This is a genomic window from Vitiosangium sp. GDMCC 1.1324 (genome assembly GCF_003044305.1).
Lineage (GTDB): Bacteria > Myxococcota > Myxococcia > Myxococcales > Myxococcaceae > Archangium.
Map to the genome: position 1 here is coordinate 1 of NZ_PZOX01000020.1, position 57,671 is coordinate 57,671.

A 57,671-nucleotide genomic window follows, 5' to 3' on the forward strand; every position below is an offset into this window, starting at 1 on the left:
TTGGCCAGCTCGAGCAGGCGTGCTCGGTCCTGGCTCGTGAGCTCTACCTTCTCGTGCCGCAGTACCTGCTGGTGCTCGCGCTCGAGCGCCTCCATCTCGCCCAGCTTCTCGTTCCACTCACGCTCCAACGTGCGGGCCACCACGCGGTTGTCCGGGTCCACCGCCTTGTAACGGCGCTCGGCCAGTTGCGCCTCGTAACGCGCGCGCTCCAGCCGGAGTCTCCACTGGCGCTCCACCTCCTGGGCCTGCCGCTCCACCTCCCGGGTGACGGCCAGGCCCAGCTCAATCTCCGGCGGCTGGACCGTCTCTAGAAAGAGCCGGGCGACCGCCTCGTCAACGCCCCTGGCCGACACCGACCAGCAGATGCCCTTGTCGGTGAGGCGGCGGCACTCGTAGTACGGACGCGCGGGCTCCCGGTAGGAGGTCTGCATCCGGTGACCGCACCGGCCACAGAGCACCAGCCCCTGCAACAGCGCGCTCCCCTCACGGGCAGCACCGCGCTGGTCCGGCTGCTGGTAGCTGGGATGGTTGGTAGCGAGCTTCTTCTGGTTGGCCATGTACTCCTCCCAGCTGATGTAGGCCGGGTGGTGGTTTTTCAGGCACACCTTCCATGCCTCCTGCGGCAGCCGTGTGCTGCGCTGGCGCCGCACCTGCCCATCCACCAGCCCCATGTGCCTCTCATTGCGCCCGAAGACATAGGCACCGGCGTAGGTGGGGTTGTGGAGCATGGAGAGCAGCAGGGTGTAGCGCGGTGGCACCTGGCGAAGCTGGTGCGTGCCCGGCTCTCGCATGGGCAGGCTCAACCCGTTCTTCATGAAGTAGCGCAGCACGGCGTACGCGCTGCCCTCCAGGCGAAAGCGCTCGAAAACGAGGCGCACGGCTCGCTGTACCCCTTCGTCGGGGTCGAAGCGAAACCGGCTCGTTGCCTCCTCCCACTCGTAGCCCACGGGGGGCGTGAGGTGGAGAGCACCACGCCGTGCCTTGGACAGCTTGCCGCCCTGCAAACGCAGCCGCATCCAGTACAGCTCGGCTTCGCTCATGGTGCCCTTGAGGCCCAGCAGCAGCGGGTGGTGGTAGTCGCGCGGGGTGTAGACGGCCTGCTCATCGGCCAGCAGCACGTCGGCCAGTCCGCACAGGTCCAGCAGCCGGTGCCAGTCCGCCGAGGAGCGCGCCAGGCGAGAGACTTCCAACGAGAAGATGACGCCGACGCGTCCGTGCGCGACATCCTCGGCCATGCGCTGGAAGCCCGCCCGACCGTCCGCGCTCGTACCACTCTGGCCCATGTCTTCATCAATGATGTCAATGTGCTCGGGCGGCCAGCCCAGCTCCAGGGCGCGCTGGCGCAAGGCGTACTGACGGGCCGTGGACTCACGATGCTCGTGCACCTGCCTGAGCGTGGACTGGCGCAGGTACACCACCGCTCGACGCTCCAGATGCGTGGCTCGGACCTTGTCGTTCATCGCCTTCCTCCGCGTCTACGGTTTCGGCGCGCAGCGCCTTGTGCAGCAGGGCGGCCCACGTGCCGAGCAGTTGCTGTCTTGCCGCCACGGGCAGTGCCGCCCACGGCGGGCCGGATTTCTGGGAAGGACACGTTGGCATGTGTCAACGTAGGTCCACCCTGGGCCAGGGGCGTGGCAGACGGGCCATGGGTGCGACCGAGCGCCACCTGCACTGCGCTGGCAAGCGCGAGCAGAGCGGGGACGGAGAGGCGGACCGCACGACCACCGACGCTCGGCGGAACGAGGGGTGGGGAGCGGTCCGTCCACTCGAGCGGCAATCGCATGTACTGTCCGGGAGGATGCTCCACGTCGACGTAACGTCGGCCGTCCTGGCTGCGAATGAACCGGGCGACCGGCAGCTTCACTCCCTTGAGAGGGTGAGCCGGCAACGTGACGGTCACGCGCTCAATTAAGGGTGGAGGACCCGTGGCAGTGTGTCGATGCCGTCGTGAACGAGGCGGGAGGGGTGAGAGCGATTCTGGAGCACCTGGGACTGCCCACGGCAGGTGCGAGGCTGGCCCCGGCGCACGGGCCCCGCCACGCCTCGTGGTGTTGAAGCTCAAGCCGCCAGCGCCAAGAGAGCCAGGCCCCTGCCGCGCACCTCATGGGAGGGCGGCCTGGGCCGGCGTGTACCCCAAGGGGCAACGCGGCTTCTCCACCCGCCTGGCTCACTGCTCGGGCGGGCCCCCGTCAGCGGCCCTCCTCGCCACCTCCGCTCCAAGCCGCCACCTCTCAACAGGGCTCCTATCCGTCCTATACTTCCAGACCGCGTGGTGTTGAGGCTCAAGCCGCCCCAGCCAAGAGAGCCAGGCCCCTGCCGCGCACCTCATGGGAAGGCGGCCTGGGCCGACGTGTATCCCAAGGGGCTGCGCGGCTTCTCCACCAGCCTGGCGTACTGCTAGGGCGGCCCCGTCAGCGGCCCTCCTCGGCTCCTGCGCTCCAGCACTCACCCTCAACATGGCCTCTATCCCGCCTATACGCCGCTCTCGCATGAGCCGAACTCCTGATGTATAGTCGGACTATCCGCTACAGGCAGCCGCTCACCGACACAATAAGTTGGAGCAATGGAAGGCCCAATGTCGCTCCGGACAAGCCCAGAAGCAGTTAAGTGGCTAAAGCAGTTTGACGCCACTGATCTTTCCTTGGCCGAGCAACTCCTTGAGAGTTTGGTGCTGATTCCATCCAGCCGCTTCCAACGCGAACTCATTCACTTGGTCGATCACTTCAGAGCTACATGCCCGGGGCGTATTGCTCTCTATGCCGCGCGCAAGGCAGATACCCCATACTTCGAGGACAAGCGAAGCTCTCCTCAACGAGTTGAGCCCGGTATCGAGATTGGAAGCGAAGGGCAGATTGCACAAATAATAACCAACCTGAGTAGGTTGGACAGTAGATTCTTGGATCATCCTCCGATCGGCGTGCTCAGGCGATTTCGCTGCCACGATATTGTGCTCTTGGACGACGTCGTGGGTAGCGGACAGCGCATTGAGGGCTTTTTATCGCAGTTTCTTGCAATCGATACATTTAGAAGTTGGCGGTCCTTTGGATGGGTGAAGTTTCATGTTGTGGCATTTGCGGTTTCTCATTCTGGTGAAGAGCGGATTAAAAGTTTTTTGAGTAACAGGAAAAGTCATCCGCGCTGTAAGGGAGTGGAATTTCATTACGTACAAAGGCTGCCGCCAAGCACTAGGCCTTGGACTGAGCAACAGGAGAGCGATTTGAGGGCTCTGTGCCGAGTATATGGTCAGCGTGGAGGCATAAGTCCTCAGGACAGGGAAGGGCATCAACGCTCAATGTCCACTCTCGTTTTTGAGCATGGCTGCCCTAATAATGCTCCAGGCATTCTTTGGGAGAAAACCAGGAGATGGAAACCGCTGTTTCCCGATCGAGCAATTCCGCCTGGGTTGCTTGTGTGTTTTGATGAAGAGTTATCTCAAGGGATTTATGCAACTCCTTTTGAGGAATTAATTAAAGCAGATACGTCGCAGGTGAGGCGGGCAATCGGTCAAGCGGGGGTGGACTTTCTCTTGGTGTTGTCTGCGATAGCCAAGAAACTGCGGCAACTGAACGACATTGCAGATGCGACCGGATTGTCGACGCGGACAGTATGGCGAATGGTTCAACTAGCTCGTGCGTGCGACCTGCTCAATGCGGCCAACATCCTGACCGAGATGGGTAGATCGGAGTTGCAGTGCGCTCGTCGTTTGGGTAATCTCCCCGATGAACCTCCTGCTCTGCAGGATGATGCGTATTTCCCTTCGTCTTTGAGGGCCGCCAAGAGGACATCTTAGCGTTCCCCACCGGATTCCGGTGGGCCCATACGGAAACTCGGATACTGAGTTTCTTGGAAGTAGCCCCCGCAATGGCGCAAGGTGCGGTGAAGCCCGCCTGGTCCGACGTGCGCCTGGGTCGGTCTTCACCGTACCTCGCTCCGCAGTCAAAGTAAGATGTCCTCTTGGCGCCCTCATCTCTACAAATCCAATGGTATTGCTCAGGGGAGGGCCCGAGTCACTCTCCTGAATGCAATCGTTCAAGCTCAGAAAGTTCAGGCGCGCGGGCTTCCTGCAATTCTGACGTTGGGGCACTTATCTAAACACGTAGGGGTGCCGTATCTTCTCCTTAGGGAAGTCGTAAGACGCAAGCGTGACACCGCGTACAGGGAGTTTCCAGTCGCAAAAAGGTCTGGAGGCTGGCGCAGGATATATGTTCCTGAGCCGTTATTGCTTCGAACGCAGCGCTGGATTTCGCGCTATGTGTTGGCCAATCTGACGCCACACAGTGCCTCTGTTGCTTATGTGCGGGAGAGTTCGGTTTTTAAGGCGGCGGAAATGCACTGTCGCTGTCAGTGGTTGATTAAGGTCGATATTCAAGATTTTTTTGAATCGATTTCAGAGCGACAGGTATATCTTGTGTATCTCCAAGCCGGCTATCAGCCCTTGGTTGCATTCGAGTTGGCGAGATTGTGTACTTGGGTGTTTGATGAGCAAAGCCTCCGGTATAGAAGGAAACGGTGGAGGACTTCTCCTGAGCGACGCTCAGTACCTGGTGAAATTGGGGGCTACCGCGATTCCAGAATTGGGCATCTTCCGCAGGGAGCTCCTACGAGTCCGATGCTCAGTAATCTTGTGATGGCGAAGTTTGATGCAGCCGCAGAGGCCATTGCTCTGTCGGAGGGGTGCGTGTATACGCGCTACTCTGACGATTTAAGTATTTCTTCGGATGCATCCGACTTTGGTCGTTCTCGAGCAGAAAATGTGGTTCGTGAGCTTTTTGCATTGATGCGTGGCTCCGGGTTCGAGCCCAACCCAGAGAAGACTGTAATCGCTCCTCCGGGGGCCCGAAAGATCGTTTTGGGACTTTTGGTTGACTCTGACCGCCCACGCCTTAGGCGCGAATTCAAGTCTCGTCTTGAGGCTCATGTGCATGGGTTGGTCAAGTTTGGTCCAGTGCAGCATGCTCGACAACGAGATTTTAAATCCATTTTTGGGATGAAAAGGCATTTGTATGGTTTGCTCACATATGCCGAGCAGATTGACTCTGCATTCGCTGAGCCTCTGCGCAAGAAACTTGATTCAGTGGTGTGGCCCGGCGTAGAGCCATGAGTGGGTAGTAACCTGAGGTAATGGGCGAGCCAGCGGGGCACATGAGTCGGTTCATACTCAAGTAGATGCAGGCTTCGCATCACGCCTGTCCCTTTATATCCCTTACAAAGATGTCGCTCCCGTATCCACCCGCCCGAGCCGGATCTCGAGGCGCGGCGCGCCCGCTTCCTGGCCCTGGTGAGGAAGCCCGGAGAGGGTGTCAAAGGATTCGAAACGAGGGACCTGCGCGAGAGCGAGACGCGGCGTGGACGGGTGAAGCTGCCGGCCTCCATGTCTTTCCGAGGAGTTGCGGCTGGCCCGAGGGATGCATTGACCTCGCGGACGGTACGCAAGTGGCGGCGCTGGTGGTCATGATTGCCAAAAAGAGCACGAGGAGTGTGTGGGATGGTACCTCGAACGCTGCGAGCACGACTGCCGCGTGGAGTTCGAGAAATGTGAAGAGGAACAGGAAGAATCGGCGCGCCAAAGAGGAGAGAAGCTCGAGTTCTCGAGCATAGCCGAGGCGGTTGAATGGATCCGGAGCCACAAGGCCGAGGTGGCGATGGGAACCATAGTCATTGTCGCCGGTGTTTCCTTCGTCCTCGCGACGGGTGGTGCTGGTGCGCTGGTTCTGGCTCCTCTTGCCCTTTAGGCTGGATACGGCAATGAAATACAATCCCAACTTCGACGTCGACTCCGTGCTCGAAATCCTGCGCACAGTGAACGAGAAATACCCAGAAGGCTCACCGGAGGACGAAGCGCTCCGGGTTGCCGCGGTGGCTCTGTTCTACGTTCGTGAAAAACAGCGGCTGGATGATTACCGCGAGTTCTTCCGCTCGTTTTATACGCCCGCCATTGATTACGTCGTCGTCTCTCAGACGTTTGCGACGAGAGAAGAGGCGGAACAGTGGCTTGTCAGTGGCAAGGCCCGTGACGGCGAGCGTGTCAGGATCGCTGGCGAGGGCTTTCGAGTCATTCCTGTGCGCAAGGGGCCGGGATTGAGGTTTCTTCGGAGCCCCCTGCCGGAAGAATTGGTGAAGAAATATCCCCCAGAATCAGAGTGAGACCTCCACATGCCACCTTCACCCCCCGGTGGCGGGCAGTTTCTCCGGGTGGAGTATCGGCGAGGCGGGCGGTGTCCGGGAAGCTCGTGGTCGCCGCGGCCATGGCATCCCAGGCGGCCGTGGTGCGCTTGTTCGCCGAGCTCTTCTCGGCGAGGGCTGGGAGGCTCCGGACGGCGATGCCCGTGCTCGTGAAGTGCACGTGGCGCATCCCATCCACACCACCTCGGGCGGAAGGCCCGCGAGCCGCGCCACTTCCGAGGCGCTGCGCTGTGTTCCCCCGCCGATGGCCATGGTACCGGTCCCATCGGGCTCTTCTTCCCGCTACTCATGGAGGAGCAGGAGTCATGACCACCGACCTCGACTCGTTCACCGGCTTCCGTCCCCGTTCGCTTCCGGGATGGAGCCCGTTCATGTGCAGACCCTTGTGCTTCGACCGTGAGCTCGCCGCACAGGAGGCTGGCGCTTCCTTTCCGCCCGAACTCGAGCCCATCGCGGTCTTCTTCTCGGACTCGACATGCACCCAGTTGGCCGGGGACTGGGCCTTCATCGCGGTGAACGCCGACGGCGAGGTGTTCCTGGTGGACGACGAAGAAGCGCGTTCCGTTGGGCTGCGGCTCGATGGGTTCCTCGCCTCGCTTGAGCCTCCCGTTGCGATGTCCGACTAATAGACTCCGTCGAGAGCGCGCCCGGGGAGGGCTCGACCTTCACGGTGGTGCTTCCGCGCGGAGCGGAGCGGGCCTCCCCTCCGCCCTCCGCGTGACGGGGGTTACATCGTGAAGACGACCCGGTCCGAGTGAGCGCCCTCCCAGACCTCGCTCACGGAGGACAGAGGGACCGCTTCGGCCTGTACCGAGAGGCCGGCGGGCACGACCGCGCTGAGTAGCTCGCCAACGACCTGGACCAGCCGCTCGTTGGAGACACTCCCGATGCCGCTGCCGACCAGTTCCAATTGCGAGCTGCGCAGGGCAGAGGCAGGGAAGGGCAGCGTCTCGCCCGCGATGGAGCCGATCTGCACGAAGCGGACCCTCAGCTGTGGCCTGCGATGCGCGGCAACCCGGATGGCACGCAGCAGCTTCTCCGCCGGAGCGCCCCAGAGATAGTCCAGCACCACATCCACGCCGTGCGTGGAGAACTCTTCCTCGTAGCGCGCGGCCAGCGCGTCTTCCGGCTGTTCGAGCGAGATGACGGCATCCGCGCCGAGCGCCCCGAGTTGCTTGAGTACTTCGGGGTTGCGCCCGGTGACCACGACACGCCGAGCCCCCATGTGCCTGGCGATCTGGATGGCCAGCCGCCCCGCCGTGCCCGTGGCGCCGTTCACCAGGACGCTCTCGCCGGGTTGCAGATGCGCTCGCTCGCGGAGCGCGGCCCAGGAGGACATGCCTGGGTTGGCGATCGCCGCCGCGGTCACGTCGTCGACCTGGTCCGGCACCGGAGCCCAGAGCCCCGAAGCGACCACGGTCTTCTCGGCCATGGAACCGTAGGGGAATCGGGGAAAGGCGAAGTACACGCGGCTCCCATCCGCCAGTCGTCCGACACCGTCGACGCCGGGCACCAGGGGGAGCACGCCCTTGCTGCTGTAGTGTTTGCCGGCCGCGATGCTCTTCACGAGGGGACTGAGCGCGGCGGCGCTGACCCGCACGAGTTGTTCGCCCTCGCTTGCGACGGGGTCCTGAAACGTCTCGTGGCGAGGGGGTTCTCCATAACGCCGGACGACCGCTGCGTGCATTGTGTTCTCCTCCGAGTGTTGGAGCGAATGTCGCAGCGTCGGCCGGCGAGATCACGCGCAACCAGGGCGGCGGAGTGGGTTACTTCGTGCCGTCCGTGGCCGTCTTCGCGCCGCTGCCGCCACCAGTCGGAGGCGGAGCAGCGGTGGGCGGCGCCAGGTCCACCCCGGGCTCCTCCGCCTCGGCCTCCAACTCGCTCTGTCCGCCCTCGGCGATGTCCGTGGTGCCCACCACCGCGCCCGTCACCGGGTCGCCTCCTGCCTGGGGGGTGAACTCAAGCATCTCCATCGCGACCGCGCCCGGCAGCCGGAAGTCCATCGCCGTGACGCGCTGCTTGTCCCGCAGGTCATACAGTTGCTGCGCTACCGAGCCTGCTTGGATGCGCTGATCCGAGAAGAAGACATATGCCCGGACCTTCCCTTCCTCGGACGGGATGCGGAAGCTCGAGTTGTAGATGCGCTTGCCGGCGTCGCATTTGATGGACCGGTTCTCGCGCGTCATCGTCAGCTGCCGGATGACCCCCTTCTCCGACACCGTGAAGAGCAGGCAGTAGGGGTACTGCCCGTCCTTCGGGATGAACTCCACCGTGGAGCCGCCGAGGGCCTTGAGCTCCGCGCGCGCCGACGCCGCGGGCTTCTGCTCCCCCTGACAGCCCAGCACCCCCAACGCGACCACCGCCACGGTACATAGCCACCGAGTCATGTGTCCCTCCTGGAGACGTCAACCACGGTCGTGTCACCCAAGCGTATCCCGGAATCCGGGACTCCCGTCTCGGGGGGTATCCCGGCGTCTCCGCTTGAACAGTCCGTGAAATCCACCCGCGTTTCTACGCACTGCGGCATGACTCAGCGCCGCTGGTAGACGACCACCTGAGGTGTCTCGTCCAGGTAGAGCCCCGTGACGGGCGTCCTCGTCCCGTAGGCCTGCCAGAGCTCGAACTCGTACTCCCGGAACTCCTGGTGGTACTGGTACGCCGCCACGTCCGAGTCGAAGGGCCCGCCCGGCCGCAGGTCCCCGCGCAGCATCCCGTTGCGCTGGTAGTCGCGGAACGAGAAGCCATTCACCTCGTGCAGGAAGACGCGAGCGTTGCGCGGTGCGTGCTCGTTGATCCACGGCAGCACCGCCGTCACGTTGCTCGACCAGAACTGGCGCTGCATCCCCAGCGACGCCGCGCCCGGCACGCCTCCGGCCAGCTCCGAGTAGTAGCTCGTCCCGTAGGGGAACACGCGCACCAGCGCGATGAGCGCCGGCAGCATCAGCAGCGCGAAGACGGGCACCGCCACCACCGCCAACCTCAGTCCCGGCCAGCGGGCGCGCAGCCGCTCCACGAGTGACTCACAGCCCCGCGTCACCGCCACGCCCGCGAGGATTCCCAGGAAGGGCATCGAGGGCAGCCAGTGCTTCACCCCGCCGAAGTGCGGCACGTTGGGGTGGCTGATGATGAGGATGGCGGCCACGGCCTGGACGCCCACCAGCAGCTCGGCCATGGAGGGGATGCGCACCAGGGCCCGCGTGCGCTCGAAGAGGCTCAGCACCGCGCGCCCGGCGAGCGCGCACCAGCCCGTCACCATGGGCACGAAGAGGCTGGTGGGCACGGTGAGCGCCGTCTTCACCAGCACGTAGTCCAGGGGGAAGGGCGGCTCGCGCATGAGTTGGCCCAGGTAGAACCAAGCGTAGTGGTTGTGGGTGGCGTGGAAGTTCAGGTACCAGGCCGTCCGCTCCACCGGCTCGTGCCAGAGGTAGGGCCAGTGCAGGTAGAAGAGCACCGGTCCGGACACGGCCATGGTCGCCATCGGGAGCAGGGCGAGCGCCGTGGGCGCATGCACCTTGTTCAACTCGTGCAGCAGCCACAGCGAGCCCACCGCCAGAATCACGAAGAGCAGCGTGTGCGGGCTGAGCAGGAGGAACTTCTTCTGGAAGCCCGCGGGCCCCAGGCTCACCAGCAGCAGCCCGTACAGCACCGCCACGGCGGCGAAGAGCCCCAGCACGCGCCACAGCCCGGTGCGCGCGACGGGCTGGCCCTCGCTGGAGGTCCACGCGCGCCACAGCGCGAAGGGCGCGAGGAAGAAGGGGAGGAAGAGCGCGTTGTGCTTCGTGCACAGCGCCAGGCCGAAGAAGACACCGCACAGCACGCCCCAGTTCCGGTCCTCGAGCGCGCGCCAGAAGGCATAGACGACCAGCAGCCACATGGCCGCGATGGGCATGTCGAAGCAGGCCAGCTCCGCGTTGAAGTACTGCCGCGGCACGAGCAGGAACGAGAGCGCGGCGAAGAGGCCCACGGTGCGCCCATACACCGCGCTGCCCAGCAGGAAGGTGAGGGCCGGCACCAGCGCCGCCATGGCGAAGGCCGGCAGCCGGAAGGCCGCCGCCGAGCGCATCCACCCCAGCGTCTGGTGGAAGAGCAGGTGCGACAGCCCGAAGAGCTCCTTCATCAGCGCCGGGTGCTCGTGGTTGAAGTCCCAGTCGCGGACGATGGCCGCGTCCGTCAGCGCGCGCGCCGGAGCGTGGAAGAGCTGCTGGAACCAGCGCGCATAGCTCTCGCCCGCGTAGAAGTAGACGCTCTCGTCGCGCGTGAAGCCCACGGCGGCCTCGGTGGCCCACAGCGCCACGAAGGCCAGCACCCACAGCGCCAGTGCCAGCCAGCGCTCGTCCCGCGTCGCGGCCCGGCCCGTCGTCATGTGCCCTCCCTGGAGACGGTGGCCCCGTCCCCGAGCGCGAAGACGTCCAGGCACACCTGCCGCGTGTCCGGATTGTCCGCCTGCACCCAGACCTTCACCGTGCGGGGGTCTCCCATGGGCAGCACGCGCGAGGCCTTCAGCACTCCTTCCAGGCCCGGCGGCTGGGAGATCTCCAGCAGTTGTTCGTGGCTGGCCGCGTCCTCCACCCCGAAGTGCGTGGTGCTCAGGTGCGGCGCGCGCGGGAAGGCGTACTCGAAGATGATGCCGCCCTCGAGCCGCAGCTCCGTGCCCGCGGGCACTCCGTCGAACTCGGCCACCAGCCGCTGCTTCCCGCCGGGCGGGTGCATCCACAGACAGTGGCGCGGCTCGTAGTGAATCTCACGCCACTCGGGAGCCACGTACAGGTGCGGCGGTCCGGGACAGCGGTGCACCTGCCCGTCGAAAGGACAGTCCTGCCGCGTGCCGTCCTCGGACTCCAGGTAGACGCGGGCCTTCGCGTACGCCTCCGAGGCCACGAAGCGCCGGGGCCGGTAGCGGCCGTTCTCGTACAGCGTCAGCTCCAGGTTGCCCGCGCGGCGCGGGGCTCCCACGGCGGTGCGCCGGGGCAGGAAGGCGGCCTGGAAGCCGGAGACATCGGCTCGCGGCAGCTCCGGCTGACCCAGCACCCACACCCGGGGGTGCGCGCTCAGGTCGTCCTGGTCCGAGCCCAGGTAGCCGTACACCGGCAGCTCCGGCGGCAGGTAGAGCCGGGCCTTCTCCGTCCACCACGGGAAGAGCAACACCGCGTCACCGGGACGGGCCTCGGCGCGCAGCCAGTCCGCCACCGTGCGGTAGTCCGCTTCGGAGGGGAACCGGCCGGGCAGGCGGAGCTGGAAGACGAGGCAGGCGAGCGCGACGAGCAACAAGCCCCCCAGCTCCACCAGGGGGAGGGCGCGCAGGAGGGTTCTAGGACTTCGCAAGGCGGAGCTTCTGCTCGCTCTTCTCGCGGCAGAAGGTGCAGAAGGTGGGCTCACCCTGGCCGAACGACGGCGTCCAGGGCGGGTACATCGAGCAGCGCGGATCCAGGCAGTGGTGCAGGCCCCACAGGTGGCCGATCTGCTGCAGCGCGTTGCGGGCCACGGGCTTGAAGGCCGCCTCGAGGTCCTTGTACCCGTGGGTGCTGATGATGGCCCGGCTCTGGTTGTACAGGGCGAAGCCGGTGGTGGGGGCCTTGCTGCCCGCCAGCTCGCGCTCCTTCAGCTTGCGCGAGGTCATGAAGAGGACCTTGTCGTCCTCGTAGGCCCTCACGCCGGTGATCTCCGCGAGCAGCTTCTCGGCATCCAGCGGCTCGGGCGTGCCCGGGGGCAGCTCCTTCTGGCCGGAGTGCTCGCTGCCCACGCCGAACGCCGTGTAGAGCGTCTGGCAGAGCTTCGCGATCTGCTTTTCGTCGAAGGAGTCCAGCGTTACGACGCGAATCACGGGGCGTCACCTCGGACGGCGGGTCTCACTCATCGGCCTCGATGTCCTCATCCAGGCCGGCATCTGTATCGGCCTCCTCGCTCTCGGGAGGCGTCGCCTTGGGCGGGCGGCCGCGCTTCTTGGGAGCGGCGGCCTCGGCGCCCTCGGGCTTGGGCTTGGGAGGACGGCCGCGCTTCTTGGGCGCGGGGGCCTCGGCGCCCTCGGGCTTGGGCTTGGGCGGGCGGCCACGCTTCTTGGGAGCAGCGGCCTCGGCGCCCTCGGGCTTGGGCTTGGGAGGACGGCCGCGCTTCTTGGGAGCGGCCTCGGCACCCCCCTCGGCTGGCAGCGCGGCGGCCTTCTTGCGGGCCTTGGGCTCGCCTTCCTCTTCCTCCTCCTCGCCGCCAGCCTCCTCGGAAGCCTCTTCCTCCTCTTGGGGCGCCTCCTCCTCGTCGGAAGGTAGGTCCAACTCGCTGTCGAGCCCCATGAGGTCGGCGTCCAGCCCGAGCTCCTCGTCGCCCTCCTCGCGGGTCTTGAACTCGGCGGCGGTGCGCTTGGGGCGCTCGCGGCCGGGCGGGAAGAGGACCAGGTCGATGCTGTCCTCGGCGTTGCAGCCGGAGGTGCCGAGCGCGGCGGAGATTTCAGACACCAACAGGTGGCGAGCGTTGTCGTAGAGCTCGCGCTCCTTGGCGGGCAGCGGGCGCAGCTCGCTGAGCACCTGGAGTCCCTTGACGACCTCGGCCAACCCGATCAGTCCGCCTTGCGCCATGCGGTCCTGGTTGGTCCGGGCGCGCAGCTTCCAATCCAGGTCCGCCTTGTCGCTGTCGGAGCGTAGGAATTCGAAGACCTGGGTGACGTCCTCGGGGCCCGCCACTTTGCGGACGCCGATGGACACCACCTTGGCCTGGGGCACCATCACCACCGCCCCATCCTCTTCCCGGCGCATGGTGACGAAGGTGAGCTTCTGTCCAGCCACCTCCTTCACATCGATGGCCGAGACGCGGCAGACGCCCTGGTTGGGGTAGACCACCCGGTCGCCAACCGCGAGCTGTAGTGACGCGGAGCCTTCTGGCATGTCCCCCTCATCAAAGAAGAACGCGAGAGCAGAGAGGGTCGTAGCATCAACCCTCCTCGGATGCCACGACTTCCCTGCGGCGGATGTCCGGTCTCCGGAGGTCCGAGCATCCAGCCGGGCGTGTCCCCGGGGACTCCCGGGGGAGGGGAGGGCGGGAGGGTGCTACAGGATGCAACGGGTCCGTAGCTCCCATCCTCCCCGGTGAGATGGGCGCGGGTATCATGTGCCTCCCACGCTCAGCCGAGGGTCTTCCACTGGTGAACGCACCTGCCCGCATCGCCGCGCTCGTCCTCGCCCTTGCCTCCGCCACCGCACTCGCGGGGCCAGCGGTGCTGCTCTCCCCGGTGCTCGGCCGCCCGGAGTCCGTCACCCTGCACGGGCGCGTCCTCGCCGAGACGCCGCATGGCAGCACCGCCCTGTCGCGCAACCTGCGGCGCCTGGCGGCCCGCAACTGGAAGGGCGCCCGGGTGGAGGTCTCCTTCCTGGGAGTCGAGGCCCTCGTCACCAGTGGGGAGGATGGCGAGTTCCAGGTCACCCTCCAGCCGCCGAAGGGCCGCACGTTTCCCGTGGGCGGTCACGAGGCCCGGGCACTCGTGACGGGCGCGAGCGCCAGCGCCCGGGTGGAGATCCTCGCGGACACCACGCCCTTCCTCGTCGTCTCCGACTTCGACGACACCCTGGCCATCTCCGAGGTGACGCAGCCGGACAAGCTGGTGACCAACGCGCTGCTGCGCGACGCGGATACGCAGAAGGTCGTCCCCGGGATGGCCGGCTTCTATGGATGCCTCGGCACGGACGCGGGGGCGGTGCCCGCCTTCGCGCTGGTGAGCGGCTCGCCCGTCCAGTTCGGGCCCCGCGTGGGCACCTTCCTCGCCCGCCACGGCTTCCCGGCGGGCTTCGGGCTCTACCTGCGAGACCTCGGGCCGGGCACGCTCTCCGACTACAAGCAGCCCATCATTCGCGGCCTGCTGCAGCGCATCCCCTACCCGGTGGTGCTCGTGGGCGATTCGGGGGAGAAGGACCCGGAGGTCTACGCCCAGATTCGCGACGAGTTCCCCGGCCGGGTGCGCGCCATCTACATCCGCGACGCCGGCAACTCCGGGGACGCCGCCCGGTTCAAGGACATGGTCCTCTTCAAGGATGCGAGCTCCGCCGCCGAGCATGCCGTGCAGGGGGGACTCGCTCGGCGCGCGTGTGTCTCCACCGCGTTTCCTCCGGTGGCTCCACAGGCGGGGGCGGGGGTGCCATGAGAACGAGGCTCATGCTGCTGGCGGTCGTGTGGGGCGTGGCGGGCTGTCGGAAGGAGGACACGCCGGCCGAGCCGCTCTCGTCGCTCTCGCCCGCACCGCTCCCGAAGGTCGTCGCGAAGGCGGAGCAGGGGGGCGCGGGGGAGGACGCGCTCTTCCGGGTGGCCCCGGCCGAGGTGTACGGCGCGCCCGTGCCCGAGAAGGTGCTGCGGGTGGAGTTGGCGGGAGAGTCCGTGCGGCTCGGTGGGGAGCGGTTCGTGCCCTCCCGGCCCGAGGACCAGGCCCGGCTGCGCGAGCGGGTGAAGGGGCAGGGGGTGCTGCTCGTGCCCGACGCGGACACATTCCTGGCGCAGACCTCGGAGCTGCTCGCCGTCCTGCGCGAGTCCGCGAGCCAGGTGTGGCTGCTCCACCCGGACGCCCCGGTCGCCTACGCGTTGGTGCTGCGCGACGAGCAGGGCTTCCAGGCGTGGCTCGCCGAGGTGGCTCCCGGCAAGGTGCGCATCATCCAACGTCAGGACGGCTTCGAGCTCACCACCAACATGGGGAAGCTCCCGGGGCCCGACGCCAATGGCCCCTCCGTTCCCGTCCGGGGTGGACGGCAGGACATCGCCACGCTGCGCACGGGGCTGGGGAAGCTGAAGGGCCGCTTCACCACCGCCGAAGACATCTGCCTCGTGCCGTCCTTCGGCATGGAGCTGGCCCAGGCCGCGCGGGCCCTCAGCGGGGTGTACGTGGGGCCCGGCGAGCCCCTCTTCGAGACGCTCTGCTTCGTCTACCCGACGCCCCGGGCTCCCGCCGTGGCTGGGACTCCGGCGGGCCAGTAGGGCGCGGAGGACCGGGAGGACACACGAAGGGTCCCCGGTAGCCTCGCGGTCCACAAGGGCGCGGGGCTCCCGGCCCCGGAGTCTCTCGGAGAGCCGTCTTTTCCGCATTCCGGCACATCCCTTGCTTGAGGACGGCTCGCGCCAGTCACTCCGGCTGGCGTCCGCAAGAGGATGATTCGCGTGAATCTCAAGAGGCTGTTCATCGCGGCGCTGTTGCTGCTCGTCGCTGCTCCCATGAGCGCGAGGGCGCAGGATGTGGATGGTGTGGAGCGGTGCGGTACGAAGTACCCGTTCTGGTGGCTCCACCGGGGGCCGCGCGGGCCCATCATCATCGACAACATCAAGGTCGACCCGGCGGGTGACGACTTCAAGGTCATCGTCACCCTGAAGAACATTGGCCAGGACTACTTCCAGGGCGGGCAGCCCTTCGCGCTGACCCACTCGGTCGTCCGCGCCGATGGCTTCGAGGATCCGGGTTCGCTCCAGCCCCCGAAGGACGCGGGCGCGCTGCTCTTCACCGAGACGCTCCAGCTCGACAAGGTACCGGGCCTCAAGTCGGGGGAGACGGCCATCGTGACGGGGCTGGCCAAGGCCTACGAGAAGAGCGGCGTGAACCACCTGGTCTCCACCAACATCTACAGCTGGGAGCCGGGGGATGACCTCTGCCCGCCCTGGCCGTGGCCCAGGCGCTGGTGGATCCGCCCGGTGCCGCCGTTCCCGTGGTGGGATGACATCTTCAAGGTCGTCGACTCGTCCATCGAGCCGGTGTCCTCTCAGTTCAATGGCTACGAGGGGTATGCCGTCAACGTCACCCTCCAGTACCAGGGCAAGGACGTCCTCAAGGCGGGGCAGAGCGTGCGTCTGACCCACAGCCTGGGGGTCTCCGCTGCGGGCAACTGGAGCCCGGACCAGGACTACGACCCGAACAATCCCATCAACCCGTACGCCTTCTTCTTCCGGGAGCGGCTGGCCGACAGCGTCCTGGAGAAGGACCTGTACCCCGGCGACTTCTTCACCGTGAAGGGGCTGGCGAATTCGCCCAAGGAGGCCAATGCCCTCCACACGCTGACGGTGTCGGTGGGCTTGCAGTGAAGTGGTAGCGAAGTGCCGCCGTGTCCCAAAAGGGGGAGGCACGGCGGCTTCCGCGGCCCGGGCCCGGGAGGAGGACTCCCGGGCTCGCGGTTTCAGTCCGCGGCGACGCAGATGGAGTTGGGGTTGTCCTTGAAGCCGCCCACGCACCGGTAGCCCGTGCGGCAGTCATTGTTCGACTTGCACTTGAGGAAACAGGCGGACACGTCGTCGGCGGCTCCCTTGCTCACACAGGTGCTGCCCGAGGGACACGTGTCATCCTTGCCGGGCACACAGGACTGCGAGCAGTAGCCTCCCGGGGTGAAGTCCCGGTTGATGCAGAAGCCCTTGTCTCCGCAGTCGACATCCGTGGTGCAGGCGTCGCCCACCGTCGAGCCACAGCCCACGAGTCCCAGTCCCAGTACCACCGCTCCCAGCACGTTCCAGCTCAGCTTCATGGCGTTAAGTCCTCCGCGAATCCGACTCGGTTGAGAAGGGGCGGGCCTGCCGCTACTACCGCCCTGATGCACCGCGCCATATCTTGCCGTGCGCGGTGGCACAACTGCCTCTCGAGCGGGGAGGCAGCCACTTGGAGGATTCCGAATGGCCGCAGTGCTCGATCAATCTCGCCCGGGTGAGATTTCCGTCGGTGGCGCCTTCCTCTTCAGCGACGTGGGCTCCACGCCCATCTCCACTCCCGAGCGCTTCAGTGAGGAGCAGCGCCTCTACCTCAAGACGGCGCTCCAGTTCTCCCACGATCAGGTGCTCTCCCAGGCCGAGAAGCTCGAGGCCAAGGACAACGCGCTGCTGCGCGACCTGCTGCGCCGGGCCGGTGAGCTCGGGCTGCTGATGATCGACATCCCCGAGGCGTACGGCGGGCTCGGGCTGGACAAGACCACCTCGCTGCTCATCGCCGAGGCCATGAGCCTCAATGGTTCCTGGTCCGTGAGCTTCGGTGCGCACACGGGCATCGGCACGCTGCCCATCGTCTGGTTCGGCGACGACGCCCAGAAGCGCAAGTACCTGCCGAAGCTGGCCACCGGCGAGCTCGTCGCGGCCTACGCGCTCACCGAGCAGGGCAGTGGCTCGGACGCGCTCGGGGCGAAGACGAAGGCGGTGCTGTCCCCGGACGGCAAGGAGTGGATCCTCAACGGCTCCAAGCTCTTCATCACCAACGCGGCCTTCGCGGACGTGTTCGTGGTGTTCGCCAAGGTGGACGGCGACAAGTTCACCGGCTTCATCGTGGAGCGCGGCACCCCCGGCTTCACCGTGGGACCCGAGGAGCACAAGATGGGCATCCGCGGCTCCTCCACGTGCCCGCTCTTCTTCGAGGACGCGCGCATCCCCCACGAGAATCTGCTCGGCGAGGTGGGCAAGGGGCACAAGATCGCCTTCAACATCCTCAACTATGGCCGGCTCAAGCTGGGGGCGGGCGTGGCGGGCTCCATGAAGCTGCAGCTGCGCAATGCGCTCCTCTTCGCGCAGGAGCGCAAGCAGTTCCAGACGCCCATCGCGAGCTTCCCGCTCACCCGCGAGAAGCTGGCGCGGATGACCACGCTCATCCACGCGGTGGAGAGCATGACCTACCGCACGGCGGGGCTGGTGGATGCGTCGATGGCCGGGGCGGACAGGATGGCTGAGGACTACGAGGCGCGCCTCATCGCCGCCATCGAGGAGTACGCCATCGAGTCCTCCATCATGAAGGTGTTCGGCTCGGAGGCGCTCGGGCTGCTGGTGGACGACGCGGTCCAGATTCATGGAGGCGCGGGCTACATCGAGGAGTACCCGGTGGAGCGGGCCTACCGCGACGCGCGCATCAACCGCATCTTCGAGGGCACCAATGAGATCAACCGCATGCTCATCGCGGGCATGCTGCTCAAGCGCACGATGAAGGGCACGTTGCCGCTCTTCGAGGTGGCGCAGGCGGTGGACGAGGACCTGGTGGCGGGGCGGCTGCCGAAGGCACGGGTGCAGGACGCGCTGGCCGCGGAGGAGCAGGCGGCGGAGAACCTCAAGCGCCTGGCCATCTACACGCTGAAGGTGGCAGCGGAGACGTTCGGCGCGTCCATCGAGGAGCACCAGGAGGTGCTGGCCACGGTGGCGGACATCGTCATGGACGCGTTCGCGCTGGACTCGATGGTGACGCGCACGCGCCAGGCCGCGGCGGATGGGAGGAAGTTGGATGCGGCGCGGGTGGCGATGACGCGCCAGTACGCCACCGAGGCCAACGCCCGTTCCTACCAGTGGGCCCGGCGCGCGCTGTGCGCCACCGTGAAGGGGGAGGCCCTCCAGCGGCACCTGACCAAGGTGGCGCGGCTGGAGCTCTTCACCCCGTACGATCCGGTGGAGCTGCGCGAGACGATCGTGAAGGCGGTGGAGCAGGCCGGCGGCTACCCACTGTCCGCGGTGTAGCGCTCAGGGCATCCGCATCACGGCATCCATGCCGAAGCAGATGCGGGCGCGCCAGGGCGGGGGCGGCATGGACTCGAGCGAGAGCAGTTTCTCCAGCCGCTCCACCGTGTCCGGGCGCAGGGTGCCGAAGGTGACGCCGAAGGTAGGCAGCACCTCGGGCCCGCCCGCGGACGTCCACGCCACCTCTCCCTGCAGCATGAGCGTGCCCAGCGTCAGCTCCATCTCCAGCAGGAAGGGCATCCCCACCTTCACCGAGGGCGGCAGCGCGGGTGCCTCCACCTCCAGGCCCACGCCTCCTCGAGACAGGTCGCGCACGAAGAAGGGCGGCGCGAAGGGCGTGTCCTCCTCCATGGCCGGCAGGTGCAGCGGCACGCGCGGGTAGCGGCGCAGCTTCTCGAACTCCTGCAGGTCGAAGATGCGCTGCAGCACCGCGTCCAGTCCGCCCCGGTCCTGGCCCGGATCGTACTTGACGGTGATCATGTGGCGCCCATTGGGCTGCGGCGTCACCCGCACCACCTCGCCCACCACCTCCACCGGTGTGGCCACTCCGGGGTTGTGCATCTCGAAGACGAAGCGCGTGCCCACCGGCAGGCTCTTCTGCGTCTGCAGCGTCACGCCTCCCCGGCCGATGCTGCGCGTGTACTCGCTCAGCAGCGCCTCCGGTTTCTTGTAGGCCACCTTGAGGCGTACCTCGCCCTGGGCTCGGTTCGTCGCGGTCTGGCTCATGGCAGCGGTGCTCCCCTGGAAGGACTGGGCGGTTGGCGCATTTAGGCAAAAGCAAGGCCGGGCTTCCAGAGCGGAAGTCCGGCCTCGGAAATGCAACGGCAGTCAGCCGACTAGGCCTTGGGCAGCTCGCCCGCGGTGATGGTGATGGCGCTGTCGGTGTAGGCGTAGTTGCCGTCCTCGGTCTTGATGGTGCCGTTCACCACCAGCTTCACGCTGCCGGAGCTCGCCGAGGTGGCGGCGAACTCCATCTTCAGCTTCACGTCGGCGTCGATGAAGTCCTCGATCTCGCCCGTGATGGTCAGCTTGCCCTTCATCCCGATGATGAACGCGCCGCTGGTGTAGCTCGAATCGATCTTGACCCCCAGCGAGGTGGCCATGGTGCCGTTGTACTCGTTCTGACCGTCCTCGTTACAGGCGTCGTAGGTGATGGAGTAGTTGATGAGGCCGTCCAGAGGGGTGGAGGTGGCGTCCAGCGTCAGGCTGGCCTTGCCGCTCTTGGCGCAGTTGGCGGTGAGGGTGATGTTGGTGGCGCCGCTGGCCAGGGCCTTCTCCACGAGCGCCTGCCCGGTCTTGCTGCCACGGCCCGCGGGCTGCGAGGCCTGGAACGCGGCCTGGGCCGCGCCGTCCTTGCCGCCGCCCAGCTTGGCGCTGCCGCCACAGGCCGCCAGGCCCAGGGTCATCGCGGAGAGGATCGTCAGACGAGAGAAGCGGTTCATTCGTGCACCTTTACTTGTCAGTGAGGGCCTCGTTCACCGGCCATGACGCGAGGCGTAGAGACCCACCAGGTGGGGCTCTGGCGCGGCAGTAATGCAGAGGCTTTCCGCCGGGGTCAATTCCCGACTGGGACTCCACTTCTTCCCACCTCCACCCTCCAGGCCCGTGTCCCTCTCCGCGGCACGGGTCTGTACGCGCCTGTTGCATTTCTTGACCGGGTAGGGGGCCGCGCGTATTTTCCGCCGCCCAAGTGGATCGGAGTGGGAAGGGGTGGCGTAATGTGGATCGACCGGGCTGACAGGGTGGACCTCTCCGCGTGTTCCGAGGCGTCTATGAGCACCAGATCGACGCGAAGGGGCGCACCAGCCTCCCGGCACGGCTGCGGGAAACGCTCGTGGGGTCGTACGACGAGCGGCTCATCATCACGACGGCGTTGGACCCCTGTCTCCACGCCTATCCGGTGCGCGAGTGGGAGCAGCTCGAGTCCGCTCTGGCCAAGCGCAACCCGATGGAGCCGGGGGTGAAGACGTTGATGCGGCTCTACGTGGCGAGTGCCCAGGAGTGTCCGCTCGACAAGTTGGGGCGGGTGCTGATTCCGCCGTCGCTGCGAGCCCACGCGGGGTTGGACAAGGACGTGGTGTGGGCGGGGATGGTGAAGGTGATTGAGCTGTGGAGCCGGGAAGGCTGGGCCAGGGCCCAGGAGGAGGCCCGCAAGGAAGCCTCCAGCGCGGACGTGATGCGCGTGCTCACCGAGCTGCGCCAGTAGCAGTCCGAAATTTCGACGCGAAGCAGGAAAGCCGGGAAGGTGGCGACATGAACCAGGCAGCCGAAGCACAGGGCATTCGCGCGGTATCCAGTGGGCGCGTGGAGACCCTCATGCTCGAGGGGGAGCTTCTGGAGAAGGACCTCACCCGGGTCTGCGAGGAGCTCGCGCGCCGCATGCAGAAGGGCTTGCGCAACGTGGTGCTGGACTTCAGCGAGGTGAGCCACCTGGACTACCGCGGCGTGAAGCCCCTGGTGGCCCGCGCCGAGGCGTTCCGCAAGGCCGGCGGCGACATCAAGCTGTCCGGGCTCTCCCCCTACCTGGCCGCCATCTTCCGGGCCGCGGGCGCTCATGACGTCTTCGAGCTCTACCCGCATATGAACGATGCCCGGGCCGCCTTCGCGCTCGCGCGGGCTCCCTTCGTTTGACGCGGGCGCCCCTTGGCTGACTTCAGCCACCAGACTGTCCTCCTGAATGAGACGGTGGACGTCCTTCAACCCGGAGCGGGCAAGGTGATCCTCGACGGCACACTCGGCGGTGGTGGCCACACGGAGGCGCTCCTCGCCCGGGGTGCGACCGTCCTCGGGGTGGACCGGGATCCGGTGGCGCTCGAGGCCGCCCGCACCCGGCTCGCCCGCTACCCGGCCTTCAGCGCCCGCCAGGGCAACTTCGGGGACCTGCTCGACGTGGCCTCGGACGTGCTGCCGGTGGACGGCGTGCTGGTGGACCTGGGCGTGTCCTCGCCCCAGCTCGACGTGGCCGAGCGCGGCTTCTCCTTCCAGAAGGAGGGACCCCTGGACATGCGCATGGGCGACACGGGCCGCACCGCCGCCGAGCTCATTGCCCAGGAGGACGAGGCGGAGCTCACCCGCATCCTTAAAGAGTACGGCGAGGAGCCCTTCGCGAAGTCCATTGCCCGCGAGCTCAAGCGCTCGCTGCCCGCGCGCACCCTGGAGGCCGCCGAGGCCGTCAAGCGCGCCGTGCCCCGCAAGGCCTGGCCCAACAAGATTCACGTGGCCACCCGCACCTTCCAGGCCCTGCGCATGGCGGTGAACCAGGAGCTGGAGTCCCTGGAGTCGCTGCTCGCCGCGCTGCCCCGGCTGCTGAAGGTGGGGGGCCGCGCCGCCGTCATTTCGTTCCACTCGCTCGAGGACCGGAAGGTGAAGGAGACCTTCCGGGACCTGGTGGGCACCTGCAAGTGCCCGCCCGGGCTGCCGGTGTGCGCCTGCGGCGGCCAGGGGGACTTCTCCCTGGTGTCGCGCAAGGCCATCGCCCCCTCGGACGAGGAGATTGCCGCCAACCCCCGTGCCCGTAGCGCGCACCTGCGCGTGGTGGAGAAATTCCGATGAGCCGCAGCATGCCAACCCCTCGTGCCGGTGGGAGTGGAGTGTCGGTGACCCGTGTGCTGCTGCACCTGCTGCCCGCAGTGTTCCTCTTCGCCCTCTTCGCCGGCGTGGGCATCCTCCACGTGACGAGCCGCGTGCTGGTGGTGGACATGGGCTACCGCCTCTCCCAGGCCGAGGGCGAGGAGCGCTCCCTCACCCGGGAGAATGACCGGCTGAAGCTGGAGCTCGCCACGCTGAAGAGCCCGGCGCGGCTGGAGAAGCTGGCGCGCGAGAAGCTCGGCATGTCCATGCCCGCCGGTCCGCTCGTCATCTCCCTGCCGCCGGAGTTGCCGGGGGCCAAGCGCAATGCCCGCGTCGAGGCCCGCGACTCGCGCGCCGTCCGCGTGGCCGAGCGCAGCGGATCTCGCTGAGGGGGGCTGGCCGTGAGGGATTTCAAATCGGCGCGGGCTCCGGAGCCCAACGGGAAGTGGCTGCGGCTGCGGGTGCAGCTGCTGGCCGGCTTCTTCGTGGCCCTGCTGCTGGCCGTGTTCGGCCGCGCCGTGTTCCTGCAGGTGGTCGAGCGCGACAAGCTGCGCGGGCTCGCCCAGGACCAGTATGTCCGGCAGATTGAAATCCCCGCCCGGCGTGGCGACATCTTCGACCGCCGCGGCACTCCCTTCGCCCAGAGCGTGGAGGTGGACTCCATCTGGGTGGACCCCTCCATGCTGCCGGACGTGAAGCAGGCCTCGCGGGCGCTGGCCAAGGCGCTCAAGCTGGACGTGGAGGACGTGCAGGCCCGGCTCACGCGCGCCCGGCGCTTCGCCTGGGTGAAGCGCCAGGTGACGCCCCGAGATGTCGAGGCGGTGAAGGCGCTCGGGCTGCCGGGGTTCGGCTTCACCAAGGAGCCCAAGCGCTTCTACCCGCAGAAGGAGCTGGGCGCGCACGTGGTGGGCATGGTGGGCCTGGACGGCCATGGGCTCGAGGGCCTGGAGCTGGCCTTCGAGGACGAGCTGTCCGGGCAGAACTCGCGCCTGTCCGGCTTCCGCGACGCCAAGGGCCGCAAGCTGCTCGTCACCGGGGCCCCGGAGCCCATCGAGCGCCAGGGTGCCTCCGTCACCCTCACCATCGACCGGCACCTCCAGTACGTCACCGAGAAGGCCCTGAGCCGCGCGGTGGAGGAGTCCAAGGCGGTGGCGGGCATGGCCATCGTGTTGGACCCGAAGACGGGGGAGATTCTCTCCATCGCCAACCACCCGCGCTTCAACCCCAACACGCCGGAGAAGGAGGCGGGGGCCAGCATGCGCAACCGCGCCGCGCTCGACGCCTTCGAGCCCGGCTCGACCATGAAGGCCTTCGTCGTCGCCGCCGCGCTGGATCAGAAGGCCGTCAAGCCGGAGGACACCTTCTTCTGCGAGAACGGCGCCTGGAACGTCGGCCGGCACACCATCCACGACACCCACCAGTACGGCTGGCTCACCCCGCAGCGGGTGTTGCAGGTGTCCTCCAACATCTGCGCGGCCAAGATTGCCCAGCAGCTGGGGCGCGAGCGGCTGGTGAAGGCCTACCATGACTTCGGTTTCGGCGAGCGCACCGGGCTGGCGCTGACCGGCGAGGCTCGCGGCTCCATTCCCTTCCCCAAGGCCGAGGTGTCGCTGGCCACACAGTCCTTTGGCCAGGGCATGACGGCCACCGCCGTGCAGATGGCCGCCGCCTGGGGTGCACTGGCCAACGAAGGCCTTCTGATGCGCCCCTACCTCGTCTCCCGGGTGGTGGACCCGGACGGGGTGGTCCTGTTGGAGAACAAACCCACCGAGGTGCGCCAGGTCGTCTCCGCCCAGACCGCCCGCAAGGTCGTCTCCATGCTCGAGAGCGTGGTCACCAAGGAGGGGACCGCACCCCGGGCCGCCATGGAGGATTACCGGGTAGCTGGCAAGACGGGCACCGCCCAGAAGGCGGATCCGGTGGCCCGGGGGTACTCCGACAAGCGGCTTGCCTCCTTCGTGGGCGTGTTGCCAGCCGAAAATCCCCGCGCCGTCATTCTCGTGATTGTGGACGAGCCCAAGACGGACGTGTACGGGGGACTCGTGGCCGCTCCCGCCTTCAAGGAAATCGCTACCGCCGCCATGGCCCACCTGGCCGTGCCGCCCTCTCGCGAGGTGCCGCTGCCGCCCACCGCTCTGCCGGTGGCGGCCGCCCAGCCCCCCGCGAAGGCGGAGCCTGCCCGGCCCGTGGTGGAGGAAGCTGTCACCGAGAACGTGGAGCCTGGCTCCGTCCGCGTTCCGGATGTTGTCGGTCAGGCAGGACGCGAGGCAGTCACCCGACTGCTCACCGCGGCCCTGGAGCCTCATTTGTTGGGTAGTGGACGCGTCGTATCGCAGAGTCCCGCCGCCGGTTCGCTGGTGGAGAAGGGTGCGCGGGTGACGCTCGAGCTGGCAACGCGGCAATGACGCCGCACCGGAGCTCGGCCTCGCGCTTGCAGCAGCATGTGAAGGGGAAACGATGAAGCTGACGGATGTCCTCGCAGGGTGTGGTGCCGAGCAGACCTCGGGCGGCCGGACCCCGGTCGACGTGACGGGGGTGTCGCAGGACTCGCGCAAGGTGAAGCCGGGCGACTTGTTCGTCGCCGTGCCGGGCACGAAGGAGGACGGCGCCCAGTTCGTGGGTGAGGCGGTCTCCCGTGGTGCCGTGGCCGTGGTGTCGGAGAAGTCCCTGTCCTCACAGGTGCCCTTCTTCAAGGTGTCCAATGCCCGGAAGGCGCTCGCGCTCATCGCGGCCAACTTCCACGGCCGTCCCGCCGACAAGCTCACCCTGTTGGGCGTGACGGGTACCAACGGCAAGACGACCACCACCTATCTGCTCGAGGCCATGGCCACCGCGGCCTACTCCTCGACGGGAGTCATCGGCACGTTGGGCTACAAGGTGGGCGGGCAGTTCCACCCCACGGGCCACACCACGCCGGACCCGCTGGAGTTGCACCGCATCCTCAAGGAGATGGTGGACGCGGGCGTGGAGACGGTGGTGATGGAGGTGTCCAGCCACGCGCTGCTGCAGGAGCGTGTGCATGGCCTCACCTTCAAGGCCGCGGCCTTCACCAACCTCACGCGAGATCACCTCGACTACCACAAGGACCTGGAGGACTACTTCCAGGCCAAGCGCAAGCTCTTCGTGGAGAACCTCGCGCAGGGTGGCGTCGCGGTGGTCAACGGTGACGACACCTACGCCACGCGCATCTACAACGAGCTGCGCGGCCAGAAGCGCATGGCGTGGAAGTTCAGCCGCCAGGGCAACGGAGAAATCTCCTCCGCGGACGTGTCCTTCACCCTGCAGGGCATCAAGGGCGTGCTGAAGACGCCCGCCGGCGACATCCCGGTGAAGAGCCGCCTGCTGGGGCCGCACAACCTGGAGAACATCCTCGCGGCGGCCGGACTGGCGCTCGGCGCGGGCTTCGCTCGCCGCAAGGACGTGCAGCTGGGCATCGAGCGCATGGGTGGCGTGCCCGGCCGCATGGAGCGGGTGGAGAACCACGGGCCCGCGCAGGCGCCCGCGGTGTTCGTGGACTACGCGCACACGGACGACGCGCTCAAGCGCGCGCTCGAGGCGTCGCGGGCCATGGCCAAGGGCCGCGTCATCGTGGTGTTCGGCTGCGGCGGGGACCGTGACGGGGGCAAGCGCCCGCTCATGGGCACTGCGGCCGCCGAGGGTGCCGACCTGGCGGTGGTGACGAGCGACAACCCGCGCACCGAGAACCCGGACGACATCATCTCCCAGGTGACCCCGGGTCTGGAGAAGGGCGGCCTGCGCCGCATCTCGGCCGGCAAGGCCAAGAGCGGTGAGAAGGGCTACCTGGTGGACGCGGATCGCAAGGCGGCCATCGAGGCGGCCATCTCCCTGGCCAAGGAGGACGACGTGGTCCTCATCGCCGGCAAGGGGCACGAGACGTATCAGGTCATCGGGACCGAGAAGCGCGCGTTCGATGACCGCGAGGTGGCGGCCCGGGCGCTCGCCATCCGGACCTGACGGAGAACCGCTGAGCCTCTATGGCCGCACGATTCACGGACGAGCAGGTGGTGCAGGCGACCGGGGCAACCCGGCGCGGTAGGCCCGCGGCGGAGTTCCCGGCCGTCTGCACCGACACTCGGGCCCTGGTGCCCGGGTGTCTCTTCGTGGCGCTCCAGGGCGAGCGCTTCGACGCGCACGACTTCCTCGCCCAGGCCGCCAGTGGTGGGGCGGCCGGGGCGGTGGTGAAGAAGGGCAGGGCGCTCCCCCCACTTCCCGAGGGCTTCGCCCTCTACGAGGTGGAGGACACCCTGGCGGCGCTCGGAGCCCTGGGGCACGCGCACCGCGAGCGCTTCCGGATTCCGGTGGGCGCCGTGGGTGGCTCCAACGGGAAGACGACGACCAAGGAGATGCTGGGGGCCATCCTCGCCACGCGAGGCCCCGCGCTGAAGACGGAGGGGAACCTCAACAACGAGGTGGGCGTTCCCCTCACGCTCTTCCGGCTGGAGCCCTCGCACGTGGCGGCCGTCATCGAGACGGGGATGAACCAGCCCGGCGAAATCACCCGGCTCACCCGGGTGGTGCGTCCGGACGCGGGCATCATCACCGTGGTGCAGCCCGAGCACCTCGAGGGCCTGGGCAGCATCCAGGGCGTGGCCGAGGCCGAGGGCGAGATGTTCCGCGAGCTTCCGCCCGAGGCCGTGGCGGTGGTGAACGTGGATGACGCGCTCATCCCCGGCCAGGCGGCGCGCAGCCGGGCGAAGAAGCTCACCTTCGGCCGGGCCGAGAGCGCGGACGTGCGGCTGGCGGCGGTGACTCCGCGCGGACGGGAAGGGCTGCACATCACCGTGCGGCACGCGGGGAAGGACTGGCTGGTGAAGCTGTCCTTCATCGGCGAGCACAACGCCCTCAACGCCACGGGCGCCTTCGCGCTGGCGGTGGCGCTCGGCTACTCCCCCGAGGAGTGCGTGAAGGGTTTGGAGGCGGCGCGGCCGTACGCTCGCCGGCTCAACGTGGTGGATGGCCTGCATGGCACCACCGTGGTGGACGACTGTTACAACGCCAACCCGGCGTCCATGGGCGCGGCCCTGGACACGCTGCGCTCGCTGGTGCAGCCCGGTGGCCGGGCGGTGGCGGTGCTCGGGGACATGCTGGAGCTGGGACCGGGCGAGCTCGAGGAGCACACGCAGCTGGGCGTGCTCGCGGGAAGCAAGGCGCAGCTCGTGGCGTTCTTCGGACCGCGTTCGCGCAAGGGTTTCGATGCGGCGGGGTTGGGTGACAACGCGGCGCACTTCACCGAGGTCGAACCCCTGCTGTCCTGGCTGATGCCGAAGCTGAAGGCGGGGGACGTGGTGCTGGTCAAGGCGAGCCGTGGCATGCGGCTCGAGCGGGTCGTGGCGGGGCTCACGGGAGCCGCCGCGCCTGGAGGAAGCCACTAGGTGCTGCTTCTCATCTACGAGTGGATCAAAGACACGGAAGCAAGCCGGTTGCTGAACTTCCTGCGCTACCCCACCTTCCGCATCATCGCGGCGGGTGTGGCCTCGCTGCTGCTGGGCATGCTCATCGGTCCGAAGCTCATCGCCGCGCTGCGCCTCAAGCAGCACGGGCAGAGCAACGTGCGTGAGGACACGCCGGACTCGCACCAGAAGAAGAAGGGCACGCCCACCATGGGTGGCGCGCTCATCCTCCTGTGCATCGCGGTGGGCACCTTCGTCTTCGCGGACCTGAAGAGCCGCGCGGTGTGGGCGGCGCTGCTGCTCACCCTGGGCTTCGGTTTCATCGGCTTCCTGGACGACTGGCTCAAGCTGTCCAAGCGCAACTCGAAGGGGCTGGCCGGCCGGTACAAGATGATTCTGCAGACGGTCTTCTACCTGCTGGCCGTCTTCGGGCTGATGTGCTCGTGGACGGGGCCGGATGGGGCCTTCACCGGGCCGCACCTGCTCATCGACACGAAGCTGACGCTGCCCTTCGTGCCCACGCGCCACTTCAACCCGGACTTCGGCTGGTTCTACGTGTTCTTCGCGTGGATCGTCGTGGTGGGCACCTCCAACGCCGTCAACCTCACCGACGGCCTGGACGGCCTGGCCATCATGCCCACCATCATCGCGGCCACCACGTTCGCGGTGCTCTGCTACGTGGCGGGCTCGGCGACGCGCATCGCCGACGTGGAGACGATTGAAGGCGTGACGCGGGTGGTGGGCGTCCCCCTGTGGAAGTACCTGGGCGTCCCCGAGGTCCCCGGCGGCGCGGAGCTGGCCGTCTTCTGCGCCAGCATCGTGGGCGCGGGCATCTCCTTCCTCTGGTTCAACGCCTACCCGGCCTCCGTCTTCATGGGCGACATCGGCTCGCTCGCGCTGGGCGGCGCGCTCGGGGGGCTGGCGGTGCTGTCCAAGAACGAGGTGGTGTCCGCCATCATCCACGGGGTCTTCTTCGCGGAGATTCTCAGCGTGATGATCCAGGTGACGTCCTTCAAGCTCACCGGCAAGCGCGTCTTCAAGATGGCGCCCGTGCACCACCATTTCGAGCTCAAGGGCATGGCCGAGCCGAAGATCATCGTCCGCTTCTGGATCGCCGCCATCCTCTGCGGAGGCGTGGCGCTGCTGTCGCTCAAATTGCGGTAGGCCGCAGAGGGGATGGCGCGCATGACGCCCGACCTGAAGGACTGGAAGGTAGTGGTGTACGGGCTCGCCAAGAGCGGGCTGGCCGCCATCCGCCTGTTGAAGGCGAAGGGCGCTCGGGTGACGGCGTTGGACGCTCGCACCGAGGAGGCGCTGGGCGACACGGGGCGCGAGCTGAAGGCCCAGGGCGTGACGCTCGTCACCGGTCCCACGCCGCCGGGGCTGCTGGAGTCGCAGCAGCTCGTGGTGGTGAGCCCGGGCGTGCCGCTGGCGCTGCCGGAGATTCAGAAGGCGCGTGCCGCGGGCGTGCCCGTCTGGGGCGAGATCGAGCTGGCTTGGCGCTACCTCTCGCACCTGCCGCTCATCGGCATCACCGGCACCAACGGCAAGAGCACCACCACGGCGCTCACCGGCGAGCTCTTCCTGCGCGGGGGCAAGCGCACCTTCGTGGGTGGCAACCTCGGGCGCCCGCTGGCCGAGGCGGCCCTGTCTCCCGGTGAGTGGGAGGCGCTGGTGGTGGAGCTCTCCAGCTTCCAGCTCGAGGGCATCGACACCCTGAAGCCCCTCGGCTCCACCATCCTCAACCTCACGCCGGACCACCTCGACCGGTACGAGAGCCACGCGAGCTACGGCGCGGCCAAGGCCCGCATCTTCCGCAACCAGGCGCGGGGCGACTTCACGGTGGTGAACGCGGACGACGCGGACGTGATGCGGCTGGCCGAGGCGGCGAAGGTGCCCGTCTACGGCTTCAGCCTCACCGGGCGTCCGGTGGCCGCGGCTCCGAAGCTGGCGGGCATGGCGGTGGCGCAGCCGGGCGGCTTCCGTTTCGAGGGGGCAGGGGACAAGGGCGAGTCCTTCACCCTCACCAACCGGGCGCTGCGCGGGGGCCATAACGCGCAGAACGCCATGGCGGCGGCGCTGCTGGCGCGGCTGGCCGGCGTGTCCCACGAGTCGGTGCAGGCCGGGCTCGACAGCTACCCGGGGCTGCCCCACCGCCTGGAGAGCGTGCGCGTGCTGGACGGCGTCGAGTGGGTGAACGACTCCAAGGCCACCAACGTGGACTCGGTGCTGGTGGCCCTGCGCGCCTTCCAGAAGGACGTGCTCCTCATCGCCGGCGGCAAGGGCAAGGGCGCTCCCTACAAGCCCATGGTCGACGAGGGCCGCGGCAAGGTGAAGGGCGTCTTCACCATCGGCCAGGACGCCGACACCCTCGCCCGGGCCTACGAGGGCAGTGCGCCGGTCTACGCCTGCGGGACGCTCGCGGAAGCTGTACGGCAGGCGAGGGCACTGGCAAGATCCGGCGACACCGTACTTTTGTCGCCCGCATGCGCTTCGTACGATCAATTCCAGAATTTCGAGCACCGGGGCGACACGTTCAAGCGCCTCGTCGGGGAGCTCTGAGCCCATGAAGGCCACCGCCGCTCCGTCCGCCGCGCCCGTGCGGTTCGACGCGCTGCTCTTGTGTGCCGTGCTGTCGCTCGTGTCGCTCGGCTTGGTGATGGTGTACTCGGCCAGCGCCGTCATGGCGCAGGACAAGCTGGGGGACAGCCTCTACTTCCTCAACCGGCAGCTCATGGCGGCCGGCATGGGCGTGGGGGCGATGGCGGTGGGCATGAAGGTGGGCTGGCGCCGGCTGGCGCGGTTCGCCTATCCGCTGCTGCTGGTGACGCTGGTGCTGCTGGTGCTGGTGCTCATCCCGGGCGTCGGCACCTCGGCGGGCGGCGCGCGGCGGTGGATCCGCTTCCCGGGCTTCGGCCTGCAGCCGGCCGAGGTGGCCAAGTTCGCCTGGGTCGTCTACCTGTCCTACTCGCTGGCCAAGAAGCGCGAGAAGGTGGCCACCTTCTCCGTGGGCTTCCTCCCGCACCTGATGTTGTGCGGCCTGCTGGTGGGCCTGTGCATGCTGCAACCGGACTTCGGCAGCTCGGTGCTGCTGGTGTTCCTGCTCTTCGCGCTGCTGTTCGCCGCGGGCACCAAGGTGAGCTACCTGGTGGGCTCGGTGCTGCTGGCGCTGCCGCTGGCGTACGCGGCCGTCGCGACCAGCCCCTACCGCATGAAGCGCGTGCTGGCCTTCCTGGACCCGTGGGCGCACCGGCACGACATCGGCTACCAGGTGGCCGAGTCGCTCATGTCCATCGGCTCGGGCGGCCTCACCGGCCTGGGGCTGGGAGATGGGCGGCAGAAGCTCTTCTTCCTCCCCGAGGCCCATACGGACTTCATCTTCGCCATCATCGGCGAGGAGCTGGGCCTGGTCGGGGTGGTGCTGCTGGTGGCGCTCTACGCCATCATCATCTGGCGAGGCATCCGCGCGAGCCTCGCTTCCCCGGAGCCCTTCGGCACGTACCTGGGCCTGGGCATCACCTCCATCATCGCCTTCCAGGCCACGGTGAACATGTGCGTGGCCATGGGCCTGTTGCCAACTAAAGGACTGACGTTGCCCTTCGTCTCTTACGGAGGCACCTCCCTGGTGGTGTTGATGGGGGCGGCCGGTGTATTGCTCTCGCTCAGTGCCAGCGCGGAACCCGCGGGTGGCAACCGGACCCTGCGCTCCGGCGGTGACATGAGGGAGGTGGCGGCGTGAAGGTGCTCATCGCGGGAGGCGGTACGGGCGGTCATCTCTACCCGGGCATCGCCCTGGCCGAAGAGGTGGTGACGCGCCACCACGCCAACCAGGTGGTGTTCGTGGGCACCGAGCGCGGCCTCGAGGCCCGGGTGGTTCCCCAGTCCGGCTACCCGCTGGAGACCATCCGCGCGCAGGGGCTCAAGGGCAAGGGCCTGTGGGGCTTCATCAGGGGCTTGCTCGCCCTGCCCATGGCCTTCATCGAGTCCTTCCGCATCCTCGCGCGCCAGAAGCCGGACGTGGTGGTGGGCGTGGGCGGCTATGCTAGTGGGCCGGTGGTGCTCGCCGCGGTGCTGATGGGCATCCCCACCGCCGTGCAGGAGCAGAACGCGCTGCCGGGCCTCACCAACAAGGTGCTCGGCCGGTTCGTGAGCGTCGTCTTCACCGCCTTCGAGGAGGCGGCCTCCTTCTTCCCCTCGCGCAAGGTGCTGCTCGTCGGCAACCCCATCCGCCGCAAGCTGATGGAGAACTTCCTGCGCTCGCGCGTGGCGCACGAGAAGTTCTCCCTGCTCGTCTTCGGCGGCAGCCTCGGCGCGCGAGGCATCAACCAGCGGATGATCGACGCGCTGGACCACCTCCAGGACATCAAGGACCAGCTCCACATCGTGCACCAGACGGGGAAGAAGGACCTCGAGACGGTGCGCCAGGGCTACGAGTCCAAGGGCTTCACCGCCCAGGCCCAGGTGGTGGAGTTCATCGAGGACATGTCCGATGCGTACGCCCGGGCGGAGCTCGTCATCTGCCGGGCGGGGGCCACCACCCTCTCCGAGCTGACGGTGGCCAAGAAGGCCAGCATCCTCATTCCCTTCCCCTTCGCCACGGACAATCACCAGGAGGTGAATGCCCAGGCGCTGGTGAAGGCCGGCGCGGCCCTCATGTTCCGCGAGTCGGAGCTGACGGGGGAGAAGCTGGCCTCGGAGATCCGTCGCCTCAAGGACGACCCGGAGAAGCGCCGCCAGATGGAGAAGAAGGCGGGCCTGCTCGGACGCCCCGAGGCCTCCAAGGAGCTGGCGGACGTGCTGGTGGACCTGATGGTGAAGACGTACGGCCCCTCCGGCCGGGCCGAGGCCCGCGGCGAGGATCCCAACCCGAAGAAGCCCGGCTCGAAGAAGCCCGGTGGCGACGCGAAGCCGGCGGGCGGTGAAGAGAAGAAGGCCGGCGGCAACGAGACGCAGGCCTGATGGAGACGACATCCGTGACGAACACCCGCGCCACCCGGCCCACGAGCCTCTTCAAGACGCGTCATGCCGCGCACGTCCACTTCGTGGGCATCGGCGGCATCGGCATGAGCGGCATCGCCGAGGTGCTGCTCAACCAGGGCTACCGGGTGTCCGGCTCGGACCTCAAGGCCAGCGACATCACCCGCCGCCTGCAGAAGCTGGGCGCCACCATCTTCGAGGGCCACCGCGCGGAGAACCTGGTGCACGCGGACGTGGTCGTCATCTCCTCGGCGGTGCGCAAGGACAACCCCGAGGTAGTCACCGCGCGCCAGCGGAAGATTCCCGTCATCCCCCGCGCGGAGATGCTCGCCGAGCTGATGCGGCTCAAGTACGCCGTCGCCGTCGCGGGCAGCCACGGCAAGACGACCACCACCTCCATGGTGGCCACCGTGCTGAGCGCCGCGGGCCTGGACCCTACGGCCGTGGTGGGCGGCAAGGTGAACGTGCTCGACTCCAACGCCAAGTTGGGCAAGAGCGAGCTCATGGTGGTGGAGGCCGACGAGAGCGACGGCAGCTTCCTGCACCTGCACCCGTCCATCACCGTGGTCACCAACATCGACCCGGAGCACATGGACCACTACGGCACGCTGGACAAGCTGAAGGACGCCTTCACGGCCTTCTGCAACCGCGTGCCCTTCTACGGCCTCAACGTCCTGTGCCTGGACAACCCCAACGTGCAGTCGCTGCTGCCGCACCTGGAGAAGCGCTTCGTCACCTACGGCAGCTCGCACCAGGCGGACTACCGGCTGGAGGGCATCCGCCTGGAGGGCTTCACCACGCGCTTCGAGGCCTTCCGGCGCGACGAGCCGCTCGGTGAGTTCCGCGTCCGCATGGTGGGCGCGCACAACGCCCTCAACGCCCTGGCCGTCATCGCCGTGGCCGAGGAGATGGACATCCCCCTGGACGTGGTGCGCAGCGCCCTGTCCGAGTTCGGCGGTGTGCAGCGGCGCTTCACCGTGCGCGGCGAGGCGGCCGGCGTCACGGTGGTGGACGACTACGGGCACCACCCCACCGAGGTGCAGGCCACGCTCGCGGGTGCCCGGCGCGCCTTCGGCAAGCGGCTCGTGGTGGCCTTCCAGCCCCACCGCTACACCCGCACCCACGACTTGCTGAAGGAGTTCGCCACCTCCTTCAATGACGCGGACGTCGTCTTCGTCACCAGCGTCTACGCCGCGGGCGAGGAGCCCATCCCCGGCGCCACCGGCGACGCGCTGGCCGAGGCCGTCCGCGCCCACGGCCACCGTGACGTCACCTTCGTGGAGAAGCGCGCGGACATCGCCAAGACGCTGCTGCCCCGGCTGCACGAGGGCGACATCGTCATCACCCTGGGCGCCGGTGACATCACCCAGGTGGGCCCGGATCTCGTCGAGCTGCTCAAGCAGCGCGGCACGGTGAAGGGCGCCTAGGGCATGGCGACGCCCCTCACATCGTCTCTGGCCGAGCGGCTGGGGCGGCTGGCGGGTCTCGACGTGACGGCGGGTGCGCCGCTCGCGCCCCTCACCAGTGTGCGTGTGGGCGGCCCGGCCGAGGCGCTCGTCCGTCCCCGCTCTCCGGACGCCCTCGTCGCCCTGCTGCGCTTCGTGCGCGAGGAGGGCGTGCCCCTCACCGTGCTCGGCGGCGGCGCCAACACCCTCGTGGGCGATGGGGGCATTCCCGGCGTCACCGTGAAGCTCCCGAGTGACTTGTTCCCCGAGCTCGCCGACGTGGGCGCGGAGGAGGGGAGGCTCACCCTCGGCGCGGGCGCGGCCATTGTCCGGCTCATCAACCAGATGCGCTCGCACGGGCTGGTGGGCGCCGAGTTCCTCGCCGGCATCCCCGGCACCCTGGGCGGTGCCGTCACCATGAACGCCGGCACCAAGAATGGCGAGTGCTTCCGCGTCGTGGAGGCCGTGGAAGTCGCCACCGCCGAGGGCCTCGGATGGCTTTCCAAGGCGGAGATTCCCCACCGCTACCGGCACTCCGAGCTGCCCCCGGGCGGCGTGGTGACGCGCGTGCGCTTCCACCTGCGCAAGGGCGACCTCGAGGCCTCCAAGAAGGCCATGGACGAGGACCTCGGCTACCGCAAGCGCAGCCAGCCGCTCAGCCAGCCCAACTTCGGCAGCGTCTTCACCAATCCGCCGGGCGACTTCGCCGGGCGCCTCATCGAGAGCGTGGGCCTCAAGGGCCACGTCATCGGCCGCGCGCAGGTGTCCACCCTGCACGCCAATTGGATCGTCAACCTGGGCGGAGCCTCCGCCCACGATGTCCTCTCCCTCCTCACCTTCATGCAGTCCCGGGTGCGCGAGGAGCGGGGCGTCGAGCTCCAACCCGAAGTCAAGCGTGTAGGGGTCTTCCAGCCATGAGCGGCTTCTCCAAGGACGAGCTGAAGCGGAAGAAGGTCGGTGTGTTGCTCGGGGGCCTGTCCTCCGAGCGCGAGGTGTCCCTGCGCACCGGCGCCGCCGTGGCCAAGGCCCTCCGGGGGCTCGGCTACGACGTGGTGGAGATCGACGTGGGCAAGGATCTGCCCGCGCGCCTCGTCGCCGAGAAGGTCGAGGTCGCCTTCATCGCCCTCCACGGCCGCTACGGCGAGGACGGCAGCGTCCAGGGTCTGCTCGAGTGCATGTTCATCCCTTATACAGGCAGCGGCGTCATGGCCTCCTCCCTGGGCATGGACAAGGTCTTCGCCAAGCAGGTCTTCCTCGCCCACGGCATCCCCACCCCGCCCTACCGCGCCTTCAAGAGCGCCGAGGAGGCCCGGGCCGCCGTGGACTCGCTGCCCTTCGGCCTCCCCGCCGTCGTCAAGCCCTCCCGAGAGGGCAGCAGCGTGGGCGTCCACATCTGCAAGACGCGCGAGGAGTACCTCGCCGCCGTGGATGACGCCTCCAAGCTGTCCGGCTCCATCCTCGTGGAGCAGTACATCAAGGGCCGCGAGGTGCAGGGCGGCGTCCTGGACAACGAGGCCCTCGGCGTCATCGAGGTGGTGGCCGCCCGGGAGTTCTACGACTACCAGGCCAAGTATCAGTCCGGGGGTACCACCAAGTACCTCTTCCCCGCACCCCTCCCGCCGGATCAGTATGAGCGTGTGAACCAGGTCTGCCTTGCCGCTCATCGTGCGCTCGAGTGCAGTGGAGGCTCCCGCTCGGATGTCATCCTGACACCGTCCGGAGAGGTCTTCCTGTTGGAGATCAACACGCTGCCGGGAATGACCGAGTCCAGCCTGCTGCCGAAGATCGCCGCGGGCCGGGGCATCGACTTCCCGGGCCTGTGCGAGCGCCTGCTGCAAGGGGCCAGTCTCAAGTCCTGAGAACGCCGTCCCCTGGATGAAGTGGGCTCGCCCGGTCCCCTCTGTGGACGTGGGCGCTACAGCGACGTGGCTGTAGCCAAAAACTGGCGTGGAGATCCAAGCGCGCGCAGCATGCGCCGACGCACACCATGGCTTTCGGTAAGTCCAAGAACCGTCGTCGCCAGGACGCCGCCCAACAGAAGGAGGCGGTGAAGGGAGCCGTGCGCACGCACGGTCCCGGCCTGCTCAAGGCCATCCTACTGACGGGTCTGACATTCGCCTTGGTGTGGGGCGGAATCGAGCTGCGGCGCTGGGCGCTGTCCTCGCCCACCTTCCTCCTGAAGGAGACCACCTTCAGCGGGCTGCAGCGGGCCACGCCGGGCGAGCTGCTCAAGCTGTCCGGGCTGACGGTGGGGCAGAACCTGTGGGCCCTGGACGTGGGGGCGCTGGAGCGCGCCATGTCCACCCACCCGTGGGTGCGCTCGGTGGAGGTGCGGCGTCACTTCCCGGCCAGCGTGTCCGTCGAGGTGGTGGAGCACGTGCCGGCGGCGCTGGCGGTGCTCAGCGACCTGTACCTGCTGGACGAGGACGGCGAGCCCTTCAAGCGGCTGCAGCCGGGGGACACGTTGGACTTGCCGCTGGTGACGGGGCTGGACCGGGAGGACTACCTGGCGGACGAGGCGAAGACGCGCGAGCGCTACCGGCAGGCGCTGGCGGTGGTGGACGCGTACGCGGCCACGCAGCCCGGCAAGCGCGAGCGGCTGAGCGAGGTGCGGGTGTCGCCCGAGGGGATGGTGCTGGTGATGGCGGACGGGATGGAGGTGCGGATGGGGGAGGGGGAGACGGACGCCAAACTTCAGAGGCTCTCGCGCGTGCGCGAGGAGCTGCGTGCCCGCGGCCTGTCCGCGCAGGTCATCCACCTGGAGAACCGGGCTCGGCCCGGCTGGGTGGCGGTGAAGCTTTCGAGCCCCGTGTCCGAGAGGAGCGGGGCCTCGCAGTAGGAACGCGCCCCTTTCACGAGAGTGGGGGGCCTGGGAGGGTAGTCATGGCGAAGCAGAAGTCCGGGGAGATCATCGTCGGCCTCGACATCGGCACGACGAAGATCTGCGCGATCGTTGGGGAGCTGACCGACAACGGCATCGACATCATTGGCATCGGCACGCACCCGTCGAAGGGACTTCGCAAGGGCGTGGTGGTCAACATCGAGGCGACGGTGTCCTCCATCCGCCGGGCGGTGGAGGAGGCCGAGCTGATGGCCGGCGCGGAGATCTCCCACGTGTACACCGGTATTGCGGGTGGCCACATCAAGGGCTTCAACTCGCAGGGGATCGTGGCGGTGAAGGACAAGGAGGTGCGCGAGGCGGACATCGCCCGCGTCATCGACGCCGCCAAGGCCGTGGCGATTCCCTTGGACCGGGAGGTCATCCACGTCCTGCCGCAGGAGTTCATCATCGACGACCAGGGAGGCATCAAGGAGCCCCTGGGGATGGCGGGCGTGCGCCTGGAGGCGAAGGTGCACATCGTGACGGGGGCGGTGTCGAGCGCGCAGAACATCGTGAAGTGCGCGAACCGGACCGGGCTGAACGTGTCGGACATCGTGCTGCAGCCGCTGGCGTCGGCCGAGGCGGTGCTGGGCGAGGACGAGAAGGAGCTGGGCGTGTGCCTCGTCGACATCGGCGGAGGCACCACGGACATCGCCATCTTCTCGGGCGGGTCCATCGTGCACACGGCGGTGATTGCGCTGGGAGGCAACAACCTCACGAGCGACATCGCCATTGGTCTGCGCACCCCGGCGCACGAGGCCGAGCGCATCAAGCAGAAGTTCGGCTGTGCCCTGGCGTCGATGGTCAACAAGGACGAGACCATCGAGGTGCCGAGCGTGGGCGGGCGGCAGCCGCGGGTGCTCGGGCGGCAGATTCTGTGTGAGATCCTGGAGCCGCGAGTGGAGGAGATCTTCCAGCTCGTGCACCGGGAGATCCAGAAGTGCGGCTACGAGGACCTGCTGGCCTCGGGCGTGGTGATTACGGGTGGCTCGACGCTGCTGGCGGGAATGCCGGAGCTGGCCGAGGAAGTGATTGGGCTGCCGGTGCGCCGGGGCATGCCGCGAGGGATTGGCGGACTGGTGGACGTGGTGAAGAGCCCCATGTACGCGACGGGCGTGGGCCTGGTGGTGTACGGGGCGAAGCACCTGGACCGGCGGATGTTCCGCATCCGCGAGGAGAACGTCTACAAGAAGGTCAAGGGCCGCATGCGCGAGTGGCTCGAGGAAATCTTCTAGGCCGTTCCGTCAGTCTTGCAGTACCCCACCGGGGCCGCTCTCCTCCCAGCGGCCCCGGTTCTTTTGGTGCCCTCGTCTCAATAGGTATTCGAGAGCCGAGGGGAAACAACAGTGTGGTCCAGCCAGTACATCGCCGAGGTGGCACTTGCCTGCTGAACTTGGAATCGTGAGAGTACCTACTCGGTTTGAAAACCTCCGGGATGCGGTTGGCCCGTCACGTATCGCGGATGTCCTTGTCGAGTCAGAGCAAGACATTCTTGAGATCAAGAAAGCTATCGCGGATGTTGTATCCTCGGGACAAGGAAAGCTGCTATTCCTGTTGGGGGCGTCTGGCATAGGAAAGACGAGTCTTGCTGAGTCGTTGCCTGTCTATCTGCCGCAGGCCGTTGCCCAAGTGCTTACACCGCCCCCTGATTATGAACTCCCACTATCGCAATTGACGAACTGGCTTGCACAGAACACTGCCCCTGCACTCAAGGCTGCCAAGGGTAGAGTCTTGGTGGTGAATCTGGATGGCCGCGAAGTGCCGGCTCTCGATGAGACGGTTACTCAAGCCGCAATGGTGAACCTTAACGCATTTCTTCGGCGCACCAATGGGCTTTTGCTTGTTTGGCCAATTGTTAACCGGGAATTTGCGGATGTTGCCATCGCTCGACTCTACCAAGTAGGGGGACAGACCGCACTCATTGAGACCCCTGTGCATACAGTGAAGGGCGTAGATAAGGGGCGCTATCTAGACGTTCTTAAGCTCATTCTGAGCACCACCTCCGCCAAACTTGAGGATGCCGCGATCTCTGAAGATGAGGCAGCGGCGCTTGTTGGTCCGTCTGCGAACATTGGTGATTACCTCTCGCAAATCAAATCACTTGTTCTTTCGCGCTACAATCTTGGCGAGCTTGGTGGAAAGCTTCCGAAGCTGTCTGTCGTATTCAGTTCGGGAGGCGACACGACAACAGCATGTCGTATGCTTCGTCGAGGTACGCGATTCCTTGCCGATCCTGATCGGCTGCTACAATTTAGCCGCTCTAACACCGCAGATGATTGGCGCGCCCGCGGTGTGGCAAATCCTCGACAAGGTCTGCCGTTTATTTCCAGTCTTTTTGAAGTCCGTCTCCTCAATGTTTCAAGTAGTGCAGTTGTAAATGCCTGTGCTTTTTGTGACAGCACTGAACTGCAAAACTTGGTGCGCCAGCATTACCCGAATCCCGTCAAGTCAAATGCAGTAAACTCTCTAGAGAATAGCGCACTGGCTCGTTGTCTTAGAGGCCTTGAGGATGTTGGCTCGGCCTCCGCCGCGCCCTCGGAGCAGATCTTGAAGGCATACGCCGCAATACAGGCGGTTACTGGCGAAAAGCATCCATCGATCAATAAGGCGATAGTCGACGTTTTGATTAGGTCGGGAATCAGTCTTCCAGGGATGCAGATGGAGTATTCGCCGTTGTCGGCCTTCGGGAAGGAGCTGCGAGTCGACACATGGTTTCAACGTGGAGAGCGGCCAGAAACCCTTGAGTTTTCGCACTACGGTGAGCCCAGCGTAGCGGTCTTTTCTTCGTATGTGCTCACGAAGATTCAGGACTATGCTCGCGATTACGGCCTGATTGCCTATTGACGTTGGAGCGTTTCTCGAACCAAGGTCTTGTTGGGTGGACGGGATGTGCGTTCCCTGTCCGGGAAGGCGTCGAAGGATTCGACTGCGCCTTGCGCAGGAGCATCGTGGCCCCGAAAAGGTGTCAAAGGATTCGGATGGCTCAACACTGGCGCCATCAAGCAGGTGCTCATTCGCCTATCGGAGAGTGAGTCTGGACGGGGCAGCGCGGGTGGGTCCATTCTTCCTCTGCAATGAGCAATACCACTCTCCCTGGAGTCGTGAGCAATGGGCAAATTCATGGCAAACGATCGGGTTCTCCGTCTGGCTCTCGCCTTATGTTTGTTGATGGTGCACGCCTCCTGCGCAATGCCCGCAAGCGCCCCTCGAGCAGCGCCCTCCGATTCCAAGGAAGGGCCGGATGTGCAGGTGAGCCAATTGCCAGATGGTAGGCTCCGTCTTGTCTTCCCGCCCCTACCGCTGGAGCCCGCGCTACAACGTTTCTCCGTAGAGGAGGCTCGGCGCGCGCTGATTGAGTTCCGGGAGGCACTGGCCAAGCAACCGCCCAGGATCCTGCGGACGGCTTCGTTCTCGGGATGCTCAGGTTCGAGAGGGTCTACACCTTGGGAGCAATCCCTGCGCGAACAGTTCATCGCTCGCTACGGCACTCCGATGGTTCCCCTACCTGATTGCCTGGAAGAGAGTGCCCTGTTCATGGCCCTACGCCTGTCCCCTCGGTATATGCCAGCCGGTGTGCGCGAGGCCGCTCAGGAACTCTTCAAGGATCCGGTCTTCCTCGCGGGAGTTGCAACTGCTCTGGTCGTCTATCTCATCTCGTGGATAGCACCTGAGCCCATCTTCACGAAGGGCTTCGCCATGGCCGTCACGGTGCTGCTGGCCTCCGTCTTCACCATCGCGGAGATCGTCCATGCCGGTGTTGTCGCCTGGAACCTGTACCAGGACACCCAGGGCAGCCGCACGCTGGAGGAAATCGAGGCCGCGGCAGAGCGGTTTGGCAAGGCGATGGGCAGTGTGGGGTTCCGGATATTGGTGACGGTGGCGAGCTGGGGCGTGGCCAAGGTGCTACCGAGAGCTCCTCCAGGCGGGGTCTGGGCATTGCTCAAGCAGCGGCGCTTCGCATTCCAGGGTGGGATGGATCTGCTCGAGGCTGTCTCAGTGCAGGCCACGTCGGTTCAGGCAACGGCGGACGGCACCATGGTGATCGCGGGAGTGTCAGTCGGCAATACGGCACAGGTGTTGCGCAGCGCTTGCACGGACGGCTCGCTCAAGGTGCCAGGCTTCACTTGGCATCACCTCGCTACCAACAAGAATGTGATATCCGACTTGAGAGGTGGCCCTTGGACACCTGTGTTCGAGGCGATCTTCGCACAGGCGGGGATGACCTTGGATGCACTTGAAAACCAAGTCTTCCTGAAGGGCCACGAAGGTCCTCACCCCGAGGAGTATCACGAGGAGATCCACAGGCGGCTCAGGGAGGCCATCAGGGATTGTAAGACCAAGCAACTATGTCGAGCCAAGCTGGTGGATGAGCTGAAACGGATTTCAGATGAGGTCTGCACTCCCGGAACCCGACTCCACCGTCTGGTGACGAAGTCTTGAGGCCAGATCCGAGGATGTTCATGAAGTATTACGATCTACTCAGCAACATGCGCCTCCGTGGGCGCTGGGTCCTCGCGGATCCGGTCGATGAGCACGGCCAAGCGGTCGACCCATGGCAGTTCGACAGGGGTCGGTTGCTCAATCCGCAAGGTAGGCTCGTGCTTCGTCAGGCTCGTCCTGGGAGTGCGCTCGATTTCAGCTTTACCACCCTCACGATCCCGGTGGTTCATGGCCGGGTCGTGTCCCTCTGTGAGCGCCTGGGGCTGCGGGAGCAGGTGCAATTCCTGCCTGCCCAGGTGGAGGGGCAGTCTGAGCCGTACTTCATCCTCAATACGCTTCGCATCATCCGTTGCATTGATGATGCGCGCTGCGAAGAGGTTCGCTACTGGCGTCCGGAGGATGGAGACCCCGACAAGGTGGGGCAATACCGAGTCGTCGCCGGCATGCGCATCGACCCGAGCAAGGTGGGCGATTCCCACATCTTCCGCCCCTGGGGCTGGAGCGTGGCCCTCATCGTCTCTGAGCGCCTCCAAAAAGCCATGGATGAGGAGGGCATCACTGGAACGAAGTTCGTCGAGGTCTCGTAGGCGCAATGTCAGGTGGTGGGCGCCATGGAGTTCGGAGTTATGCGCCAGGTGTCGGAAGACGCGAACGGCTCTTCGAAGCAGCGTCATGGCGAAGGAGTGAGTATCGGAGTCCTGGGGCGGGGGAGGGCGGCGGTACGCAACTCGAGGCGCGGCGGAAGTCGCGCGGCAGGCCCTGGTGGAACGGGGTCCCCATCCGTTGGGACGTGGCGGAGCAGGAGATGGTCGCCATTCTCAAGAAGATGCTGGAGAAGGAAGGTCTTCTCGGCATCGAAGTGGTCTACACCCAGGATGTGAAATGGTAGAAGAACCTTGGAGTACGGCTCCATGATGAAGCCTCAGCATTTCATCCTTCTCATGACGCTTCTTGCGGGTGGTGGCATGAGCACCTCCCAGTCGGGCAGTTCAGCGAGGGATGGAGGGACTGCTTCCTCTGAACCCGCCGCTACGAGCACGGATGGAGGAATGGTGATCGTCCAGCCCAGCAACCCAGGAGGGGATGGGGGGCGCATTCTGCCTCAGCCCAGCAACTCAGGCGCAGATGGGGGCATAGTGGCTCGACCTCCCATCATCGCGGAGGGGATTGAATGGCCCGATGATGTGCGCTCGCTGGCCACGTTGGATGGTCCCGCTGTCCTCGCTGCTCATGCCGCGTTGCAACGGTTGCTGGCAAGCTTTCCGAAGGAATACGCGGGAGACTGCTCGTACTCCGCCAGAGCCATGGAAGTTACTGTCGGCCAGTCGGGTGGTCTGTATTTTGTCGAAATCAACCGGCGTGTGGATAAGTGCGGATGGGCAGTCCCTGGTTTCGATCCTTCGCTCCACTGGTTCGAATTGTATGCCGTATCACCAGACGGGAAGGTGCTGGCGCGCTATCCATACAACCCATAGGTGGTGGACGTTGTGTCAGTCGAGGAAGCGCCTGGCCCAATGAATAGCTTCTTCCTGGGTGAAGCCTTCGACGCGGAACCTGGGGTCGTTGAAGGGCTTGTCGAGCCAGGGCTCCAGCACGCGGCCGAACTCGTGGTAGGCGGGGAGCGCATCGCCTTGGGTGAGATCCCCGGCTTCGGGCCAATCCCCCGGTGTCACGACGGCCCGTGTCCCGTCGATGGCCTGCACGGCCGTCTCAGGTGATTGCAGGCGGGAGCGAAGTGCGGGCACACCGCCCAGCGCCTGAAGAACCGGAGGGCCCAGGAAGTTGATCCAGTGAACACCGTCCACGCGCGTGCCCATCCAGGCGGGAGTAGATCCGTGATTGAGACTGATTCCCGGGTGGCGAAGGAGCTCGGTGCGGATTCGGGGGGGTGAAGAACACGTCCCCAATGAGAGAGTCGAAGCTCAGCCCCGCATGGCCACTGGCGAAGTGAAGGCCCGAAGCCAGGTCGAGCATCAGCTCCCTCACCGCAGAGGGCCCGCGCTCCTCGATGTACTCGGTAGGCAGTGTGCCTTCGAGGTAGCTCACGTCGTAGTCGGAAGGGCTCCGGTCGCGGGACGGTATACGCGCCGAGTAGGTGAGTTTGAAGCCAGAGAGCCTGTCGTACCCATTGCCCAGGTGAATCCACGTCTCGTTGCCGCTCTTCTCCATCTCCCTGAAACGGTACGGGTCGGCACAATCCTCGGCGTAGCGGAAGAGGCGTTCGGGTAGCAGTAACTGGCGAATGTGTTTCCAACGATCTTCGGAAAGAGGGCCTTGAGTGTAGGAGCCGAAGGCGCAGGAGTTGATGGTGTCAGGTCCTTCGCCAACAGCTTTCATATAGCAGTCGAAGGCGTGGGATACCCCGGCGGCAAGGTCCGGGTGGTCATGCGGCATGCAGAAGGCGAAATGAATCACCTCCCTCGCCAGGAGGCGCTCACCGGCCTCCTTCTCGGGAGGGTAGACACCGCGGGGGCGAATTCGGGGATAGTGCTGCGTCATAGGGGAGAGGGCCTACATGCCGTGACGGGGCAGGATGCTCGCTGGCCCGGGTAGGGCGGCGCTCTGTCCTCTATTGGATCGGCTTGTTCTTGAAGGCATGAAGGATGTCCTCGTGGGTCGTTCCTTCCCTGAGCTCGATGCTGCGATTGTATCCCTCATCGAACAGCAGCAAAGGTTTGGCTTCGGGAGGAAGCATCGAGTGGTACCAGCGTGCAAACTCAGCGCAATCGCGCAGCGCTCCGTTGTAAATGATGGTCGAACCCTCGCTGTTGAGGGAACCATCAATCGTCGAGTTTGCCATCTCGAATTGAAAGTCGATGGCTCGAAATCCATCTGAACTCGACGCAGGTCTGACTTTGGTCAGTGGCCATCTTGATTGCAGTAGCTCGATGAATTGATGGACTGAAATGCTCCACCCTTCGCGGGCCATCAGGAAGTAGTCCATGTGCCATCCCACAGTGCTTGAGCTCCTCTCCGGACCTACCGCGCGCTGTCCTTGGGTGCGCGGAAGGCGTGCATGTGGGCCATCTCGTCGTTCATGGCGGCATCGATCATCGCCTGTCGCAGCGTGGGCACGGGCCAGTGGTTGGGCGCCGCGCTCTTCCAGTCCGCGTAGGTGGCTCGTTCTTCCTCCAGCAGCTCCGTGGCCTGCAGCAGGCGCGCGGAGTCCTCCAGCTCGGTCGCGGCCTTCTTCATGAGCGACAGGCCCACGAGCCGCTCGACGACGGAGGACTCATCGGAGATGCGCGAGCCGATGCGCCAGAGGGCTTCGCCCAGACGCTGGCGCTCGGCGGGCGTGAGCGCGTTCCGCGAAGCCTCGGTGCGGCGCTGGAGCAGCACGGGCACGGGGCTGACCAGTGCGCTGACGGCGAGGCCGTACGCGTGGTCCTTCGGTTGGGAGACCCCGGTGGCCTCGAGGTGGCCGAGCGCGTACCGGTAGAGCGAGAGGAACGCGGTCTGGCGCCAATCCGGGAGCTGGGAGAGTGCCTCGAGCTCCTGGAGCTCCCGTGGAGTGAAGGGGGCCTTGGTGTCGGTCCCCTCCAGCAGGAGCAGGGCGCGAAGCAGCATGGACTCCGGGTGTCTGGCGGACAGGGCGGAGAGGCGGGCGCGCAGGGCGATTCGGGACCGGGCTCGCAGCGCGGCGGGCAGCTTGTCGCGCTCGAGGTACTCGACGGCGGCGACGAGCAGCTCGGGGGGCGCGAGCTCGGGGAACTGCTCGAAGATGGCTCGGGCGCGCGTGGCCTCGGGACTCATGGTGAGGGCGAGCACGAAGCGCTGCTCGGCCGAGAGCTCCCGCTCCCAGGTCTCCTCGGGGCTGGGGCCCGTGGGGCGGGGCTCCGGATCCTCCTCGAGCAAGGGCGAGTTTTTGAAGTCGGGCCGGCCGATGTCATTCCAGGCCTGGATGAAGGCGTCGCGCCAGCCGAGCTCGGGCCGGGTTCGCCTGAGGGCGACGAGTCTCCCCAGCAGGCGTGCCTCGGGGTTCTCGGGAAGGAGCTGACGCAGCGTGAAGAGCTCGCTCTCCGCGCCGTCCAGGTTTCCGGCTTCGAGGGCGTTGCAGGCGCGGACGAAGGGCGAGGGGGATTGTGCGGAGGCCTCGGACGGAGCGGTGGCTGCTCGCGCTTCGAGGCCCACGGACCCGAGTGCGAGGACGAACAGCGCTCGGTACAGGGGGTGCATCAGGCTCCTGGTGCGGCCGAAGGGCGGGAGGGCTCGTGTCATGTGCCCGAGAATAGCCGGGCCCGAGTCCTCCTACGCCGCGGTGTGCTTGCTCCCCGTGAGCCACTCGTTCATCCGCTGTCAGAAACCGGGGCGCTGCTCCTCCTGGAGCGCTTTCATTCCTCCTGTGAGCAGCCCGGCTCGGATAGGGTGTCCTCGTGATGAAGCGGTGTGGCGACAATCAGTGGTGGGTGGATGGCTCCCAGTTGGTCATTCAACGCGAGCGCAAGCGGTCGCGGCTCGTCATCGGCGGTGCCCTCCTGTTCACCGCCGCGGCGTCGGGCGCGTGGCTGGTGGCTCGGCCGGGCCCGTTCCTCCTACCGCTGCTCGTCCTGGTGCTCTCGCTCGCCAACGGCCTGGATCAGTTGCTGGGCGTCCGGCGGATCGTCCTGGAGCGCGGGGCACAGGGTCGGGTCACCTGGGGTTGGGGTCTCGGCATTCCCTTCTTCCAGAGCGAGCGACCGCTCGCGGCGTTCACGCATGTGCGGCTCCTCACCTCGGGAAGCCAGTCCCAACGCGCTCCCCCCGGCAATGTGTCAATCCACGGGCCCGGAGCGACTGCCCTGCCTCTGTCCAGCACCCGTGAAGAAGACGAGGCGCTCGCTCTGGCCGAAGCCGTGGCCCGCCACGTCGGCCTGGGATTGCAGGTGGACGGTGGTCGCGTTCGCTCCTTCGAGGAGACGACCGCTCGCGAGGGCTCCCGGTTCCGCTCGTGGAACCAGGAGCGACCCCCTCGTTCCGAGCCCGTCGCCCTCTCCAGCGAGCCGGGTGCCCCGCCCGAGGCCTCGGAGGATGCGCGCATCCAGGTCGCCGAGCAGGACGGCCGGCTCGTGGTCACGCTGTCTCCTCCCGGGTGGCTCGGGTATGCGTGGCGGTTGGCCCTCGACATCGGCGTGATGGGGGGGGGACTGGTCCCCTGCTACCTGGTGATCGACTCCTTCAGGTCGCTCGGCCTGGGTGTTGTGCTCTCAATGTTGGGGGGAGCGGCGTTCATCCTGGGCATGGGGTTCTTGTCTCTCCGCAAGAACCTGGCGGCGATGCGCACCTCCTGCCGCCTCACCGTGTCGCGGCAGGGCCTGGAGGTGGCATGGGTCGGGGGCGAGGCCCGGGAGCCAGTCCGCATCGCCGCGCACCTCATCCGCGACATCGACGTGCGCGCGCACCTGCGTGACGGTGGGCAGGGCCCTCGTCGCATGCTCGTCATCGAGCGGGAGGATGGGGAACTGCTCGCGCTCGGAGAGGATCTGCCTCGCGAGGCGCTGGCGGGATTGGCGGGACGGCTGCGCCGGCGATTGGCCGAGGTGCTCGAGGCCCGTCGCCAAGAGCGAGGAGATGAATCACGGCAGGCGCAGGTGCGGCGGTCACCGGCGATGGAGCGATGACGCGGCGCCGCGCATCCGGCCTCATCTGGACCAGACGAGCGCCAACTCGAGCTCGATGGCCTCGAAAGGGATGGCGCGGACCCGTTCGTCTCCGGCGAAGGAGTCGGCCAGGAGCCAGTGTCGCCCCTCGAGCCGGAAGACCTCGAGCGTGTGGGCCAGCGGATCCACGAGCCACACGTGCCGCACGCCTTCACGGGCGTAGATGCGCATCTTCGGGCCCTTGTTCCTCTGCCGCGTGCGCTCGGAGAGCACCTCGCACACCCAGTCCGGGGCGAGGTCGTAGTGCGCCGGGGCCTCATCCCCTCCAACTGCGTCGGGCAGGCGTTCGCGCCGCCAGCCGGCGAGGTCGGGCACGAGCTTGTCCGGACGCGGGCCGAGGTGGATCTCCGGCTTGTCGAGGATGACCCACCCGCCCGGTCCTCCTCTTCCGAATTTGAAGGGGACCCCGATGATGCTGCCGAGGTTCGTGGCCACATTGGCATGAGGGCGGGCCGGGTGAGGGCTGAGGTGCAGCTCGCCGTCGAGGATCTCCGCCACCATCTCCGGAGGAGCCGCTTGGAAGGCCGCCTCGACGGACGGGTCGTTGCGCTCGGTGGACTCGGACTCGGGAGGGCGTCGGGTTGCCATGAGGGAAGATTTCCGCATGACCCGCGCCTCGTGCAATCCCGAGACCGGATTGCCCGCGCGCTGGGTTCAGAGGTTCACGGAGGGACGGAGCGCGGTTCGCTGATGCCTCACATGTCAGACTGGCATGCAATCGCCTCGGAGGGGGAGCGGCCCTGGAGCAGGTAGACCCCTCCTGCTCGCGGCGTCACGACCTGAACCCTCGGAGGCTTGGAACTTGGATACCCCTGGACGCAGATTCGGAAGGGCCGTGGTCATCGGCGGCAGCATGGCGGGGCTCTTGAGCGCGCGGGTGCTCTCGGACCACTTCGAGCAGGTCATCCTCCTGGAGCGGGATCCGCGGCCGGATGGGCCCCAGCCTCGAAAGGGAGTCCCTCAGGGCCCGCACCTCCATGTCTTGTTGGACACGGGCCGGCGGCTCCTGGACGGGTTCTTCCCCGGCCTCTTCCAGCATCTGCAAGAGCAGGGCGCCGAGCTCATCGACTCGAGCGGGGAGCTCGCCTGGCACCACTTCGACGTCTGGAAGGCGCGCTACACCGGCGGCATTCCCTTGCTGCTGTGCACCCGCACCTTCCTGGAGTGGCACGTCCTGCGCCGCGTGGTGGCGCTGCCCAACGTCGAGCTGCGCGAAGGGTGCTCCGCCGAGCGGCTGCTCACGGACTCGGCCCGGCAGCGCATCACGGGAGTCCAGCTGAAGGGGCCCGCGGGCGAGGCGCCGCTGCAGGCCGATCTGGTCGTGGACGCCAGTGGCCGGGGCTCGCGAGCGCCTCAGTGGCTCGAGGCGCTGGGCTATGGTCGTCCCGAGGAGGAGCAGGTGGGCGTCGATCTCGCCTACACCTCCCGCCTCTACGAGCCCCCCGCGAGCTTCCAGGGCGAGTGGAAGGCCCTCATGCAATACCCGAGTCCGCCATCCACCTGGCGCTCGGGCTTCATCTCGAGCGTGGAGGGCGGACGGTGGCTCGTCACCCTCAACGGCTACTTCGGAGACCACGCCCCTACCGAGCCCGAGGGCTTCCTCGAGTTCGCCCGCTCACTGCCCCGGCCGGACCTCCATGCCTACCTGCGAGACGCGAAGCCGCTGGGCCCGATCTCCACCCATAAGGTGAAGGACACCCGCTGGCGGCACTACGAGCACATGGCGCGCTTCCCGGAGGGACTGGTGATCCTCGGCGACGCCGTGTGCGCCTTCAATCCCATCTTCGGCCAGGGCATGTCCGTGGCGGGCCTGGGCGCGGAGCTGCTCCACGAGTGCCTCCGCGAGCAGACCCGGCGCTCGCCCGGGAGGCTCGAGGGACTGGCCTGGCGCTTCCGCAAGCGGCTGCCCGGAGTCATCCGCCAGCCGTGGCTCATGAGCACCAGCCTGGATCTGCAATACCCGCAGGCCACCGGCAGGCGCAGGTCCGGTCTGGGCCTCGTGCATTGGTACATCCGGCGGATGCTGGAGCGGACCTCGCGAGACGCCGCCGTCCACCACCAGTTCAACCGCGTCCTTCATCTCCAGTCCGGGCTGGGCGCCATTCTCCAGCCATCCGTGGCCCTGTCGGTGCTGGCGCATGGGGCCCAGGCGCTCTTCGTCCCCCTCCGGGAGCGGGCGAACACGGACACCCTGCCTCCTCCCCCGGAGGCGCGGCGCTCGTAGGTTCCGCGGGGAGCTCGGAGTCCGCCGCTGAGAGTTCCTAGGGCGTGGACTGGGCCGGAGACTCGAGCCTCCGACGGAGCTCCGCGTGGGTCACCGAGGGCGTGCCGTCGGGGCCCACATGGGTGTGTCCATCCTCCGCATAGAGCGCGGGGCGCCAGTACAGCGTCCGCAGGGCGTGGAGGTGCGGATAGACGATGGACGCCTCGGGGTTGAGCTCGCGCAGGTGCTTGCGCAGGAGCGGGGCGAACTTCGGGCTCATCGCCGGGAAGATGTGGTGCTCCTGGTGGTAGCTGAAGTTGAGGTGGATGAAATCCATCACCGGGTGGGTGTCCACGCTGGCCGTGTTCACGAAGGGGTTGTCGGTGTCCTGGGAGGCCGGCAGGAGCCAGTGGTTGGTGGCGATGTAGATCATCAGCGTGATGTTGCTGAAGACATGGGGGAGGATGAGCGCATAGAGCGCGCCCCGAGGCCCCATGGCCCAGCCCAGCGTGCCCCAGCCGAGCGCGAGGAGCACCGTGAGGATCCGCTCCCGGGCACGATGCATGCGCACCTGCTGGAACTGGGGCTGGTTGCAGTGATGCCACAGGAAGGCCTGGCCCTGGGCGGTGAAGAAGAGGCCGAAGCTGATGTAGCTGAGCCAGGAGCCCGAGCCCGGTGAGATCGCGTGGAACACCTTGGCGAACCACTGGGTGCGCCACTCGCGCTGGCGCGGGAGGATGTCCGGATCCCGGACATGGATGTTGGCCGCGCTATGATGCGCCTGGACGTGCCAAGCGCGCCAGTTGCCGGGGGTCACCAGCCACGGGCTGAAGCCGATCCAGCCGATGAGGTCCTCGAGCACCTTGCTGCGGAACACGGAGTGGTGCAGCGCCTCATGGGCGGCGAAGCCCACGGTGACGAGCATCTGCCCGAGCGTGAATGAGATGAGGAGGCACGCCCACCAGGGCAGCTGCCCGCTCCCCGCCGCCCACACCAGGGCGATCATCACGGGTGCCAGCGCGAGCGCGATGACCCCGCGCAGGGGTTGAGGCTTGAAGGCTTCCGGAGGCATCGCGCTTCGCAGCTCGGTGCGGAGCCGCCGGAAGTCATCGACCGGGATGCGGGTCGTCGGGAGGGTGGAGGAGCTCATGCGTTCATCCAATCTGGAGGTGTCTCAGGTCATGGGTCGGGCGAGGCCACCCTCGAGCAACATCCGGAGGCGCCCCGCCCCGTCGATCGCCGCGACGCTGCCGCACTGAAGGACGTCCCCCTCCAGGCGCGGGGCAAGGGCCTTCAGGGAGAGGCGGAGCGGCGCGCCGTCCTTCCCTTCCAGCAGGCCCCGGTCGAATGTGGCCCGCCGGAACCGGATGGGCGCGAACACGGCGCTCGACACCCCTTCCACGTGCATCGCGCTCAGCCGCAAGGCCGCGTCCAGGACGAGCGCGGGGACGGCGCGCCCCGCCTGCTGTGGCGCCGCCGGCAGGCCGAGCCGCGCGAAGCGGGCTGTCCGCTCCAGCCGGATCTCCTCCAGGCAGTCGAACATCTTCCGCAGCTCGATGGGGCCCCCGACAGCACAATGGGGATCCCGGACGGTCAAGCCGCTCCCCGAAGGCGTGGCCGCCTCCAGCTGCGGCGTGACCCGGGGGGGCTCCGCCGTCAACGTGAAGCGGGCTTCGGCGTAGACGAGATCTCGCTCGAGCACCACCCCGGAGGCATGGACGATGTCGCCGGTCAGCTTGACCTGCACGCAATGGCGGTCGGGCTCGGCGGCCAGTTGGGTGCACTCGGCGCGCAGCTGCTGCCGTCCCCCTGGCTTGACGCGAATGAAGCGCGAGAACTGGACGTCCTCGATGGTGATGGTGCGCAGCTCCGGCCGGCCATCGCCGAGCGCGGCTTGCAGCATCAGGTCCAATGCCCAGGCTCCGGGCAGCGTGGGCGTGCCGCGGACGAGGTGGTCCTCGAGGCAGGGGACGCTCGCCGCGTCGACCACGAGCTCACGCCGCACGGGCCAGTCCGTGCTCGGAGGTGGCGCCTGCGGGGGCAGCAGCTCCAGCCCGTAGTACGCACGCTCGCTCTCGGTGAGCTGCACGTTGATCGGCTCGCGCGGCCGGCCCTCGATGAGCTGGAGGAAGAGCGCCTCGCCCTCCTCGGCGCGGATCCCCCGCAACCGGCGGCTGGCCCCGAGCACGCGGTACTCCGAGCCGCGCGTCATCCCGATACCGTCCCAGGCCAACCATCCCACGCTGCACCAGCGGACCTCCTGGCTGGCCTCGCTGACCCAGGCGCAGAGTCGATCCAATGCCTCGTTGGCCGCCCCGTAGTCCGCTTGTCCGTCATTGCCAATGAAGCTGAAGGCGGAGGTGAGGACATGGAAGGGCACCGGTCGCGCGAAGCGGCTCGCGCAGGCCTCGCGGAGGTTCCGGAGTCCGAGCAGCTTGGTGTCCAGGTTGATTCGGAGCTCGGCGAGGCGTCGGCGGTTCAGCTTCTTGGAGGTCTGGGTGCCCGCACCGTGGACCACCAGGTCCAGGCGTCCGTGCTCGTGGGCGAGCTCCTGAATTACCCGCTCCACCGCCTCGGGCCGGGTCACGTCCGCGACCCGATAGACCATCTGGCCGGGGAGCCGCGCGAGCCCCTCGAGCGTGGTCCGCAGCTCTCGCGCGGCCAGGTAGCGCTCGAAGCGTTTGCGCAGCTCGGGCATCCGGGCGGTGCGGTCGTTGGCCAGCTCGGAGGCGTAGAACTCCCGTTCCACGTGCGGGAGCTCCTCGTCGCGCGCCTGGAGCACGCGTTCGGGGGCCTCTTCCGGATCGCTCCGGCCGATGAGCACGACCTTGCACCCGTACCGCTTCAGGAGTGCTCCGGCGAGGACCGCGGTCACGCCTCGGCCGCCGCCCGTGAGCAGGACCACCGAGCCCGAGTCGAGCGTGGGCGCGGGGTCCGCCGTGACATCCGTCGGCCGGAGGCGGCGAACGCAGCGCCGTGCTCCATCGAAGCAGACCTCGATTGAGGGTTCGCCGTCGTCCTCGGAGCCGAGCGCGGTGGCGACGAGCTCGAGCGCCGCCGGGAGCGTGAGCGCGGAGGTGGAGATCGCTCGAACGTTTCGGGCTGGGATCTCGCGTCCGATGGACTTGAGCATGCCCGCGAACAGCCCGGTCACCGGGTGCAAGGTCCTGCGCGTGCCGACTCCGCCGATGCACAGGCTCGCCAGCTCGACCTCACCGGCGGTCAGGCGATCGTAGGCGCGCCGCGCGGTGAGGAAGAGCAGCTCCAGCGCCTCGTGGTGCAGGGCAGTGTCGGAGATCACCTCGGATTCGCCTGCTCCGGGTTCGAGCCGGCAGACCGCGAGGATGACCTGCGGTTCGAAGCCGAGCGCGTCGAGGCCGGCCTCCGCGGTCTCCTCTCGTGTGAGGTTGACGCCGCGGAGCCGCCCCATGGGTCCGGAAGTCCCCGCGTAGACGATGAGGTGCTCGGGCCCGCACAGTGCGTCGGCCTGGGACGCGAGCTCGCGAGCCAGTGTCTCGTCCTGCGCGATGAACAGCACGCGCCGGCCACGCAGGTGCGAGGGCTGGACCGACCGGGCGGGGCGCTCGACGAGCACGGGCGCGTGGTACCGGATCGGCGCCGTATGGTCGAAGCCTCCGGATGACTCGCCCTCCTGTGCCGTCCGCAGCTCCTGGACCTCCGCGGGAGGGGTGGCGGTGGGTCGGACGGTCTCCGTGGGCAGGACTTGGAGCTCGAGCCGAGCGCCGGTCGCTGCGTCCGGGTGGAAGAGCAGCGTGGTGGCGCGCCCCTTCGTGGCGGCCATCACCGACCGGAGGACCTCCAGGCTCTCGCGGGCCGAGTGTGGCGGAAGCTCGAGGCGTGGCCCGGTGCTCCTCCGCTCATCGGCCGACATCCCGAGGTGGCACAGCGGCTTCAAGCCCAGCTTCTCTGCCTTCGCGGCCGTGGTGACCGCCAGCATCGCCACACCCTCGGCCGGCTGGGCCGGGCTCAGGTCCTCTCCCGGCCGGCGGACGTGCGTGCTGCCCACGAGCACCAGCTCGAACCCGCTCTCCAGCAGTCCTCGCGAGGCCCGGAGCGCCCCGGCCAGCGAGGTGGCTCCCGCGTCGACCACGAAGTTGGGGCCCTTGACGTCCAGCGCACCCGCGACGCGTCCCGGCGTGACGTTGGGCATCATTCCCTGGAGTGTGTAGGGGCCGGATGGACGGATGGCTCCCGTCACCGTGTCGTAGAGGCGATCCGCCAGTGGCAGGACGGCGGCGAGCTCCGGAGCACGCTGGACGAGCTCGCGGAGCCGGCGCCGCGTGGAGGAGGCCAGCACGCGCTGGGTGGCCTCTACGCCGCGGCGGGTCTTCCCCTCGAGTCCGAGAACGATGGCGGTGCTCGAGCGCAGCGTGTCGAAGGCGCCGAGCTTCTGGACGAGCGAGCTCGCGACGGCGAGTCCGAGGCTCTGGGTCGGATCCATGTCCTCGGCGATGTCCGGTAGGAGGCGCACCGAGGAGGGCAGGCGGATGGCGCCGGTGTCGAAGCGTGCTCCCACCTCGGCTGGCACTCCCGCCACCGGAACACCCCGCGCGTCCGGGAACAGCCCCTCCGCGGCGACCACCACGAGCCCGCTCACCGTGGGCGGAGAGACCCTGGGCCGAGCCGTGGGCGGGGCGCCGCGGTACTCCTCGAGCACCAGGTGTGCATTGGTGCCTCCAAAGCCGAAGCCACTCGTGGCGGCCCGGCGGGGATGCTCTCCGTTCTCCGGCCAGGGCTGCTCGCGCGTGCTCACCTCGAAGTTCGAGCCGAGCGCCCGCAGCTCGGAGCCGGGCTGGTCGAAGTTGGACTGCCGCGGGAAGAGCCGGTGTTCGAGGGCCTTGCACAGCTTGATGACCGAGGCGGCGCCCGCGGCCCAGCCGACATGGCCGATCAATGCCTTGACGCTGGCGAGCTGGATGCCGCTGCGCTTGCCGCCGAAGACCCGCGCAATCGACTTGAGCTCGGTGGCATCCCCGGCCGGTGTGGCCGTCCCGTGCGCCTCGATGTACTGGACGGTGGAAGGCTCGATGTGGGCCGCCGCGTAGCACGCCTCCATCGCGGCCACCTGCCCATCCGAGCGCGGGACATTCGCCGAGCTGCTCCGTCCGTCGCTGGAGAGGCCTGCGCCGCGGATGAGGGCGTGGACCCGGAGTCCGGACGCGACCGCGTCCGACAGGCGCATCAGGCCGACCACGCCCGCGCCCTCCCCGAAGATGACGCCATCCGCTCGCTCGTCGAAGGGTCGACTGCCGGTGGCGGAGAGACCCTTGAACTGGGAGAAGAGGCAGCTGTTGCCGGGGCCAGGAGAGAAGACCCCTCCGGCCAGGACGAGGTCGGCCTCGCCGAGCTCGAGCGCCTTCATCCCCAGCGCGATGGCGTAGAGGGAGGATGCGCAGGCGGCGTCGAGCAGCATCGTGGGGACGCCGCGCCCGACCACGTCCGTCACCACCGACTGGAGGGTGGGGTGCGGAGCCAGCTCCGCGGACCGGGACTCGAGTCCGAAGACCGCCCGCGCCGCGCGAGCGAGCGAGGCGATTTCAGGGCCGTTCTCTCCTCGCGCGCGCAGGAGGGCCTCCCCGGCTTCCAGGCAGAGTGCGGCGTCGTACTCGGCGGACCCATCCGCCGTGGCACCGAGCAGACACTGGATGCGCCCGGACGAGCGCGCGGCGGTCGCCTCCAGGCCGGACATGGTCTGCGAGAGCGCGATCGCCAGCAGCTTCTGCTCCCGGACGTAGCGCTGGAAGCGGGCCGGGTCGAGTCCGGGCGGCGGAACCAGGTCCGTGTCCGTCACGTGCCCCGTGAGCAGCGTATAGGTGCGATCGGGTGTACCCGCGGGGCCCATGAAGTCCGTGACCAGCTCGGGGTGGAGCAGGCCCGGGTCGACGATGCCGCTGATGCCCTGGCGGATGTTCTGCCAGTACGTCTCCGGATCCCTGGCGCCGCCAGGAAGGATGCACCCGAGGGACACCACTGCAATCGCGGTGTCCGCGTCGGCCAGTGAGGTGGCACCACTGATGGGAGGCGGGGTCGCCGGGAGCGTGTCACCGATGACGGTCACCCCGATGGAGGTGTCCGAGGGGAGGATGCGCTGGACGATGCGCGCCAGCCGCCCGTCCGTCCCGCAGTCCACGAAGCGGTTGCAGCCCGCGCGCACCAGCGTCTCCACCGCGCCGGAGAAATCGAAGGGACGCACCAGATGGGCGGCGAGCGCATCCGCCAGCTCGTCGTGCCCGCCGGTATACACGCGCCGTTCGATCGGCGAGTAGATGAGCGCCTGCGGCGGGTGCACGGGCATGCCGTCGAGCATGGCGCGAAACGCGTCCGCGGCTGGCGTCATGCAACGGTGGTGGAAGGGGTAGCGGCTGGGGACGAACGTCAGCCCCTGCCCACGGCTCTCCAGGAGCATGCGGAGCTGCTCGAGCTCCGCGCGCGAGCCAGCGACCACGGTCTGGCGGGAATGGTTGCGGCCGGCGATCTCCAGACTCCGGGCACCGCAGTCCGCGATGGCCCGGGCGGTCTCCGCCTCACCGAGGGCGATGGCCGCGAGGGTCCCGGCATCATCCGGTATCGTTTGGAGCGCCTGGATGCGCCGGCAGACCACCTCGGCCCCCGTGCGCAGGTCGAGTGCCCCGGCCGCGGTCATGGCGGCGATCTCCCCGAAGCTGTGCCCCACGAACACGTCCGGACGCATGTCATGCTGCTGCAGCCACCGGGCGCCGAGCACACCGGACAGGAAGATGCCGAGCTGGTCGAGCTGCGGAGCGTCCGCGAGCACATGCCGGACAGCGGCTGCGTCGTGGGCCGCGAGCAGCGGAGCCACGTCGAACCCGAGCGCTCGGCACGCGTCCGCGACGGTCGTGAACTCCTCACGCAGCTCTGGATGCAGCGCCTTCAGCTGGACGAAGAGCTCGGGTTTGAACGAGCCCTGTCCGGCGAAGAGGAAGGCCGTGGCGCCGGGTGGCAGCTGCGGCTCGCGTGCGGGCATCGGCGGACGGGACGGGGACGCCGCGGGTGGCACCGGCGCGGTGTCCACCAGCCGGGAAGTGCCGAGCGAGGCCGGGTCCGCCAGGAGGGTCTTCGCCAGCTGCCGGAGCGCCTCCGGGAACAGCTCGTTGATGACGGTGGTGCCTCCGCGCAACACGCGGTCCCGGAAGCTCTGGGGGGCCTCGGGCTCGTGGATGCGCGTCATCGCCTCGAGGCAGTGCTGGAAGGACTCGGGGAACGGGCAGAGGGTGCCGTGTGCCTTGTCGGCGCACAGGACGGTCTGATACCCGCAGGCCACCGGTGTGCCATCGCTCTTCAGGGTCCGGAAGCAGAAGCGCAACGAGACCTCGCCCCGCTCCTCGATCGACGTCAGCACCACGAGCCGGTCGCCCAGGGCCGCGGGGGCCAGGTTGCGCGAATAGCCCTCATAGGTGAGCAGGAGCACCTGCTCGAAGTCGCGCCGGAACTCCGGCACCTCGAAGAAATGCGGGCTGAAGAGCAGGTGCTCGCGGCCGGCGCACTGGAACTTGAAGTTGGTGAGGAAGTGATGGCTCCCGTACGCCATCGTGTCGTCGAAATGGATGTCGTACGGGACAGCGAAGAAGCCCATGGCAGGTGGCTCCGGTGGGAAGCTCAGGGCTCGCGGGCGAGGAGCGCTCGCACGTCGTACCCGTGGGTGTGATGGCGAGCCGGGTTGCTCGGGCGCCGTTCCTTCGTCTCGGTGGCGACCGGCAACAGCCCGTCCACGGTCCCGGAGAGCCCGGCGTCCACCACCCAGATGGCCCCGTTCACGCGCTGGGTCTTCGGCCCCAGCAGGAGCTCGGTCACGTCGGCGACGTCCTCGGCGGTGCACAGCTGCCCGCCGGGCGTGGCCGCCTCCCAGCGCGCGATGCGTCCGGCCGCGTCGGGGAACATCTCGAGGAGCTCACCGTGCACCGGCCCCGCGGACACGCAGTTGGTGCGGATTCCCTCGGGAGCCAGCTCCGCGGCCAGGTAACGCGTGAGCGACTCGACGCCCGCCTTCACCACGCCCTGGCATCCCAGGTCGTGCATGTACCGCTGGGACATGGAGGTGGACATCGTCACGATGCTGCCGCCGCCGCGCCTGGCCATCAGCGGCCGTGCGCGCATCGCGCACTCGTAGGTGCCGGTGATGCAGGTGCGGAATGCCTTGTCCCAGTCGCGCGGGGTGATCCGATCGAAGGGCCCGATGAGGCCGTTGGACGCATTGCACACCAGGAAGTCGAGCCCACCGAACTGCTCCGCGATGGTGGAGAACATCCGCTCCAGGTGCTCCTCGTGGGCGACGGAGCCCCACAGGTGGATCGCCTTCCCGCCGTCGGCGAGGATCTCCCGCGTGGTCTTCTCTCCTTCATCCCGGGAGTGGAACGAGTTCACCAGCACGATCGCGCCAGCCCTGGCGAGGCGGGTGGCGATGACCTTGCCGATGCCCTTCCCGGAGCCCGTCACGAGCGCGATCTTCCCTGCGAAGGGCAG

At 67.4% G+C, this 57,671-nt stretch carries 48 protein-coding genes and 1 pseudogene (1 of these 49 running past the window's edge); 31 read left to right on the top strand and 18 right to left on the bottom strand.

Features of this window, described 5'->3' with window-relative positions; translation table 11 throughout:
* On the bottom strand, positions 1-1,460 hold a 1,460-nt coding region (locus DAT35_RS41780), incomplete at its 3' end, for a recombinase family protein (protein ID WP_108074901.1).
* Positions 1,461-2,575: 1,115 nt separating this feature from the next.
* Between DAT35_RS41780 and DAT35_RS58475 the strand changes: the two genes are divergently transcribed.
* The 5 genes from DAT35_RS58475 to DAT35_RS41820 all read left to right on the top strand — a co-directional run bounded on the left by DAT35_RS58475 (position 2,576) and on the right by DAT35_RS41820 (position 6,809).
* Positions 2,576-3,790 (top strand): hypothetical protein, encoded by a 1,215-nt coding sequence (locus DAT35_RS58475; protein WP_158502113.1) that lies wholly within the window; start codon positions 2,576-2,578, stop codon positions 3,788-3,790.
* Positions 3,791-3,946: 156 nt separating this feature from the next.
* The gene (locus DAT35_RS41805; protein WP_108074904.1) at positions 3,947-5,101 is read left to right on the top strand and encodes a reverse transcriptase family protein; all 1,155 of its coding nucleotides are present in this window, start codon (positions 3,947-3,949) and stop codon (positions 5,099-5,101) included.
* Between the two features lie 379 nt (positions 5,102-5,480).
* Positions 5,481-5,732 carry a hypothetical protein gene (locus DAT35_RS41810; protein ID WP_233262024.1) on the top strand — a complete coding sequence of 84 codons (252 nt, stop codon included), beginning with the start codon at positions 5,481-5,483 and terminating at the stop codon, positions 5,730-5,732.
* Positions 5,733-5,745: 13 nt separating this feature from the next.
* A complete protein-coding gene (locus DAT35_RS41815) occupies positions 5,746-6,144 on the top strand; it encodes a hypothetical protein (RefSeq protein WP_108074905.1) in 399 nt (132 codons plus the stop codon).
* Between the two features lie 344 nt (positions 6,145-6,488).
* Complete coding sequence (locus tag DAT35_RS41820) at positions 6,489-6,809, top strand: hypothetical protein (protein ID WP_108074906.1); 321 nt, start codon at positions 6,489-6,491, stop codon at positions 6,807-6,809.
* Positions 6,810-6,910: 101 nt separating this feature from the next.
* On the opposite strand, the gene DAT35_RS41825 is transcribed toward DAT35_RS41820, so the two are convergent.
* From DAT35_RS41825 to DAT35_RS41850, 6 genes are all read right to left on the bottom strand, one after another.
* A complete protein-coding gene (locus DAT35_RS41825) occupies positions 6,911-7,870 on the bottom strand; it encodes a zinc-binding alcohol dehydrogenase family protein (RefSeq protein ID WP_108074907.1) in 960 nt (319 codons plus the stop codon).
* A gap of 79 nt (positions 7,871-7,949) precedes the next feature.
* The gene (locus DAT35_RS41830; protein WP_199243165.1) at positions 7,950-8,570 is read right to left on the bottom strand and encodes a hypothetical protein; all 621 of its coding nucleotides are present in this window, start codon (positions 8,568-8,570) and stop codon (positions 7,950-7,952) included.
* Between the two features lie 143 nt (positions 8,571-8,713).
* On the bottom strand, positions 8,714-10,546 hold the full coding sequence (locus DAT35_RS41835) for a glycosyltransferase family 39 protein (RefSeq protein WP_108074908.1): 1,833 nt from the start codon (positions 10,544-10,546) through the stop codon (positions 8,714-8,716).
* Positions 10,543-11,505 (bottom strand): hypothetical protein, encoded by a 963-nt coding sequence (locus DAT35_RS41840; RefSeq protein ID WP_108074909.1) that lies wholly within the window; start codon positions 11,503-11,505, stop codon positions 10,543-10,545. Before DAT35_RS41840 ends, DAT35_RS41835 begins: the two co-directional genes overlap by 4 nt.
* A complete protein-coding gene (locus DAT35_RS41845) occupies positions 11,492-12,004 on the bottom strand; it encodes a hypothetical protein (protein ID WP_108074910.1) in 513 nt (170 codons plus the stop codon). Before DAT35_RS41845 ends, DAT35_RS41840 begins: the two co-directional genes overlap by 14 nt.
* 25 nt (positions 12,005-12,029) lie before the next feature.
* A complete protein-coding gene (locus DAT35_RS41850) occupies positions 12,030-13,055 on the bottom strand; it encodes a CarD family transcriptional regulator (protein WP_108074911.1) in 1,026 nt (341 codons plus the stop codon).
* A 257-nt stretch (positions 13,056-13,312) separates the two neighbouring features.
* On the opposite strand from DAT35_RS41850, the gene DAT35_RS41855 reads away from it, so the two are divergent.
* The 3 genes from DAT35_RS41855 (at position 13,313) to DAT35_RS41865 (ending at position 16,218) form a co-directional block, all read left to right on the top strand.
* Positions 13,313-14,305 carry a phosphatase domain-containing protein gene (locus tag DAT35_RS41855; RefSeq protein WP_233262025.1) on the top strand — a complete coding sequence of 331 codons (993 nt, stop codon included), beginning with the start codon at positions 13,313-13,315 and terminating at the stop codon, positions 14,303-14,305.
* On the top strand, positions 14,302-15,126 hold the full coding sequence (locus tag DAT35_RS41860) for a hypothetical protein (protein WP_233262026.1): 825 nt from the start codon (positions 14,302-14,304) through the stop codon (positions 15,124-15,126). Before DAT35_RS41855 ends, DAT35_RS41860 begins: the two co-directional genes overlap by 4 nt.
* Before the next feature lie 180 nt (positions 15,127-15,306).
* Positions 15,307-16,218 carry a hypothetical protein gene (locus DAT35_RS41865; RefSeq protein WP_146210101.1) on the top strand — a complete coding sequence of 304 codons (912 nt, stop codon included), beginning with the start codon at positions 15,307-15,309 and terminating at the stop codon, positions 16,216-16,218.
* A 92-nt stretch (positions 16,219-16,310) separates the two neighbouring features.
* On the opposite strand, the gene DAT35_RS41870 is transcribed toward DAT35_RS41865, so the two are convergent.
* Positions 16,311-16,652 carry a hypothetical protein gene (locus DAT35_RS41870; RefSeq protein ID WP_108074914.1) on the bottom strand — a complete coding sequence of 114 codons (342 nt, stop codon included), beginning with the start codon at positions 16,650-16,652 and terminating at the stop codon, positions 16,311-16,313.
* A gap of 145 nt (positions 16,653-16,797) precedes the next feature.
* Between DAT35_RS41870 and DAT35_RS41875 the strand changes: the two genes are divergently transcribed.
* Positions 16,798-18,606 carry an acyl-CoA dehydrogenase family protein gene (locus DAT35_RS41875; RefSeq protein ID WP_108074915.1) on the top strand — a complete coding sequence of 603 codons (1,809 nt, stop codon included), beginning with the start codon at positions 16,798-16,800 and terminating at the stop codon, positions 18,604-18,606.
* Positions 18,607-18,609: 3 nt separating this feature from the next.
* Here the strand turns inward: DAT35_RS41875 and DAT35_RS41880 are convergent, their stop codons facing one another.
* Together DAT35_RS41880 and DAT35_RS41885 are read right to left on the bottom strand one after the other, a co-directional pair.
* Positions 18,610-19,332 (bottom strand): PilZ domain-containing protein, encoded by a 723-nt coding sequence (locus tag DAT35_RS41880; RefSeq protein ID WP_108074916.1) that lies wholly within the window; start codon positions 19,330-19,332, stop codon positions 18,610-18,612.
* 110 nt (positions 19,333-19,442) lie between these two features.
* The gene (locus DAT35_RS41885) at positions 19,443-20,048 is read right to left on the bottom strand and encodes a hypothetical protein (protein ID WP_108074917.1); all 606 of its coding nucleotides are present in this window, start codon (positions 20,046-20,048) and stop codon (positions 19,443-19,445) included.
* Positions 20,049-20,362: 314 nt separating this feature from the next.
* Here DAT35_RS41885 and mraZ point away from each other — a divergent pair, with 314 nt between their 5' ends.
* From mraZ to DAT35_RS61325, 20 genes are all read left to right on the top strand, one after another.
* Positions 20,363-20,812: a division/cell wall cluster transcriptional repressor MraZ gene (mraZ, locus tag DAT35_RS41890; protein WP_108074918.1), complete on the top strand. Its 450-nt coding sequence runs from the start codon at positions 20,363-20,365 to the stop codon at positions 20,810-20,812.
* Between the two features lie 47 nt (positions 20,813-20,859).
* Complete coding sequence (locus DAT35_RS41895) at positions 20,860-21,237, top strand: STAS domain-containing protein (RefSeq protein ID WP_108074919.1); 378 nt, start codon at positions 20,860-20,862, stop codon at positions 21,235-21,237.
* A 12-nt stretch (positions 21,238-21,249) separates the two neighbouring features.
* Complete coding sequence (gene rsmH, locus DAT35_RS41900; RefSeq protein WP_108074920.1) at positions 21,250-22,158, top strand: 16S rRNA (cytosine(1402)-N(4))-methyltransferase RsmH; 909 nt, start codon at positions 21,250-21,252, stop codon at positions 22,156-22,158.
* Between the two features lie 8 nt (positions 22,159-22,166).
* On the top strand, positions 22,167-22,565 hold the full coding sequence (gene ftsL, locus DAT35_RS41905) for a cell division protein FtsL (protein ID WP_233262027.1): 399 nt from the start codon (positions 22,167-22,169) through the stop codon (positions 22,563-22,565).
* A gap of 12 nt (positions 22,566-22,577) precedes the next feature.
* A complete protein-coding gene (locus tag DAT35_RS41910; protein ID WP_108074922.1) occupies positions 22,578-24,581 on the top strand; it encodes a penicillin-binding protein in 2,004 nt (667 codons plus the stop codon).
* A 52-nt stretch (positions 24,582-24,633) separates the two neighbouring features.
* Positions 24,634-26,151 (top strand): UDP-N-acetylmuramoyl-L-alanyl-D-glutamate--2,6-diaminopimelate ligase, encoded by a 1,518-nt coding sequence (locus DAT35_RS41915; RefSeq protein WP_108074923.1) that lies wholly within the window; start codon positions 24,634-24,636, stop codon positions 26,149-26,151.
* Between the two features lie 20 nt (positions 26,152-26,171).
* On the top strand, positions 26,172-27,569 hold the full coding sequence (murF, locus tag DAT35_RS41920; RefSeq protein ID WP_108074924.1) for a UDP-N-acetylmuramoyl-tripeptide--D-alanyl-D-alanine ligase: 1,398 nt from the start codon (positions 26,172-26,174) through the stop codon (positions 27,567-27,569).
* A complete protein-coding gene (mraY, locus tag DAT35_RS41925) occupies positions 27,570-28,751 on the top strand; it encodes a phospho-N-acetylmuramoyl-pentapeptide-transferase (RefSeq protein WP_108074925.1) in 1,182 nt (393 codons plus the stop codon).
* Positions 28,752-28,772: 21 nt separating this feature from the next.
* Positions 28,773-30,149 (top strand): UDP-N-acetylmuramoyl-L-alanine--D-glutamate ligase, encoded by a 1,377-nt coding sequence (murD, locus tag DAT35_RS41930; RefSeq protein ID WP_108075092.1) that lies wholly within the window; start codon positions 28,773-28,775, stop codon positions 30,147-30,149.
* A gap of 4 nt (positions 30,150-30,153) precedes the next feature.
* Positions 30,154-31,326: a putative lipid II flippase FtsW gene (ftsW, locus tag DAT35_RS41935; protein WP_108074926.1), complete on the top strand. Its 1,173-nt coding sequence runs from the start codon at positions 30,154-30,156 to the stop codon at positions 31,324-31,326.
* Entirely contained in the window at positions 31,323-32,546 is a 1,224-nt protein-coding gene (gene murG, locus DAT35_RS41940; RefSeq protein WP_108074927.1) for an undecaprenyldiphospho-muramoylpentapeptide beta-N-acetylglucosaminyltransferase, read from the top strand. Before ftsW ends, murG begins: the two co-directional genes overlap by 4 nt.
* A complete protein-coding gene (gene murC / locus DAT35_RS41945) occupies positions 32,546-33,991 on the top strand; it encodes a UDP-N-acetylmuramate--L-alanine ligase (protein ID WP_108074928.1) in 1,446 nt (481 codons plus the stop codon). The genes murG and murC overlap by 1 nt, the downstream gene beginning before the upstream one ends.
* 3 nt (positions 33,992-33,994) lie before the next feature.
* On the top strand, positions 33,995-34,927 hold the full coding sequence (gene murB / locus DAT35_RS41950) for a UDP-N-acetylmuramate dehydrogenase (RefSeq protein WP_108074929.1): 933 nt from the start codon (positions 33,995-33,997) through the stop codon (positions 34,925-34,927).
* Positions 34,924-35,868: a D-alanine--D-alanine ligase gene (locus DAT35_RS41955; protein ID WP_108074930.1), complete on the top strand. Its 945-nt coding sequence runs from the start codon at positions 34,924-34,926 to the stop codon at positions 35,866-35,868. Before murB ends, DAT35_RS41955 begins: the two co-directional genes overlap by 4 nt.
* Before the next feature lie 128 nt (positions 35,869-35,996).
* Complete coding sequence (locus tag DAT35_RS41960; protein ID WP_108074931.1) at positions 35,997-36,848, top strand: cell division protein FtsQ/DivIB; 852 nt, start codon at positions 35,997-35,999, stop codon at positions 36,846-36,848.
* Positions 36,849-36,892: 44 nt separating this feature from the next.
* Positions 36,893-38,125: a cell division protein FtsA gene (gene ftsA / locus DAT35_RS41965; protein ID WP_108074932.1), complete on the top strand. Its 1,233-nt coding sequence runs from the start codon at positions 36,893-36,895 to the stop codon at positions 38,123-38,125.
* 145 nt (positions 38,126-38,270) lie between these two features.
* Positions 38,271-39,734, top strand: a complete 1,464-nt coding sequence (locus DAT35_RS58480; protein WP_146210102.1) for an ATP-binding protein — start codon at positions 38,271-38,273, stop codon at positions 39,732-39,734.
* A 264-nt stretch (positions 39,735-39,998) separates the two neighbouring features.
* Complete coding sequence (locus DAT35_RS41975; protein ID WP_108074934.1) at positions 39,999-41,330, top strand: AHH domain-containing protein; 1,332 nt, start codon at positions 39,999-40,001, stop codon at positions 41,328-41,330.
* A gap of 20 nt (positions 41,331-41,350) precedes the next feature.
* Positions 41,351-41,917 (top strand): imm11 family protein, encoded by a 567-nt coding sequence (locus tag DAT35_RS41980; protein ID WP_233262028.1) that lies wholly within the window; start codon positions 41,351-41,353, stop codon positions 41,915-41,917.
* Positions 41,918-42,241: 324 nt separating this feature from the next.
* Positions 42,242-42,805: a hypothetical protein gene (locus DAT35_RS61325; RefSeq protein ID WP_233262029.1), complete on the top strand. Its 564-nt coding sequence runs from the start codon at positions 42,242-42,244 to the stop codon at positions 42,803-42,805.
* 15 nt (positions 42,806-42,820) lie between these two features.
* Here the strand turns inward: DAT35_RS61325 and DAT35_RS61955 are convergent, their stop codons facing one another.
* From DAT35_RS61955 to DAT35_RS42005, 4 genes and pseudogenes are all read right to left on the bottom strand, one after another.
* Entirely contained in the window at positions 42,821-43,237 is a 417-nt protein-coding gene (locus DAT35_RS61955) for a type VI immunity family protein (protein WP_108074935.1), read from the bottom strand.
* A 64-nt stretch (positions 43,238-43,301) separates the two neighbouring features.
* Positions 43,302-43,829: pseudogene (locus tag DAT35_RS62520) on the bottom strand (hypothetical protein); the annotation flags it as partial.
* Positions 43,830-43,899: 70 nt separating this feature from the next.
* On the bottom strand, positions 43,900-44,274 hold the full coding sequence (locus tag DAT35_RS58485; RefSeq protein WP_146210103.1) for a hypothetical protein: 375 nt from the start codon (positions 44,272-44,274) through the stop codon (positions 43,900-43,902).
* A 35-nt stretch (positions 44,275-44,309) separates the two neighbouring features.
* Complete coding sequence (locus tag DAT35_RS42005) at positions 44,310-45,506, bottom strand: hypothetical protein (protein WP_158502115.1); 1,197 nt, start codon at positions 45,504-45,506, stop codon at positions 44,310-44,312.
* 197 nt (positions 45,507-45,703) lie between these two features.
* Between DAT35_RS42005 and DAT35_RS42010 the strand changes: the two genes are divergently transcribed.
* Positions 45,704-46,927 (top strand): hypothetical protein, encoded by a 1,224-nt coding sequence (locus DAT35_RS42010; RefSeq protein WP_158502116.1) that lies wholly within the window; start codon positions 45,704-45,706, stop codon positions 46,925-46,927.
* A 21-nt stretch (positions 46,928-46,948) separates the two neighbouring features.
* On the opposite strand, the gene DAT35_RS42015 is transcribed toward DAT35_RS42010, so the two are convergent.
* Positions 46,949-47,554, bottom strand: coding sequence for a Uma2 family endonuclease (locus DAT35_RS42015; protein WP_108074940.1), 606 nt, complete (start codon positions 47,552-47,554; stop codon positions 46,949-46,951).
* Positions 47,555-47,768: 214 nt separating this feature from the next.
* Here DAT35_RS42015 and DAT35_RS42020 point away from each other — a divergent pair, with 214 nt between their 5' ends.
* Positions 47,769-49,190, top strand: coding sequence for an NAD(P)/FAD-dependent oxidoreductase (locus DAT35_RS42020; RefSeq protein WP_108074941.1), 1,422 nt, complete (start codon positions 47,769-47,771; stop codon positions 49,188-49,190).
* Positions 49,191-49,227: 37 nt separating this feature from the next.
* On the opposite strand, the gene DAT35_RS42025 is transcribed toward DAT35_RS42020, so the two are convergent.
* The 3 genes in view from DAT35_RS42025 to DAT35_RS42035 are tightly spaced (at most 24 nt apart) and all read right to left on the bottom strand, a layout consistent with a single transcriptional unit that may run on beyond the window.
* Entirely contained in the window at positions 49,228-50,319 is a 1,092-nt protein-coding gene (locus DAT35_RS42025) for a fatty acid desaturase (RefSeq protein WP_108074942.1), read from the bottom strand.
* Positions 50,320-50,343: 24 nt separating this feature from the next.
* On the bottom strand, positions 50,344-56,784 hold the full coding sequence (locus DAT35_RS42030) for a type I polyketide synthase (RefSeq protein ID WP_108074943.1): 6,441 nt from the start codon (positions 56,782-56,784) through the stop codon (positions 50,344-50,346).
* A 23-nt stretch (positions 56,785-56,807) separates the two neighbouring features.
* Positions 56,808-57,671, bottom strand: partial view of an SDR family oxidoreductase gene (locus tag DAT35_RS42035; RefSeq protein ID WP_108074944.1) — the 3' portion only. It continues 717 nt past the right edge of the window; only the last 864 of its 1,581 coding nucleotides appear in the window; the start codon falls outside the window, past its right edge — the gene reads right to left on this strand; the stop codon is at positions 56,808-56,810.

Bases quoted from the DNA above. Each gene is read 5' to 3' on its own strand.
- DAT35_RS58475 (WP_158502113.1), top strand. From the start codon at position 2,576: ATGTCGCTCCGGACAAGCCCAGAAGCAGTTAAGTGGCTAAAGCAGTTT.
- DAT35_RS41805 (WP_108074904.1), top strand. From the start codon at position 3,947: ATGTCCTCTTGGCGCCCTCATCTCTACAAATCCAATGGTATTGCTCAG.
- DAT35_RS41815 (WP_108074905.1), top strand. From the start codon at position 5,746: ATGAAATACAATCCCAACTTCGACGTCGACTCCGTGCTCGAAATCCTG.
- DAT35_RS41820 (WP_108074906.1), top strand. From the start codon at position 6,489: ATGACCACCGACCTCGACTCGTTCACCGGCTTCCGTCCCCGTTCGCTT.
- DAT35_RS41825 (WP_108074907.1), bottom strand. From the start codon at position 7,870: ATGCACGCAGCGGTCGTCCGGCGTTATGGAGAACCCCCTCGCCACGAG.
- DAT35_RS41830 (WP_199243165.1), bottom strand. From the start codon at position 8,570: ATGACTCGGTGGCTATGTACCGTGGCGGTGGTCGCGTTGGGGGTGCTG.
- DAT35_RS41835 (WP_108074908.1), bottom strand. From the start codon at position 10,546: ATGACGACGGGCCGGGCCGCGACGCGGGACGAGCGCTGGCTGGCACTG.
- DAT35_RS41850 (WP_108074911.1), bottom strand. From the start codon at position 13,055: ATGCCAGAAGGCTCCGCGTCACTACAGCTCGCGGTTGGCGACCGGGTG.
- DAT35_RS41860 (WP_233262026.1), top strand. From the start codon at position 14,302: ATGAGAACGAGGCTCATGCTGCTGGCGGTCGTGTGGGGCGTGGCGGGC.
- DAT35_RS41870 (WP_108074914.1), bottom strand. From the start codon at position 16,652: ATGAAGCTGAGCTGGAACGTGCTGGGAGCGGTGGTACTGGGACTGGGA.
- DAT35_RS41875 (WP_108074915.1), top strand. From the start codon at position 16,798: ATGGCCGCAGTGCTCGATCAATCTCGCCCGGGTGAGATTTCCGTCGGT.
- DAT35_RS41880 (WP_108074916.1), bottom strand. From the start codon at position 19,332: ATGAGCCAGACCGCGACGAACCGAGCCCAGGGCGAGGTACGCCTCAAG.
- DAT35_RS41885 (WP_108074917.1), bottom strand. From the start codon at position 20,048: ATGAACCGCTTCTCTCGTCTGACGATCCTCTCCGCGATGACCCTGGGC.
- DAT35_RS41895 (WP_108074919.1), top strand. From the start codon at position 20,860: ATGAACCAGGCAGCCGAAGCACAGGGCATTCGCGCGGTATCCAGTGGG.
- ftsL (WP_233262027.1), top strand. From the start codon at position 22,167: ATGCCAACCCCTCGTGCCGGTGGGAGTGGAGTGTCGGTGACCCGTGTG.
- DAT35_RS41915 (WP_108074923.1), top strand. From the start codon at position 24,634: ATGAAGCTGACGGATGTCCTCGCAGGGTGTGGTGCCGAGCAGACCTCG.
- murF (WP_108074924.1), top strand. From the start codon at position 26,172: ATGGCCGCACGATTCACGGACGAGCAGGTGGTGCAGGCGACCGGGGCA.
- murD (WP_108075092.1), top strand. From the start codon at position 28,773: ATGACGCCCGACCTGAAGGACTGGAAGGTAGTGGTGTACGGGCTCGCC.
- ftsW (WP_108074926.1), top strand. From the start codon at position 30,154: ATGAAGGCCACCGCCGCTCCGTCCGCCGCGCCCGTGCGGTTCGACGCG.
- murC (WP_108074928.1), top strand. From the start codon at position 32,546: ATGGAGACGACATCCGTGACGAACACCCGCGCCACCCGGCCCACGAGC.
- murB (WP_108074929.1), top strand. From the start codon at position 33,995: ATGGCGACGCCCCTCACATCGTCTCTGGCCGAGCGGCTGGGGCGGCTG.
- DAT35_RS41955 (WP_108074930.1), top strand. From the start codon at position 34,924: ATGAGCGGCTTCTCCAAGGACGAGCTGAAGCGGAAGAAGGTCGGTGTG.
- DAT35_RS41960 (WP_108074931.1), top strand. From the start codon at position 35,997: ATGGCTTTCGGTAAGTCCAAGAACCGTCGTCGCCAGGACGCCGCCCAA.
- ftsA (WP_108074932.1), top strand. From the start codon at position 36,893: ATGGCGAAGCAGAAGTCCGGGGAGATCATCGTCGGCCTCGACATCGGC.
- DAT35_RS41975 (WP_108074934.1), top strand. From the start codon at position 39,999: ATGGGCAAATTCATGGCAAACGATCGGGTTCTCCGTCTGGCTCTCGCC.
- DAT35_RS41980 (WP_233262028.1), top strand. From the start codon at position 41,351: ATGAAGTATTACGATCTACTCAGCAACATGCGCCTCCGTGGGCGCTGG.
- DAT35_RS61325 (WP_233262029.1), top strand. From the start codon at position 42,242: ATGATGAAGCCTCAGCATTTCATCCTTCTCATGACGCTTCTTGCGGGT.
- DAT35_RS58485 (WP_146210103.1), bottom strand. From the start codon at position 44,274: ATGGACTACTTCCTGATGGCCCGCGAAGGGTGGAGCATTTCAGTCCAT.
- DAT35_RS42005 (WP_158502115.1), bottom strand. From the start codon at position 45,506: ATGCACCCCCTGTACCGAGCGCTGTTCGTCCTCGCACTCGGGTCCGTG.
- DAT35_RS42015 (WP_108074940.1), bottom strand. From the start codon at position 47,554: ATGGCAACCCGACGCCCTCCCGAGTCCGAGTCCACCGAGCGCAACGAC.
- DAT35_RS42025 (WP_108074942.1), bottom strand. From the start codon at position 50,319: ATGAGCTCCTCCACCCTCCCGACGACCCGCATCCCGGTCGATGACTTC.
- DAT35_RS42030 (WP_108074943.1), bottom strand. From the start codon at position 56,784: ATGGGCTTCTTCGCTGTCCCGTACGACATCCATTTCGACGACACGATG.